Source organism: Pseudonocardia sp. ICBG162, from assembly GCF_020496225.1.
Classification (GTDB): domain Bacteria; phylum Actinomycetota; class Actinomycetes; order Mycobacteriales; family Pseudonocardiaceae; genus Pseudonocardia; species Pseudonocardia alni.
The window spans coordinates 230,687-288,025 of record NZ_JAHLJD010000031.1 but is presented as its reverse complement, the minus strand read 5'-3'; the positions used below and the strand labels follow the sequence as shown (position 1 = coordinate 288,025).

The 57,339-nt window shown below is 74.5% G+C and carries 50 protein-coding genes and 1 tRNA gene (2 of these 51 only partly in view); 22 read left to right on the top strand and 29 right to left on the bottom strand.

Annotation, left to right across the window (positions count from 1 at the left end):
- The 3 genes from katG to KPL60_RS26085 all read right to left on the bottom strand — a co-directional run.
- On the bottom strand, positions 1-196 hold the 5' portion of the coding sequence (gene katG, locus KPL60_RS26095; protein ID WP_374228756.1) for a catalase/peroxidase HPI. The gene continues 2,051 nt to the left of window position 1, outside the view; the window shows 196 of its 2,247 coding nt (coding positions 1-196); its start codon is at positions 194-196; the stop codon falls past the left edge of the window.
- The gene (locus KPL60_RS26090) at positions 189-608 is read right to left on the bottom strand and encodes a Fur family transcriptional regulator (protein WP_073578604.1); all 420 of its coding nucleotides are present in this window, start codon (positions 606-608) and stop codon (positions 189-191) included. The genes katG and KPL60_RS26090 overlap by 8 nt, the downstream gene beginning before the upstream one ends.
- A gap of 98 nt (positions 609-706) precedes the next feature.
- The gene (locus KPL60_RS26085) at positions 707-2,266 is read right to left on the bottom strand and encodes a long-chain-fatty-acid--CoA ligase (RefSeq protein WP_226367497.1); all 1,560 of its coding nucleotides are present in this window, start codon (positions 2,264-2,266) and stop codon (positions 707-709) included.
- 195 nt (positions 2,267-2,461) lie between these two features.
- Between KPL60_RS26085 and KPL60_RS26080 the strand changes: the two genes are divergently transcribed.
- The 3 genes from KPL60_RS26080 to KPL60_RS26070 all read left to right on the top strand — a co-directional run bounded on the left by KPL60_RS26080 (position 2,462) and on the right by KPL60_RS26070 (position 8,324).
- A complete protein-coding gene (locus tag KPL60_RS26080) occupies positions 2,462-3,403 on the top strand; it encodes an ATP-binding cassette domain-containing protein (protein ID WP_226367496.1) in 942 nt (313 codons plus the stop codon).
- A complete protein-coding gene (locus tag KPL60_RS26075; protein WP_226367495.1) occupies positions 3,403-4,263 on the top strand; it encodes a hypothetical protein in 861 nt (286 codons plus the stop codon). Before KPL60_RS26080 ends, KPL60_RS26075 begins: the two co-directional genes overlap by 1 nt.
- 275 nt (positions 4,264-4,538) lie before the next feature.
- The gene (locus tag KPL60_RS26070) at positions 4,539-8,324 is read left to right on the top strand and encodes an ABC transporter ATP-binding protein (RefSeq protein ID WP_226368238.1); all 3,786 of its coding nucleotides are present in this window, start codon (positions 4,539-4,541) and stop codon (positions 8,322-8,324) included.
- A 10-nt stretch (positions 8,325-8,334) separates the two neighbouring features.
- Here KPL60_RS26070 and KPL60_RS26065 read toward each other — a convergent pair whose 3' ends face one another.
- A complete protein-coding gene (locus KPL60_RS26065; protein WP_226350029.1) occupies positions 8,335-9,840 on the bottom strand; it encodes a GAF domain-containing protein in 1,506 nt (501 codons plus the stop codon).
- 271 nt (positions 9,841-10,111) lie between these two features.
- Between KPL60_RS26065 and KPL60_RS26060 the strand changes: the two genes are divergently transcribed.
- A complete protein-coding gene (locus KPL60_RS26060; RefSeq protein WP_062397435.1) occupies positions 10,112-10,849 on the top strand; it encodes a response regulator transcription factor in 738 nt (245 codons plus the stop codon).
- Positions 10,850-11,114: 265 nt separating this feature from the next.
- A complete protein-coding gene (locus tag KPL60_RS26055; protein WP_226367494.1) occupies positions 11,115-13,241 on the top strand; it encodes a PhoX family phosphatase in 2,127 nt (708 codons plus the stop codon).
- Positions 13,242-13,287: 46 nt separating this feature from the next.
- On the opposite strand, the gene KPL60_RS26050 is transcribed toward KPL60_RS26055, so the two are convergent.
- A complete protein-coding gene (locus KPL60_RS26050) occupies positions 13,288-14,058 on the bottom strand; it encodes a hypothetical protein (protein WP_226367493.1) in 771 nt (256 codons plus the stop codon).
- Between the two features lie 281 nt (positions 14,059-14,339).
- Between KPL60_RS26050 and KPL60_RS26045 the strand changes: the two genes are divergently transcribed.
- Positions 14,340-15,683, top strand: coding sequence for an MFS transporter (locus KPL60_RS26045; protein WP_226350032.1), 1,344 nt, complete (start codon positions 14,340-14,342; stop codon positions 15,681-15,683).
- A gap of 44 nt (positions 15,684-15,727) precedes the next feature.
- Here KPL60_RS26045 and KPL60_RS26040 read toward each other — a convergent pair whose 3' ends face one another.
- From KPL60_RS26040 to KPL60_RS26015, 6 genes are all read right to left on the bottom strand, one after another.
- Positions 15,728-16,012, bottom strand: coding sequence for a hypothetical protein (locus tag KPL60_RS26040; protein WP_208820499.1), 285 nt, complete (start codon positions 16,010-16,012; stop codon positions 15,728-15,730).
- A gap of 390 nt (positions 16,013-16,402) precedes the next feature.
- Positions 16,403-18,448 (bottom strand): NAD(+) synthase, encoded by a 2,046-nt coding sequence (locus tag KPL60_RS26035; protein ID WP_226367492.1) that lies wholly within the window; start codon positions 18,446-18,448, stop codon positions 16,403-16,405.
- A 24-nt stretch (positions 18,449-18,472) separates the two neighbouring features.
- Entirely contained in the window at positions 18,473-18,745 is a 273-nt protein-coding gene (locus KPL60_RS26030; protein WP_073578537.1) for a hypothetical protein, read from the bottom strand.
- A gap of 13 nt (positions 18,746-18,758) precedes the next feature.
- On the bottom strand, positions 18,759-19,946 hold the full coding sequence (locus tag KPL60_RS26025; protein WP_226367491.1) for an esterase family protein: 1,188 nt from the start codon (positions 19,944-19,946) through the stop codon (positions 18,759-18,761).
- 25 nt (positions 19,947-19,971) lie between these two features.
- Complete coding sequence (locus KPL60_RS26020; protein WP_226368237.1) at positions 19,972-21,669, bottom strand: phosphatidylglycerol lysyltransferase domain-containing protein; 1,698 nt, start codon at positions 21,667-21,669, stop codon at positions 19,972-19,974.
- Positions 21,670-21,778: 109 nt separating this feature from the next.
- Positions 21,779-22,711: a hypothetical protein gene (locus KPL60_RS26015; protein WP_226350035.1), complete on the bottom strand. Its 933-nt coding sequence runs from the start codon at positions 22,709-22,711 to the stop codon at positions 21,779-21,781.
- A gap of 296 nt (positions 22,712-23,007) precedes the next feature.
- On the opposite strand from KPL60_RS26015, the gene KPL60_RS26010 reads away from it, so the two are divergent.
- Positions 23,008-23,790 carry a DUF2382 domain-containing protein gene (locus KPL60_RS26010; RefSeq protein ID WP_226367490.1) on the top strand — a complete coding sequence of 261 codons (783 nt, stop codon included), beginning with the start codon at positions 23,008-23,010 and terminating at the stop codon, positions 23,788-23,790.
- A 24-nt stretch (positions 23,791-23,814) separates the two neighbouring features.
- Here the strand turns inward: KPL60_RS26010 and KPL60_RS26005 are convergent, their stop codons facing one another.
- The 4 genes from KPL60_RS26005 to KPL60_RS25990 all read right to left on the bottom strand — a co-directional run bounded on the left by KPL60_RS26005 (position 23,815) and on the right by KPL60_RS25990 (position 27,436).
- Positions 23,815-25,200: a HAMP domain-containing sensor histidine kinase gene (locus KPL60_RS26005; protein WP_226367489.1), complete on the bottom strand. Its 1,386-nt coding sequence runs from the start codon at positions 25,198-25,200 to the stop codon at positions 23,815-23,817.
- Positions 25,197-25,886, bottom strand: a complete 690-nt coding sequence (locus KPL60_RS26000; RefSeq protein WP_226367488.1) for a response regulator transcription factor — start codon at positions 25,884-25,886, stop codon at positions 25,197-25,199. The genes KPL60_RS26005 and KPL60_RS26000 overlap by 4 nt, the downstream gene beginning before the upstream one ends.
- Before the next feature lie 35 nt (positions 25,887-25,921).
- The gene (locus KPL60_RS25995) at positions 25,922-26,311 is read right to left on the bottom strand and encodes a hypothetical protein (RefSeq protein WP_226350039.1); all 390 of its coding nucleotides are present in this window, start codon (positions 26,309-26,311) and stop codon (positions 25,922-25,924) included.
- A gap of 63 nt (positions 26,312-26,374) precedes the next feature.
- Entirely contained in the window at positions 26,375-27,436 is a 1,062-nt protein-coding gene (locus tag KPL60_RS25990) for an alpha/beta hydrolase (protein WP_226367487.1), read from the bottom strand.
- A 219-nt stretch (positions 27,437-27,655) separates the two neighbouring features.
- Between KPL60_RS25990 and KPL60_RS25985 the strand changes: the two genes are divergently transcribed.
- The 7 genes from KPL60_RS25985 to aspA all read left to right on the top strand — a co-directional run bounded on the left by KPL60_RS25985 (position 27,656) and on the right by aspA (position 36,699).
- Positions 27,656-28,825 carry a lipase family protein gene (locus tag KPL60_RS25985; protein WP_226367486.1) on the top strand — a complete coding sequence of 390 codons (1,170 nt, stop codon included), beginning with the start codon at positions 27,656-27,658 and terminating at the stop codon, positions 28,823-28,825.
- Between the two features lie 143 nt (positions 28,826-28,968).
- Entirely contained in the window at positions 28,969-31,545 is a 2,577-nt protein-coding gene (rph, locus tag KPL60_RS25980; protein WP_226367485.1) for a rifamycin-inactivating phosphotransferase, read from the top strand.
- Positions 31,546-31,622: 77 nt separating this feature from the next.
- The gene (locus tag KPL60_RS25975; RefSeq protein ID WP_226350043.1) at positions 31,623-32,060 is read left to right on the top strand and encodes a VOC family protein; all 438 of its coding nucleotides are present in this window, start codon (positions 31,623-31,625) and stop codon (positions 32,058-32,060) included.
- Positions 32,061-32,220: 160 nt separating this feature from the next.
- Positions 32,221-32,877 carry a FadR/GntR family transcriptional regulator gene (locus tag KPL60_RS25970; RefSeq protein ID WP_226350044.1) on the top strand — a complete coding sequence of 219 codons (657 nt, stop codon included), beginning with the start codon at positions 32,221-32,223 and terminating at the stop codon, positions 32,875-32,877.
- Between the two features lie 77 nt (positions 32,878-32,954).
- Entirely contained in the window at positions 32,955-34,346 is a 1,392-nt protein-coding gene (locus tag KPL60_RS25965; RefSeq protein ID WP_226350623.1) for an amino acid permease, read from the top strand.
- Entirely contained in the window at positions 34,343-35,302 is a 960-nt protein-coding gene (locus tag KPL60_RS25960; RefSeq protein WP_226350045.1) for an asparaginase, read from the top strand. The genes KPL60_RS25965 and KPL60_RS25960 overlap by 4 nt, the downstream gene beginning before the upstream one ends.
- Positions 35,299-36,699: an aspartate ammonia-lyase gene (gene aspA, locus KPL60_RS25955; RefSeq protein ID WP_226367484.1), complete on the top strand. Its 1,401-nt coding sequence runs from the start codon at positions 35,299-35,301 to the stop codon at positions 36,697-36,699. The genes KPL60_RS25960 and aspA overlap by 4 nt, the downstream gene beginning before the upstream one ends.
- A 51-nt stretch (positions 36,700-36,750) precedes the next feature.
- Here the strand turns inward: aspA and KPL60_RS25950 are convergent, their stop codons facing one another.
- From KPL60_RS25950 to KPL60_RS25930, 5 genes are read right to left on the bottom strand one after another with little or no spacing between them, the layout of a single operon-like run.
- Positions 36,751-37,386, bottom strand: a complete 636-nt coding sequence (locus KPL60_RS25950) for a TetR/AcrR family transcriptional regulator (RefSeq protein WP_226350047.1) — start codon at positions 37,384-37,386, stop codon at positions 36,751-36,753.
- A gap of 18 nt (positions 37,387-37,404) precedes the next feature.
- A complete protein-coding gene (locus tag KPL60_RS25945; RefSeq protein WP_226367483.1) occupies positions 37,405-38,193 on the bottom strand; it encodes an SDR family NAD(P)-dependent oxidoreductase in 789 nt (262 codons plus the stop codon).
- A gap of 17 nt (positions 38,194-38,210) precedes the next feature.
- Positions 38,211-39,485, bottom strand: coding sequence for a cytochrome P450 (locus KPL60_RS25940; RefSeq protein WP_226367482.1), 1,275 nt, complete (start codon positions 39,483-39,485; stop codon positions 38,211-38,213).
- A complete protein-coding gene (locus KPL60_RS34890; protein ID WP_226367481.1) occupies positions 39,482-40,612 on the bottom strand; it encodes a thiolase family protein in 1,131 nt (376 codons plus the stop codon). Before KPL60_RS34890 ends, KPL60_RS25940 begins: the two co-directional genes overlap by 4 nt.
- The gene (locus tag KPL60_RS25930) at positions 40,609-41,007 is read right to left on the bottom strand and encodes a Zn-ribbon domain-containing OB-fold protein (protein WP_226350051.1); all 399 of its coding nucleotides are present in this window, start codon (positions 41,005-41,007) and stop codon (positions 40,609-40,611) included. The genes KPL60_RS34890 and KPL60_RS25930 overlap by 4 nt, the downstream gene beginning before the upstream one ends.
- Before the next feature lie 201 nt (positions 41,008-41,208).
- Here KPL60_RS25930 and KPL60_RS25925 point away from each other — a divergent pair, with 201 nt between their 5' ends.
- From KPL60_RS25925 to KPL60_RS25915, 3 genes are read left to right on the top strand one after another with little or no spacing between them, the layout of a single operon-like run.
- Positions 41,209-42,318: an LLM class flavin-dependent oxidoreductase gene (locus KPL60_RS25925; protein ID WP_226350052.1), complete on the top strand. Its 1,110-nt coding sequence runs from the start codon at positions 41,209-41,211 to the stop codon at positions 42,316-42,318.
- 35 nt (positions 42,319-42,353) lie between these two features.
- A complete protein-coding gene (locus KPL60_RS25920) occupies positions 42,354-43,115 on the top strand; it encodes an SDR family NAD(P)-dependent oxidoreductase (RefSeq protein WP_226350053.1) in 762 nt (253 codons plus the stop codon).
- Between the two features lie 37 nt (positions 43,116-43,152).
- Positions 43,153-44,589, top strand: coding sequence for a phenylacetate--CoA ligase family protein (locus KPL60_RS25915; protein WP_226367480.1), 1,437 nt, complete (start codon positions 43,153-43,155; stop codon positions 44,587-44,589).
- 14 nt (positions 44,590-44,603) lie between these two features.
- Here KPL60_RS25915 and KPL60_RS25910 read toward each other — a convergent pair whose 3' ends face one another.
- Genes KPL60_RS25910 through KPL60_RS25900 form a run of 3 tightly spaced genes read right to left on the bottom strand, consistent with a single transcriptional unit; the run spans position 44,604 to position 48,212 of the window.
- Positions 44,604-45,461, bottom strand: a complete 858-nt coding sequence (locus KPL60_RS25910; protein WP_226367479.1) for a hypothetical protein — start codon at positions 45,459-45,461, stop codon at positions 44,604-44,606.
- Entirely contained in the window at positions 45,458-46,651 is a 1,194-nt protein-coding gene (locus KPL60_RS25905; RefSeq protein WP_226350054.1) for an aromatic ring-hydroxylating dioxygenase subunit alpha, read from the bottom strand. Before KPL60_RS25905 ends, KPL60_RS25910 begins: the two co-directional genes overlap by 4 nt.
- 28 nt (positions 46,652-46,679) lie before the next feature.
- Positions 46,680-48,212, bottom strand: coding sequence for a class I adenylate-forming enzyme family protein (locus KPL60_RS25900; RefSeq protein ID WP_226350055.1), 1,533 nt, complete (start codon positions 48,210-48,212; stop codon positions 46,680-46,682).
- Between the two features lie 74 nt (positions 48,213-48,286).
- On the opposite strand from KPL60_RS25900, the gene KPL60_RS25895 reads away from it, so the two are divergent.
- Positions 48,287-48,865 (top strand): TetR/AcrR family transcriptional regulator, encoded by a 579-nt coding sequence (locus tag KPL60_RS25895; RefSeq protein WP_226350624.1) that lies wholly within the window; start codon positions 48,287-48,289, stop codon positions 48,863-48,865.
- Between the two features lie 281 nt (positions 48,866-49,146).
- Here KPL60_RS25895 and KPL60_RS25890 read toward each other — a convergent pair whose 3' ends face one another.
- Positions 49,147-49,752 carry a helix-turn-helix domain-containing protein gene (locus KPL60_RS25890; protein WP_226367478.1) on the bottom strand — a complete coding sequence of 202 codons (606 nt, stop codon included), beginning with the start codon at positions 49,750-49,752 and terminating at the stop codon, positions 49,147-49,149.
- Positions 49,753-49,817: 65 nt separating this feature from the next.
- Here KPL60_RS25890 and KPL60_RS25885 point away from each other — a divergent pair, with 65 nt between their 5' ends.
- From KPL60_RS25885 to KPL60_RS25870, 4 genes are read left to right on the top strand one after another with little or no spacing between them, the layout of a single operon-like run.
- Entirely contained in the window at positions 49,818-50,837 is a 1,020-nt protein-coding gene (locus KPL60_RS25885) for an alpha/beta fold hydrolase (RefSeq protein ID WP_226367477.1), read from the top strand.
- Between the two features lie 53 nt (positions 50,838-50,890).
- Positions 50,891-51,547: a class I SAM-dependent methyltransferase gene (locus KPL60_RS25880; RefSeq protein ID WP_374228754.1), complete on the top strand. Its 657-nt coding sequence runs from the start codon at positions 50,891-50,893 to the stop codon at positions 51,545-51,547.
- Positions 51,548-51,549: 2 nt separating this feature from the next.
- The gene (locus KPL60_RS25875; RefSeq protein ID WP_226367476.1) at positions 51,550-52,032 is read left to right on the top strand and encodes a DinB family protein; all 483 of its coding nucleotides are present in this window, start codon (positions 51,550-51,552) and stop codon (positions 52,030-52,032) included.
- Positions 52,033-52,072: 40 nt separating this feature from the next.
- A complete protein-coding gene (locus tag KPL60_RS25870) occupies positions 52,073-52,684 on the top strand; it encodes a GNAT family N-acetyltransferase (protein WP_226367475.1) in 612 nt (203 codons plus the stop codon).
- 75 nt (positions 52,685-52,759) lie between these two features.
- On the opposite strand, the gene KPL60_RS25865 is transcribed toward KPL60_RS25870, so the two are convergent.
- From KPL60_RS25865 to KPL60_RS25845, 5 genes are all read right to left on the bottom strand, one after another.
- Positions 52,760-52,831, bottom strand: a tRNA-Arg gene (locus tag KPL60_RS25865).
- Between the two features lie 80 nt (positions 52,832-52,911).
- Complete coding sequence (locus tag KPL60_RS25860) at positions 52,912-53,799, bottom strand: alpha/beta fold hydrolase (protein WP_226367474.1); 888 nt, start codon at positions 53,797-53,799, stop codon at positions 52,912-52,914.
- Between the two features lie 106 nt (positions 53,800-53,905).
- Positions 53,906-54,580 carry a DUF305 domain-containing protein gene (locus tag KPL60_RS25855; RefSeq protein ID WP_226350061.1) on the bottom strand — a complete coding sequence of 225 codons (675 nt, stop codon included), beginning with the start codon at positions 54,578-54,580 and terminating at the stop codon, positions 53,906-53,908.
- Positions 54,581-54,587: 7 nt separating this feature from the next.
- Entirely contained in the window at positions 54,588-55,418 is an 831-nt protein-coding gene (locus KPL60_RS25850) for a DUF3105 domain-containing protein (protein ID WP_226367473.1), read from the bottom strand.
- Positions 55,419-55,474: 56 nt separating this feature from the next.
- On the bottom strand, positions 55,475-57,339 hold the 3' portion of the coding sequence (locus KPL60_RS25845; RefSeq protein WP_226367472.1) for a hypothetical protein. 229 nt of this gene lie beyond the right edge of the window; 1,865 of the gene's 2,094 nt are visible here — the last part of the coding sequence; the start codon falls outside the window, past its right edge — the gene reads right to left on this strand; it ends in the stop codon at positions 55,475-55,477.

The window sequence follows — 57,339 nt, the reverse complement described above, 5'->3', positions numbered from 1 at the left end:
CGTAGTCGAAGCCCTCGTCCATCGGGTCCGCGGCGGGAGCGTGCTTGCGGAGGATCTTCAGGTTGAGCTGGTTCGGCCACCAGCTCTGGTTGCCGCCACCCTCGGTGGGGTGCGCGATGCGGCCGGCGGCGACGGGGCAACCGCCGTCCTGCTCGCGGTTCATCTCGCTCTCGACGGTGGGGTGCTCGTCAGACACGGGACATCCTCTCGGGATCAGTGGATGAGCAGTCGGGGCACCGGCCCCAGTAGACGACCTCGGCCTCGTCGATCACGAAGCCGTTGTCGTCGGAGGCGGTGAGACAGGGTGCGGAGCCGACGGCGCAGTCGACGTCGGCGATGGCGCCACAGGACCGGCACACCACGTGGTGGTGGTTGTCGCCGACCCGCGCCTCGTACCGCGCGACGGAACCGGTGGGCTGGATCCTGCGGACCAGCCCGGAGGAGTGCAGCGCACGCAGGACGTCGTAGACGGCCTGGTGCGACACCTCCCCGAGGTCCTCCCGCACGACACGGATGATCGACTCCGTGTCCGCGTGCTGGTGGGAGTGCACCGCCTGCAGCACGGCCAGGCGAGGACGCGTCACGCGCAGCGACGCCGCGCGCAGCATGCCCTCGTAGTCCGATGCGTTCGACACGGCGGCGAGACTGCCCGCTTTTCTTGAGTCGGTCAAGTTTCGGCGTGTCTCAGTATGAGACCGGCGCCACGTCAGACGGTGCTGCGCTCCCGGCCCGCCCAGAACGGTGCCCGGAGATCCTTCTTGAGGATCTTGCCGGTCGGGTTGCGGGGGAGCTCCGGCAGGACGTCGACGGTCTTCGGACACTTGAACGACGCCAGGTGGGCGCGCGCGTGAACGAGCAGCTCCTCGGGGTCGACGGTCGCCCCCGGCGCGGCCACCACGCAGGCCTTCGGGACCTCGCCCCACCGGTCGTCGGGCACTCCGATGACGGCGACGTCGCCGACGGTCGGGTGCTCGGCGAGCACCCGCTCGATCTCGGCCGGGTACACGTTCTCGCCGCCCGAGACGATCATGTCCTTGATCCGGTCGGTGACGTAGACGTAGCCGTCGGCGTCGATGTGGCCGCCGTCGCCGGACCGCAGCCATCCGTCCGGGGTGATCGCCGCCGCCGTCGCCTCCGGCTTGTCCCAGTAGCCGCTCATCAGCTGGTCGGTCCGCACCCAGATCTCCCCGGGCTCGTCCGTGCCGAGCCGCTCGCCCGTCGCCGGGTCGCGCACCTCGATCGTGCAGCCGGTGATCGGCCTGCCCGCCGACACCAGCCGGTGCTCGACGGCCGGGTCCCCGTGGTCCTCCGGGCCCAGCGAGCTGACCACGCCGCAGGCCTCGGTCATCCCGTAGGCCTGGTGCAGCTTCGGGCCGAACAGCGCCAGCGACGCCCGCATCACCGGCAGCGGCATCGGCGAGGCGCCGTAGGAGATGGCCCGCAGTGACGTGTAGTCGCGGTCGGCCGCGCCCGGCACCTGGGTCATCGCGCCCATCAGCGCGGGCACCCAGAACGTGTGCGTGATGCCCTCCGCAGCGACCATGTCCAGCAGCGCCGCCGGGTCGGGCATCCGGGCCATCACGATCCGCGCGCCCTGGGCGAGCGCGAGGAAGGCGTAGCTGGTCCCGCCGACGTGGAACAGCGGCATCGCGACCTGCACGACGTCGGTCGGGGTCAGCTCGAAGTCCGCGGCGACGTGCGCGGCGTGCGCCAGCATCGCGCCGTGGGTGAGCATCGCGCCCTTCGGGAACCCGGTGGTGCCCGAGGTGTAGAGCTGTACGAAGCAGTCGCCGGGGCCGGCGTCGTAGGGGTCGGTGTCCGGCTCGTGCGCGGCGAGGAACGCCTCGTACTCGTCGGCGTCCCCGCCCACGTGGAGCACCCGCTCCACCGCGGTGAGCTCCTCCCGCAGCTGCCCGACCGCCCCGGCGAACTCCGGGCCGACCAGCAGCAGTCGCGCCCGGGCGTCGCCGATCACGTAGACGATCTCCGGCGGGGCGAGCCGGAAGTTCACGACCGCGTTCGCCGCCCCGATCCACGCGCACGCCAGCGACAGCTCCAGGCACGACGGGTGGTTGAGGTCCAGCACCGCGACCCGGTCGCCCGGGCCGATGCCCTCCGCGCGCAGGGCCGCCGCGAGCCTGCGCACCCGGACGTCGAGCTCGGACCAGGTGCGGCGGACGTCGCCGAAGCGCAGGGCCTCGTCGTCCGGGCGCCCGGTGGCGTGGGTGCGCAGCAGGGAGGACACGGTGCTGGTCGGGTCGATCACGGGGTGGCTCCTCGGGGCTCGTCGCTGAGCGTGTGACGCACGCCATTCAAGTCCGTTTCGTCGGTCTCGCGCCAGTGCCGACCGGATCGGTGCGGGGCCCGCCTCCGGTCGTGTCCCCGCGCTGGGCGAGGATTGGCGGGCAGGCGATGCCCCGGCGCGAACCCGGGGTGCGACGCGAGACGGACGGAGGCCGGAGTGCAGGAGACCGCGTCCACGGACCCGGCGACGGCGGCCGGGAGCGGGCGGATCGTCGTCGAGGGGCTCGGCAAGAGGTTCGGCCCGGTCGAGGCCGTGCACGACCTGTCGTTCACCGTCGAGCCCGGCTCGGTGACGGGGTTCCTCGGACCCAACGGCTCGGGCAAGACGACGACGCTGCGGATGATCCTCGGGCTGGTCGTGCCCAGTACCGGGCGCGCGCTCGTCGACGGGGTCCCGTTCTCCGCGCTGGCCTCGCCCGGCCGCGTCGTCGGCGCGGTGCTGGAGGTGCAGGGCGTGCACCCGCGGCGCACCGCCCGCGCGCACCTGCGCGCCGCGGCCGCCGCGATCGGCGTCCCCGACTCCCGGGTCGACGAGGTGCTCACCCTGGTGGGCCTGGCCGCCGCCGCGGACCGCTCGGCGGGCGGGTTCTCGCTCGGCATGAACCAGCGCCTGGCGCTGGCCGTGGCGCTGCTCGGCGACCCGCGCATCCTCGTGCTCGACGAGCCGGGCAACGGCCTGGACCCCGACGGCATCGCCTGGCTGCGCTCGTTCCTGCAGGCCTTCGCCGCGTCCGGGCGCAGCGTGCTCGTCTCCTCCCACCAGCTGGCCGAGATGGAGCTGACCGCCCAGCGGCTGGTCGTCATCGACCGCGGTGCCTGCCGCTTCGACGGCACCGTCGCCGAGCTGCGCGCCGGCCACGGCTCGCGGGTGCTCGTGCGCGCCGCGGACCCGGCCCGGCTGGCCGAGGCGCTCGCCACGGACGGGATCACCGAGATCGACCGCGTCGACGACGGCGTACTGGCCGTCGGCGGGGCCGACGCGGTCCGCGTCGGGGACCTGGCGCTCGCCGCGGGCGTCGCGGTGTACGGGATGAGCGAGGAGCGGGCCGGGCTGGAACAGATGTTCCTGCGCCTGCTCGCCGGGGAGGAGCAGCGCTGATGGCGACCGTGAGCCTCGACCGCTTCCGCGCGGTCCTGACCGCCGAGGTCCGCAAGACCCTGTCCACCCGGGTGTGGTGGCTGCTGTTCCTGCCGGTGCTGCTGCTCGCGCTGGCCCAGAGCCTGCTCGGCAGCATCCTGCAGCTGCTCGTGCCGCAGGCCACCGACACCTCGTCGATCCTGATGCTCGCCGGGCTGGCGTCGGCGCTGACCATGACCGCGATCGTCGGCGCCGCCTTCGGGACGCTGCTGGGCACCGGCGACTTCCGGCACCGCACGGTCACGCTGGCCTATCTGACCGGGTCCCGTGGCCAGGTGCTCGCGGCCAAGGCGCTGATCGCCGCCGTCGTCGCCGGGCTGTACGCGCTGTTCCTCGTCGTGGTCGGTCCGCTGCTCGGCGGTGCGGCGCTCGGCGGCCAGCAGCTGCCCGACCTCGGGCAGCTCGCCGGGCTGGGCGCGATCGGCATCCTGGTGTGCGCGCTGTGGGGGGTGCTCGGCGTCGCCGTCGGGACCCTGGTGACCAACCAGGCCGGGGCGATCGCGCTCACCGTCGGCTACCTGCTGATCGGGGAGAACCTGATCGCCGGGGCGCTGCGCGCGGGCGACGGGTCCTCGCTCGGCGACCCGTCGGTGTTCGCCCGGCTGACCCCGTTCCTGCCCGGCAACGCCGGTGACCTCGCGATCTGGGGGCCGGTCGTGAGCTCGGCCGGGCTGGGGGCGCAGTCGCAGTTCGTCCTGGAGTTCCTGGCCGGGGTCAGCGCCCCGCCGCCCGGCTGGGTCGGGCTGCTGGTCCTGGCGGTCTGGACGGCCTCGGGGATCGCACTGGCCGCCGTCGTCGGGGCGCGGCGGGACATCACCTGAGGCGAGCCGGCGGGTCCGGGGCGGCGGCCGGCAGCCCGGCCCACCTCGCACGGGTTCGCTCCACCTCGCAGCCTCTGCACGGTCTGCGACGTCGCCGGAACCCGTGCGAGGTGGGCGGTGCGGGGGAGCGGCCGTCGTCGACGGCGGGTGCCCGGCGGCCCGCGCCGGGCGGCGTCGCCGGGCCGGTTGTCGGGGGGCGGGCATAGCCTGGCGACGTGCCCTCTCCCCACCCCTCCGCACGCCCCGGCTGGATCCGCAGACTGGCCACGGCCTGCATGCGGCACCGCCGCGTCACGGTCGGTGCGCTCGTCGCGTCGATGCTCGGCGTCGGGCTGGAGGCGATCGGTCCGCTGCTGATCCGCGAGGGCGTGAACGGCGCGATCGGCGGGGACACCGGCGTGCTCGCGCCGGTCGTCGGCGGGCTCCTGGTGCTGGGCGTGCTGAAGTTCGTCGGCGCGTTCGTGCGCCGCTACCTCGGCGGCAAGATGGCGCTGAACGTGCAGCACGACCTGCGGCGCGCGGTGTTCGGCGCGGTGCAGCGCATGGACGGCGTCCGCCAGGACCGGCTGCGCACCGGCCAGGTCGCCTCGCGGGCCATCTCCGACCTGCAGCTGGTGCAGGGCTTCCTGTCGATGGTGCCGCTGTCGGCGGGCACCGTCGTGCTGGTGGTCGTCGCGATCGTCGCGATGCTGTACCTGTCGCCGCTGCTCACCGTGGTCGCGCTGGTCATGCTGCCGCTGGCGTTCCTGGCCACCAACAGCATCCGGCGCAGGCTGTTCCCGGCCACCTGGTCCGCGCAGCAGCGGGCCGCGGAGATCGCGCAGCAGGTCGAGGAGACCGTCACCGGCGTGCGCGTGGTCAAGGGCTTCGGGCAGGAGGCCCGCGAGACCGCCACGCTGGAGGGACGGGCCCGCCGCCTCTACGGCGAGCGGCTGCGGGCCGCCGGGCTGACCGCGCGGCTCAACCCGATGCTGCTGGCGCTGCCCGGGCTGGGACAGGTCGCGGTGATCGGCGTCGGCGGCTGGATGGCCGCCCGCGGCACCATCGACCTCGGCACGTTCCTGGCGTTCACCACCTACGTCGGGATGCTCGTCGGGCCCGCCCGGCTGATCGGCGCGCTCGTGGTCACCGCGCAGCTGACCCGGGCCGGGGCGGAGCGCGTCTTCGAGATCGTCGACGCCGCACCGGGGATCGTCGACCCGGAGCGTCCGGCCGCGCTGCCCGAGGGCCCGCTGACCGTCGAGCTGGACGACGTCCGGTTCGGCTACGAGCCCGCGGGCTCCGGCCCGGACGGCGACGCCGCCCCCGACCCGGTCCTGGACGGGCTCTCCCTGCGCGTCGAACCCGGCGAGACCCTCGCCCTGGTCGGCCCGCCCGGCTCGGGGAAGTCGACGGTGGCGCTGCTGCTGCCCCGTTTCTACGACCCGCAGGCCGGGCGTCTCGCGATCGGCGGGGTGGACCTGCGCGACCTGCGGCTGCACGACCTGCGCGCCGAGCTGGGGGTGGTGTTCGAGGAGGCGTTCCTGTTCTCCGACAGCATCCGCAACAACATCGCCTACGGCCGGCCCGACGCCGGTGAGGACGAGATCCGCGCCGCCGCCGAGGCCGCGCAGGTGGCGTCGTTCGTCGAGGACCTGCCCGACGGCTACGACACCGAGGTCGGCGAGCGCGGCCTGACCCTGTCCGGTGGCCAGCGGCAGCGGATCGCGCTGGCCCGGGCGATGCTGACCCGGCCGCGGGTGCTGGTGCTCGACGACGCGACCTCCGCGGTCGACACCGCCACCGAGGCCGCGATCCACGAGACCCTGCACGAGCTGACCGCCGAGCGGACCACGCTGCTGGTCGCGCACCGGCGTTCCACCCTGGCGCTGGCCGACCGGATCGCGGTGCTGGACAAGGGCCGGGTCGTCGACACCGGCACCGAGGACGAGCTGCGCGGCCGGTGCGCGCTGTTCCGGGAGCTGCTCGCCACCGGCCCCGCCGACGAGCTCGGCGGCGGTACCCGCGGGCCCGCCGCCCACGAGGCGGCACCCGCTAACGGCACCGGCACCGGCACCGGCACCGGCGACGGTGTCCTCGCCGATGCACCGGCGGGCCCGGCCGTCACCCCGGAGCTGTGGCCGCGGGTCAGCATCGAGGAGGACCCGGACCGGGCCCTGACCCGCGACGGCGGAGGCGGCGCGGCCGGCTGGGCGGGTGGGATCAGCGCGACCCCCGAGCTGCTCGAGTCCGTCGCGAAGCTGCCCCCGGCGGACGAGACCCCCCGGCTGCGCGGCGACGACGACCCGACCGCCCCCGATCCCGCGTTCCGGCTGTCCTCGCTGCTGCGCCCCGTGCGCCGGCTGCTGGTGCTCGGCGTCGCGCTGATGACCGCGGACGCGCTGGCGACCCTGGCCCTGCCCAGCATCGCCCGGATCGCCGTCGACGACGGCATCACCGACGGCGCCACCCGGGTCCTGCTGCTGGCGGCGCTGGCCGGGCTGCTGATCGTCGTGCTGGACGCGGTGGTCGTCGGGTTCCAGACGCTGGTCACCGCCCGGGCCGGGGAGAGCCTGCTCTACCTGCTGCGGCTGCGCAGCTACGCGCACCTGCAGCGGCTCGGCCTCGACTTCTACGAGCGCGAGCTGTCCGGCCGGATCATGACCCGGATGACGACCGACGTGGACGCGCTGTCCACGTTCCTGCAGACCGGGCTGGCGCAGGCCGTCGTCAGCCTCCTGACGATCGGCGGGGTCGCGACCGCGCTGGTGCTCACCGACCCGCACCTCGCGCTGTACGCGCTGGGCTGGCTGCTGCCGCTGCTCGCGGTCGGCACCGTGGTGTTCCGCCGGTTCTCCTCCCGCGCCTACGCCGAGGCCCGCGAGCGGGTCAGCGTGGTCAACGCCGACCTGCAGGAGAACGTGTCCGGGGTGCGCATCGCGCAGGCCTACGTCCGCGAGGAGCTGAGCTACGACCGCTTCGGCGAGCGCTCCGACGCCTACCGCCGGTCGCGGCTGCGCGCGCAGCGCTACATCGCCACCTACTTCCCGTTCGTGGCGTTCCTGTCCGACATCGCCACGGCGGTCGTGCTGTTCGTCGGCGGGACCCGCATCGTCGGCGGGGACATCACCCCGGGCGTGCTCACCGCGTTCCTGCTGTACCTGACCCTGTTCTTCGGCCCGGTGCAGCAGCTGTCGCAGGTGTTCGACGGCTACCAGCAGGCCCGGGTCGGCCTGAACCGGATCTCGGAGCTGCTGCGCACGCGCACCTCGGTCCCGGACGAGCCCGAGCGCCCGGCGCCCGTGCCGTCGCGGCTGCGCGGCGAGGTCGAGCTGGACCACGTGACGTTCCGCTACCCGGGGGTGGACGCCCCCGCCCTCGACGACGTGTCGCTGCGCGTCGGGGCGGGCGAGACCGTCGCGCTCGTGGGCGCGACCGGTGCCGGCAAGTCGACGCTGATCAAGCTGATCGCCCGGTTCTACGACACCGGCGACGGCCAGGTCCGCGTGGACGGCGTCGACGTGCGCCGCTTCCCGCTGGCCGGGTACCGCTCGCGGCTCGGGGTGGTCCCGCAGGAGGCGCACCTGTTCACCGGCGACGTCGCCTCCAACATCGCCTACGGCCGCCCGGACGCCCCGCCGGAGCGGATCGAGGCCGCGGCCCGCGCGGTCGGGGCGCTGGGTCTGGTGCGGTCGCTGCCGCAGGGGTTCCGCACCCCGGTGGGCGAGCGGGGGCAGGGCCTGTCTGCGGGGCAGCGGCAGCTCGTCGCGCTGGCGCGGGCCGAGCTGGTCGACCCGGACGTGCTGATCTTCGACGAGGCGACCGCGGCGCTGGACCCGGCCACCGAGGCCACCGTGCTGGCGGCGGGGGAGCGGGTGGCGTCGCGGCGGACCGCGTTCGTCGTCGCCCACCGGCTGCAGACCGCGCGGCGGGCGGACCGGATCGTGGTGCTGTCCGGCGGCCGGATCGCCGAGGAGGGCACGCACGACGAGCTGGTCCGTGCGGGCGGTCGCTACGCGGCCCTGTGGCGCGCGGGGGAGCTGGAGCCCGAGCCGGACAGCCCGCTGGCCGCACAGACCTGAGCCCGGCGGGTCAGTCCCGCAGGTGCTCGGCCCGCGCGGCGACGGCGGCCCGGCGCGGGTCGTCCCGGTCGAGCAGGTCCAGCAGCAGCTCGTGCGCCTCCAGGTCGTCGGTCCCCAGCGGGTGCACGACGAAGCGGTGCAGGAGCGCGACGTCGTCCGAGGCGAGCACGGCGTGCCGCAGCCCGACCACGAGCTCGTCGCGCAGCTCGCGCACGGCAGGCGCGTCGGAGCGGGGCAGCAGCTCGCCGTGGCAGGAGTCGAGCGCGTCGGACACCCGGCCGTCGCGCAACGCGGCGCGGACCCGCAGGAAGTCGGCCTGCGGCCCGGCCGCCAGCCGGTAGGGGCGGGTGAGCAGCAGCTCCGCGCCCAGCGACGACCGCAGCCGGTGGATCTCGCCGCGGACGGTGGTCGGGTTGCCGTCCTCGCCGTAGAGCATCAGGGTCAGCTGCTCGCCGGAGAGCCCGTCGGGGTGCAGCGCCAGCGCGGTGAGGATCTCCGCCGGGCGCAGGGTGGCGGCGAACTCCTCGCCGTCGAGGGTGACGCGCGGACCGCCCCCGCCGGTGAAGCGCAGCTCCAGCGGGCGGGGCGCACCGGTCGGCGCCGTCGGGACGACGCGCCCGCGCCGCCGCGACGGCGGCACCAGCAGGTAGCCCTCGGCCAGCCTCTCGACGGCCATCTCCCGGCCGTCGCCGAGCTGCACCCGGTCGACGCCGTCGTCGAGCCGGATCCGCTCGGGGAACAGGCCGTAGGGCTCGCTGGCGATGACCCGGCCGCTCGCGGACAGCAGGGCGCCCTCGGAGCCGCGCAGCGCCGCGAGGTGCGGCATGTTCTTGACCCGCAGCCGCTCGTCGGCGATCGCCAGCCGCACCCGCAGCTGGTTCTCCGCGAGGTGCGCGGTCGCCGTCACCAGCTGCACCAGCGCGGGGTGCACGGTGTGCAGCGGCCCGGAGATGTCGATCGCGCCGATGGTGTCGCCGGTGTCGGGGTCGTGCACGGGTGCCGCGACGCAGGTCCAGTCGTGGTAGGCCCGGACGAGGTGCTCGGCGGAGTGGATCCGGACCGGCTCGTCGACGGCCAGCGCCGTCCCCATCGCGTTGGTGCCGATCGTCTCCTCGGCCCATCGGGTGCCCTCGACGAGCCCGACGTCGTCGGCGGAGTGCAGCAGGCCGTGTGCGCCGTCGCGCCACAGGACGGTGCCGTCGGCGTCGGTCACGAGCATCACGTGCATCGCCTCGTCGGCGATGCTCACGAGGGTGGAACGGAGCAGCGGCATCACCGCGTGCAGCGGGTGGCCGGTCCGGACCTCCTTCAGCTCGTCGGCGAGGTAGATGAGCGGGGGGAGCCTGCCCTCCGGGTCGACGTGCGCGGCCAGGCTGCGCTGCCACGAGTCCGAGACGACCGGGCGGGGGGTACCCGCCGAACCGCCGGCGCCGAGCCCGTCGTCGTAGATGCGCCGCAGGCGATGTGCGTCGGCGACCATCTCCTCGGGGGACGTCCCGCCCTCGGCTCCGCTCACGTCGCCTCCCGTCACGGCTGGGGGCACGTCGTGCCCTGCTCCCACGTGATGTCCCGCGCCGGCGCGGGACCGTCCCGGAATCGGTGGTCCGTCCCGGGGTCGCGAGCATACCCGCTGCTCGGGGGGCTCGACCCCCTCGCGACCGGGCCGGGATGCGACGTCGCTCGATCGCGCGCAACGTGGGGGCAACGTGGCGCTCCTTACGGTTTGCCGCATCGGGACGCCGGTTGGTGTTCCTGCGATGACGCAACAGATCCACCGGAGGACAGCGATGACGCTCGAAGCCGTTCGTGAGGCCACCGATCTGCGTGCCGGCCGCGGGGCCGACGGCGCGGATGTGATCCGCCGCGCGGCCCGGGTACTCGTCGTCGACTCCGAGCCGGTCGTCCGGCACGGGCTGCGCGCCCTGCTGACCGCCGAGCCCGACCTGGCCCCGGCCGGCGAGGCCGCCTCCCCGCGCGACGCCCTGATGGCCGCCGAGCGCGCCCGCCCCGACGCGATCATCGTCGACATCGAGTTCGCCCGCGACGAGCGGCCCGGCCTCGACCTGGTGCGCGCGCTGCTGGAGCGCTGCCGCGGGGTGAAGATCCTCGTGCTGACCGGCTGCCGTGACCGCGACTCGATGATGCGCACCGTCCGCCTGGGTGTCCACGGCTACCTGCGCAAGGGCGCCGACACCGCCGAGATCGTGCGGGCGCTGCGCACGGTCCTGCGCGGCGAGGGCGTCTTCGACCCGGGCACCGCGAGCGCGGGCCCGCTGCAGGTGCTGCGCGACACCGACCCGGCGCCGTCGCCCACGCCGGACCTCTGCAAGACCTCGCTGCTGACCGACCGCGAGAACCAGGTCCTGCGGCTGCTCGCCGTCGGCCTGTCCAACCGCGAGATCGGGACCCGGCTGCGGATCTCCGAGGCCACCGTGAAGTTCCACGTGCGGAACCTGCGCGACAAGCTCGAGGTCCGTCGTCGCACCGAGATCGTCTACACCGCCGCCCGCCAGGGCATCGTCTGATCCCGCCGGGCCGGGGCGAGGCACTCGCCCGCCCCGGTCCGTGCCCTCGTCCAGCGCACGACGCGACCGGCGCGGTCACCCATCGGGTGGCCGCGCCGGTCGCGTTGCGTGGTCGACACCACCCCGTCCGGGGATGCGTTCACCCGGCGGCCACCTTCTCCTCACCCCACGGGAGAACGGGGGTGTTGGGATGCGGAGGAAACGGACGGTTCCGAACGGACCGGACCGGACCGCGTCATCCCACCACGACCCCAGGAGGACGACCGTGGCCCACAGCTGCCCCGGCGACGCCCCCCAGGCCGGCTCCCGCCGTGCCCTCCCGCTCCTCGACCGCGTGCGGCACGGACGTCAGGGCCTCACCTGCCGCTACCGGTGCGGCGACGCCTGCTCGCGGCCCGAGCCCAACCCGTCGTCGAACGCCTACTTCGGTGACGTCATGCAGGCCGTGCTCGACCGGCGCGGGATGCTCCGCGCCGGTGCGGTGATCGGCCTGGGCGCCGGGGCCGGTGTGGCCCTGGCCGGCACCGCCTCGGCGGCCGAGCCCGCCCCGGCCGCGCCGGCCCATCCGCTCGGTGCCGACGTGGCAGCGCCGGCGCAGGCCCGGCCCCCGCGCGGGCTGCAGTACGAGACGGTCGCGCCGAACCTCGACGACGCGATCCGCGTGCCGGTCGACTACGCGAGCAACGTCGTGATCCGCTGGGGCGACCCGATGTTCCCGGACGCGCCGGAGTTCGACTTCGAGAACCAGACCGCCGCCGCGCAGGCCCGCCAGTTCGGCTACAACAACGACTTCTGCGGGATCCTGCCGATCGACGGCCCCGGCCGCCGCTACGTCATGTTCTCCAACCACGAGTACACGCTCGAGCCGCTGATGTTCCGCGGGTACGACGAGGACGCCCCCACCCCCGAGCAGATCCGGATCGGCATGGCCGCGCACGGCGGCGGCGTCGTCGAGGTGACCCGCGACCTGCGCACCGGCGAGCTGCGCTACGACCGCAACGGGAAGCTCAACCGGCGCATCACCGCCGACACCGAGATGGTGCTCGACGGCCCGGCCGCCGGTGCCGAGGTGCTGCGCACGAAGGCCGACCCGACCGGGCGCAGCGTGAAGGGCATGATCGGCAACTGCGCCGGCGGCACCACCCCGTGGGGCACCTTCCTGTCCGGCGAGGAGAACTTCGACGGCTACTTCGCCTCCGGCCCGGTCACCGACGAGCGCGCGAAGCGCTACGGCTTCGAAGAGGGCGCCTCGGAGCGCCGGTGGGAGCGTGTCGACCCGCGCTGGGACCTCGCGCAGGAGCCGAACGAGGCCAACCGGTTCGGCTACATCGTCGAGATCGACCCGCACGACCCGCGCTCGAAGCCGGTCAAGCACACCGCGCTCGGCCGCTTCAAGCACGAGGGCGCCACCGTCGCGCTCACCCGGGACGGGCGCCCCGTCGTCTACATGGGCGACGACGAGCGCTTCGACTACGTCTACAAGTTCGTGTCGGACAAGCGGATGCGCCGTGGTCACAGCCGGGCCGCCCGCGAGCACAACGCCACCCTGCTGTCGTCGGGCACGCTCTACGTCGCGACGTTCACCGGGGACAGCCCGGCCGCGGAGATCACCGGCACCGGGACGCTGCCGCGCGACGGCCGCTTCGACGGCTCCGGGCAGTGGAAGCCGCTGGCGTCGACCACGAAGTCCTACGTGGACGGCATGAGCGTCGCCGACGTCTTCGTGTTCACCCGGCTCGCCGCGGACAAGGTCGGCGCGACGAAGATGGACCGCCCGGAGGACGTGGAGCCCAACCCGCGCACCGGGAAGGTCTACATCGCCTGCACCAACAACTCCGACCGCGGCAAGGCGGGCGCCAAGGCCGGTCCGGACGAGGCGAACCCGCGCAACGCCAACCAGCACGGCCACGTCATCGAGCTCACCGAGACGCGCGACGACCCGGCGGCGACGACGTTCGCCTGGAACATCCTGCTGGTCTGCGGGAAGCCCGACGACCCGTCGACGTACTTCGGCGGGTTCGACAAGTCCCAGGTCAGCCCGATCACCTCGCCGGACAACGTGGCGTTCGACCCCTACGGCAACCTGTGGATCTCGACCGACTCCAGCCAGGCGCTGGAGATCAACGACGGCCTCTACGGCGTCGTGCTGGAGGGGCCGCAGCGCGGCTCGACCCGGCTGTTCGCCAGCGTCCCGGTCGGCTCGGAGTGCTGCGGCCCGGTCGTCACCGAGAACTTCGTGCTGGTCTCGGTGCAGCACCCGGGCGACGTCGACGACGCCTCACCGGAGAAGCCCGCGTCGCACTGGCCCGACGGCGGCGCCGCGCAGCCGCGTCCGGCCGTCGCCGCGATCCGGCACCTGAAGGACGGACGCCCGGCGAAGATCGGCGTCTGAGACCACCGCCGCCCGGTCCGTGCTCCGCCGCGGACCGGGCTGCGGGTCAGGCGCAGCGGCCGAGGTCCGGCTCGCCGGACCCGGCGCGCTCGTCGAACGAGATGTGCACGTGGTCGTAGTGGTTCGCGGTGTCGCCGCCGCGGTCCTCCATCGTCGACCACCCGGAGCCGTCGTTCATGCGCTGCTCCCAGATCACGTACTTCACGCCGAGCTCGTCGGCGTTGGCCAGGGCGCAGTCGGCGATGCGGTCGCCCTTCTGCCCGCGCACCATGATGTCCAGGGCGTGTCCGGTCGGGTGGTCGGAGGCGTTCGCCCGGTTCGCGACGCCGATCAGGTCGGTCTCGCCGTAGGCGCAGCCGAGGAACTCCGCGGCGTCGGACACCCAGTCCTTCACCCGGCCCAGGTCGTCGAGGTCGAGCCCGCACGACGGGTCGTTCAGCCCGCGGGCGGCGAGCGCGGCGGCGGCCCTGGCCTGCTCGGCGGCCTCCTGCGCCAGGCCCTGGGCCTTGCGGGCCGCGGCGAGGCTCGCGTCCGCGGCCGGGTCGAGCAGGCCCGCGTCGCGGACGATCTCGGCGCCGAACACGGGCGCGGAGCGGGGAGTGTCCGCGGCGGCCGCGGCCTCGGCGAACGGGCTACCGAGGTCGCCCTCGGACACGTCCTGTGCGGCCAGGCGCAGGTCGGCCTCGGCCGGCCCGAAGCCGAGCCCGGTCACGGGCGTGACGACGGCGAGCGTGCCGCTCGCGACGGCGGCCGCGGTGGCGACGTGACGCAGACCGGGCCCCAGCCCGGCCTGCGCCCGATGTCGGTGTCGGGGCACGACGGTCTCTCCTCCGGCACGCGGACCGGCCGGGCTGCGGGGGAGCGTCGGGATCGGGGGATCCCGGCCCGTCGGGGGGTACCGGACCGCGTGTTCAGTGACCGGACGGTAGCGAATGTCCCGTGATGTCCGATCTTCGCGGACCGTTCGTGGCGACGACCGCACCCGGCCGTGCGACGAGTGGCGCGGATCGGGCACCCCGGACGTCTTTACCCGACCGGACGTTCGGTGCAAAAGTAGCGCGGTCCGGGACACCGCCGTCCCGGGTCAGGGGAGGACGCATGACCGAGCAGCAGGCCGGGCCCGGCGCGGGCCCGACGAGTGCCGCCGACACGACCGGCTCCGCGCCCGCGCAGGTGCGCCGGGTCGCCGCGACGAGCGCGATCGGCACGACGATCGAGTGGTACGACTTCTTCATCTACGCCACGGCCGCGGCCCTGGTGTTCAACAGCCAGTTCTTCACCACGATGTCCGCGGCCTCGGGCACCCTGGCCGCGTTCGCGACCCTCGGGGTCGGCCTGGTGGCGCGTCCGCTCGGCGGCATCGTGTGGGGGCACTTCGGCGACCGCCTCGGCCGCAAGAAGATGCTGGTCTTCTCGCTGCTGCTGATGGGCGTGGCCACCGTCGGCGTCGGCCTGCTGCCCACCTACGGCCAGATCGGCGTCGCGGCGCCGGTGCTGCTCGTCGTGCTGCGCCTGCTGCAGGGCCTCTCGGCGGGCGGTGAGTGGGGCGGCGCCGCGCTGATGGCGGTCGAGCACGCCCCGCCCGGCAGGCGCGGGCGCTACGGCTCGTTCCCGCAGATCGGGGTGCCCGCCGGGCTGATCCTGGCCCAGCTGGTGTTCCTCGTCGTGTCCAACCTGACCACCCCCGAGCAGTTCGCCGCGTGGGGCTGGCGGATCCCGTTCCTGCTGTCGATCCTGCTGGTCGTCGTCGGGCTCGTGATCCGGCTGCGGGTAGAGGAGAGCCCGGTGTTCGCGATGCTGCGGCAGAACCGCGGCCGCAGCCGCGCCCCGATCCTGGAGGTGTTCCGGCACCGTCCGCGCGAGCTGGTGCTGGCCTCGGTCAGCTTCGTCGCGAACAACGCGATCGGCTACATCTTCCTGGCCTACCTGCTCTCCTACGGCACCCAGGTGCTCGAGGTCCCGCGGAACACCATGATCGTCGTCGTGATCATCGGCTCGCTGAGCTGGCTGGTCAGCATCGTCGCCGGCGCGATCTGGTCCGACCGGGTGGGCCGCAAGCGCGCCTACCTGGTGGGCTCGGTGCTGCTCGTGGTGTGGCCGGTGCCGTTCTTCCTGCTGCTCGACACCACCGGGTTCGCCGCGATGGTCGTCGCGGTCGTCGTGCTCACGGTGGGGCTGGGCCTGTCCTACGGCCCGCAGTCCGCGTTGTTCGCGGAGATGTTCGAGGCCCGCTTCCGCTACAGCGGCGCCTCGTTCTCCTACGCCGTCGGCGCCGTGCTGGGCGGCGGGTTCGCACCGCTGATCGCCGCCGCGCTGCAGCAGGGCTACGGGACGTCGATGGCGGTCGCGGCCTACATGGTCGTCGTCGCCGTGATCTCGCTGGTCGCGGTCCTGCTCATCCGGGAGACGCACCGCCCGGACGCGCCCGCCCGGCTCTCCTGACGACGACGGCGCCCCGGACCTGGTGTCCGGGGCGCCGGAGCGGCCTAGATCGAGCGGTGCCGGCCGTTGCCGAGCGGGGCCGAGAGGTCCCGGGCCCGGCGACGCCCGGCCACGGTGCCCTCGGCGGGCCGTTCGTCGACGGTGCCGGGACCGCCGGAGGACATCGAGCGGGCCTGCTCGGCCAGCTCGCGGGTCACGCAGGGCCAGGTGGCGCTGACCCCCGTCGCGTCCCGGCACTCACGGCAGAAGCCCTGCGCGTCGGGGGTGTGTTCCGCCAGGGTCCGCTCCAGCAGATCCGGCATCTCGGACAGGATGTTCGCGAGTGCCACGACTCACCTCCAGGTCGAATGCGGGCGACAGTAGTGGTCGGGTTCACCCGCCCCCGGCAGGGCGGGGGGCCCGTCGGCCGGTGCCCGCCGATCCACTCAGGACCCGGTGTTCGCGCTGCTCGCGAGGGGTGCGCGGGATCGCGCCGGGGCTCTCCGCCGGTCCGGTCGCCCGGTGTGGCGCCGCCCCGTCGGCACAGGGCGGCCCCGTCCGCTCGGTGAACCGTGTCACCGATCGGCGACCGGTGCCGGCGACACGACGACACGCACCACTGCTGCGCCGGACGTGTGATCGGATCACCCGTCGTCGCCGCCGGACGGCCCAGTGGGCCACCCCCGTCCGGACCCGGGGCGCTGCGGCGTCCGCGTTCGCGCCCCGTGACCGGGCCGCCCTCAGCCGGCCGGGACCTCCCGCTCGATCTCGTCCAGCCAGATCGTCGCCGACAGGTCCGAGGGTGCCCGCCAGTCCCCGCGGGGCGACAGCGCGCCGCCCGCGGACACCTTCGGCCCGTTCGGCAGCGCGGAGCGCTTGAACTGCGCGAACTGGAAGAACCGCCGCGCGAAGACCTGCAGCCAGCGCCGGATCTCGGCGGGGGAGTAGGCGGGCCGCTCGTCGTCGGGGAACCCGGGCGGCCACCGGCCCGCGGCGGCGTCGGACCAGGCGTGCCCGGCCAGGAACGCGATCTTCGACGGCCGGAAGCCGTGCCTCAGCGTGTACCAGAGCGTGAAGTCCTGCAGCGCGTACGGACCGACGGTGGCCTGGCTGGACTGCACCTCGGTCGTCCCGTCCGAGGGCACCAGCTCCGGGGTGATCTCGGTGTCGAGCACCGAGCGCAGCACCGCCGACACCTCGTGCGGGAACTGCTCGGAGGAGATCACCCAGCGGATGAGGTGCTGCATCAGCGTCTTCGGGACGCCGCCGTTGACGTTGTAGTGCGACATCTGGTCGCCGACGCCGTAGGTGGACCAGCCGAGCGCGATCTCCGACAGGTCCCCGGTGCCGAGCACGATCCCGCCGCGCTGGTTCGCCAGCCGGAACAGGTAGTCGGTGCGCAGCCCGGCCTGGACGTTCTCGAAGGTGACGTCGTAGACGGGCTCGCCCCGGCCGAAGGGGTGGTCGATCTCCGACAGCATCGTCCGCGCGGTGCCGGTGATGTCGATCGTGGCGAAGGTGACGCCGAGGGCCTCGGACAGCGCGACGGCGTTGTTGCGGGTGTGGTCGGAGGTGGCGAAGCCGGGCATGGTGAACGCGAGGATGTCGGTGCGCGGGCGGCCGAGCCGGTCCATCGCCCGCGCCGCGACGATCAGGGCGTGGGTGGAGTCGAGCCCGCCGGACACGCCGATCACGACCTTCGGCTGGCCGATCGCCCGCAGCCGCTGCTCCAGCCCGGCGACCTGGATCGAGTAGGCCTCGAAGCAGTCCTGCTCGAGGCGCGCCGGGTCGGCGGGCACGAACGGGAAGCGCTCCACGGTGCGGCGCAGGCCGATGTCGTGGCCGGGCGGGTCGAGCCGGAACGCCACCGTGCGGAAGGCGTCGGTGCGGGCGGCGTGGGTGCGGCGGTTGTCGTCGAAGGTGCCCTGGCGGCGCCGCTCGCCGGCGATCAGGTCCAGGTCGACGTCGGCGACCGCGTGCCGCGCGCCCTGCGGGAAGCGCCCGGACTCCGCGAGCAGCACGCCGTTCTCGTAGATCATGGTCTGGCCGTCCCACGAGACGTCCGTGGTCGACTCGCCCTCGCCCGCGGCGGCGTAGACGTACGCGGCCAGGCAGCGCGCCGACGCCGAGCGCGACAGCAGGTGCCGGGTGTCGGCCCGACCGACGGTGATCGGTGAGCCGGACAGGTTCGCCAGGACCGTCGCCCCGGCCAGCGCCGCCTCCGCCGACGGCGGGATCGGCACCCAGTAGTCCTCGCAGATCTCGGCGTGCAGCACGAAGCCGGGCAGGTCCTCGGCGGCGAACAGCAGGTCCGTACCGAAGGGCACGTCGGTGGCGCCGAGCCGGATCGTGGCGCCGCGGACGTCGTCCCCGGGGGCGGTCTGGCGGCGCTCGTAGAACTCGCGGTAGGTCGGCAGGTAGGACTTCGGGGCGACGCCCAGGACCCGGCCCCGGTGGATCACGACCGCGCAGTTGTAGAGGCGGTGGCGGTACCGCAGCGGTGCCCCGACCACGAGGACCGGCAGCAGGTCCGCCGTCGCCTCGACGAGGGAGAGCAGCCCGGTCTCGACGGTCTCCAGCAGCGTGTCCTGCATCAGGACGTCCTCGATGGAGTAGCCCGAGAGCGTCAGCTCAGGGAACACCACCAGCCCGACGCCGTCGTCCGCGCAGGTCCGGGCGGTCTCCAGCACGGCGGCGACGTTCGCGGCCGGGTCGGCCATCGTGGTGTGCAGGGTCGCCGCGGCGGTGCGCAGGAAGTGGTGGCGGTAGACGGAGCGGAAGTCCACGCCGTCATTCTGACCGGTGGGTGGTCAGCTCCGTCGACCCGCCAGCATCCGCGCCGCCGCGCAGGCGACCCCGGTGGCGACGAGCAGCCCCAGCAGCACCGCCCAGCCCGCCCCGACCGAGCCGCCGGCCAGCACGACTCCGAGCGAGCCCAGCCACGCCAGCGGCACCAGCAGCCACAGCGCCAGGCCGTGCAGCACCTTCGGGATCTCCCCGACGCCGGCCGCGATCACGATCCACACCACCCCGGCGAGCAGCCCGCCGACGAGCAGCAGGGTGCCGACTCCCTCCCAGACCACGTGTGTCTCCTTCCTAGGGGTCGGGCAGCGGCAGCACGCGCTGCGGCACACCGGGCCCGTCGTCGATCGTGACACCCGCCGGCGTCGCGGGCGGGGCCAGCGGCCCCAGCAGGTGCGCACCCAGCCAGTCCACCAGGTCCGGCAGCTGCGCGCGGACGGCGTTCTGGTTGTGTCCGCCACCCGGGTAGAGCCGGGTGTCGACGGTCACCGGTGGCGCGGCGGCCGCGCGGATCCGGTCCGCGGCGGCCCGCTCCTCGGGTTCGTCGGAGCCCGCGGTGACCAGCATCGCCAGCGGCGCGGGCCGCTCGCCCAGCAGCGCGACGACGTCGTTGGCGGCGGCCAGGTCGGGCCGCCCGGCGAACAGCTCCCCGGTGACGACGTCGTCGGGGGTGCGGTCGTAGCCGCTCTGGCTGACCGCGAGTGCGTAGGTGCGCGGGTGGCGCAGCGCCAGGTTCATCGCGCAGTAGCCGCCCGAGGACCAGCCGGCCAGCGCCCAGGCGCCGCGGTCGGGCCGCACCCGCAGGTGCCGGGTCGTCCAGTCGACGAGGTCGGTGGTCAGGTAGGTGTCGTCGGCCGCGCCGTGCTGGGCGTCGACGCACTCCTGGTCGTGGCCGAACCGGGGCTCGCCGTTGATGTCGGGGATGACCAGCACGACCGGCGGGATGCGGTGCGCGGCGATGGCGGCGTCGAGCACGTCGGGCACCTTGAACAGGGCGGCCACCTCACGGGGCTCGCCGGGGAACCCGGGCAGCCACTCGACGACCGGGAACCGCGCCCGCGGGTGCTCGGTGTAGCCGGGCGGGAGGTAGACGTCGGCGTCGCGGTCGATGCCGGACACGGCCCCGTGCAGGGTCATGTGCAGCGTGGAGCCCAGCCCCTGCGCGGAGCGGGCGGCGACCAGCGGCATCGCCGCGTCGAGGCCCGCACCGTCCGGGCCGATGTCGGCGACCGAGCCCTCGCCGGGGTCGGGGGAGGACCCGATCAGCGAGCCGACGGTGGGGAAGAAGCCGCCGAGCAGGTTCGCCCCGGCCCCGGCGGCCGCGAGCACGGCCACGGCCGAGACGGCCACGAGCAGCGTCCGGGCCACCCGGCGCAGCCGGTGCCACGCCCCACCGGTGAGGACGAGCAGCAGCACCGCCGCGACCGTCGGCACGACCACCGCGGCGACGACGTCGAGGCGCAGCTCGGAGGCGTGGATCACGGCGCCGCCCCCGCGCGGACCCGGCTCACCGGCGCAGCAGCCGCAGCAGCGCCGGCGGGCGGCCGCCGAAGCCCTCGGCCTCGAGCACGACGAACAACACCCGCGGCAGGTCGCGGACGGCGGGGAACAGCACGTAGCGCGGGTACCAGCTCGGGCGGAACTTCGCGTTGAACCGGTAGAGCGAGTCGATCTGCCACCAGCGCGACGCGATCCGCAGCACCCTGGCCCAGCCGCGGGCGACCGGTCCGGCACCGATCCGCTCGCCGCGCTCCAGGGCGGAGCGGAACATCGCGAAGTTCAGCGACACCCGTTTCACGCCGTGGTCCTTCGCGGCCGCCATCAGCTCGGCGATCATCAGCTCGTTGATGCCGTTGTCGGCGTCGGCGTCGCGGACCATGAGGTCCAGCGAGAGCCCGTCGCGGCCCCAGGGGACCAGCTGCAGCATCCCGGACGGCTCGCCGTCGCGGAGCGCGGTGACGATCACCGCGTCCGGGTCGGAGGGGTCCGCGACCCGCGAGGACGCCATCGAGAAGCCGCGCTCGTCCTCGGCGCCGCGCCAGCGGTGCGCGCGCTCGGCGACCCGCATCCGTGCGGTCTCGTCGAGGTCCCGCAGCCGCGTCACCTCGACGGTGTGCCCGCTGCGCTGCATCCGGTTGACGGTCTGGCGGACCCCGCGCATGGGGCGTCCGTCCAGGCTGAACGACGCCGTCTCCAGCACCGCCTCGTCGCCGAGCTCGAGGGCGTCGAGACCGGCCTTGGACCAGGCGGTCGCGCCGCGCTCGGAACAGCCCAGCACCGCGGGCGACCAGCCGTAGCGGGTGCAGATGCCGAGGAAGGCCTCGATCGCGCCGGGCCACGCGCCGACGTCGCCGACGGGGTCGCCCGAGGCCAGCGCGACCCCGGCGAGCACCCGGTAGGACACCGCGGACTTGCCGCCGTGGGCGAACACCGCGGCCTTGTCACGGCGCAGGGCGAAGTAGCCCAGCGAGTCGCCGTCGCGCTGGTCGAGCAGGGCGCGCAGGCGCTGCTCGTCGTCGGGGTCGAGCGACGGGCGCGGCTCCGGCGAGCGCAGCAGGTGGTACCCGGCGACGACGAGCGCGACCACCCCGAACGTCAGTCCGATCGCCGAGGTCAGGTCGTCGAGCCACACGGCGCGCTGCTCGAACTGGACCGGGCCGGTCACCCCGATCAGCGACAGCGCCGCGTGTGCGGCCTGCGCGGCGATCGACGGGTCGCCGACGAGCCGGCGCGGGTTGAGCGCGAGCAGCACCCAGACGATGAGGAAGCCGGACAGACCGAACTGCAGCAGCGACCGGACCGACCGGCCGAGCCCGCCCGGGTCCTGCCGGGCGACGAAGTAGCGGCGCGTCGCGATCAGCGCCGCCAGCAGCGCGACGACCAGCACCGCGGGCCCGATGCCGCGCCGCTGGTCCAGCACGTGCAGCAGGTTGACCACGACGAGGAACGTCGTCGTCGCGGTCGCCACCCACCAGGCGCGCTGCTTGCGCCGGCGCAGCCCGGTGGCCAGCAGCAGCAGGCCGACCCCGGCGAGCGCGGTCACGACCAGCGACGCCAGGCCCAGCCCCGCGGGCAGGCCCAGTGTGCTGCGCAGCTCGCTGCCGATGACCCGGCGGGGCGCGGGCAGCACCGCCGCGACGACGGTCAGCGCACCGACGATCCGGGCCGCCCACACCACGGCGCGGACGACGGCGGCCTCGGACAGCCGTCGTCTGCGGGCCTCCGGGTCCGGCGCCGGGGCCGCTCCGCGGGTGCGGACGTCCCCGTGCTCGTCCCGGTGCTCGTCCCCGGTCGTCCCGGGCGGGCCGGAGCCCTCAGAGCCCGTCACGCGTTCCTCCTGTCGATTCCGTCCCCGGTGGCGGACCACCGGCGACGCCCGAACGGGCCACCGGACCCGGCAGCCGGGCGCCGAGCGCGTCCAGCTCCGCGGCGACGACGTCGGCCGCCGGTGTCCCGGGCGCCGCGGTCACCGACCCCGACGCTAGCGCCGGGCCCGGCGGCGGCGCGCCCGGCACCGGGTCATCCTGCGTCGCCGCGGTGCGCACGACGACCAGGTCCAACGGATCGGGCGAACCGGACGCGGGGGCCGGGCAGCCGTCGCCGCCGGGTGGCCCGGCCGCCGTCGCGACGTCGGCGCGCTCGGCGAGCGCCCGGCCCAGCGGGCACCCGGGGCCCTCGGGCGGACCGGCGAGGGCCCACGCGGCCCGGTCGGTCCGCAGCACCGGCGAGCCGGCCGCGACCGCGGCGGCGCGCAGCCGGGACACCGGCACCCGGTCGGTCCACAGCACCACCACGGCCGGCATCCGGCCCGCGGTGACCGCGGCGTCGACGGCGGCGTCGACCGCGGCCGACCCGTCACCGGGTCCGGTCCACACCAGGACGGGGTGGGCGAGGTGGTCGTCGTAGCCGGGCGGCAGGTGCACGGGCACGTCGACGCCGTCGACGGTCAGCACGGTGTCCCGGCCGGGTCCGGTGACCGGCGGGGCGGGTGGCGCGGGCAGCCCGCCGCGGTCCGGTCCGGCGGCCAGCGAGGCGGGCGTCGGGTAGAAGCCGAACCAGGCGTTCGTCCCCACCGCGAGGGCGAGCACGACGAGCGCGACCACGGCCGGCAGCGCGGCCGCCCGCACCGCGGGCCGCCACCGGGCCCAGCGGCGCACGAGCAGTACGAGGGTGAGCGCGGCCGTGCCCGCGACGGCGGTGACGGTGACGGCCGACCCGAGCGGGAGCAGTGCGGTCCCGGCGAGCACGTCACCACGATTCCACGCCGGTTCCGGGGGCCCGGCGGCGGGATGATCCGTCCCCGTCGTCGGGAACGTCCTAGATCAAGTCCAGAACAGACCGTCCCAAACATGCCGTCCGGGGTCGCCCGCGACGGGAACGCGCTACACCCAGCGTTGTCGCACAAGCGATCCCGTGGGGCCGGGTGGATGACGGCGGTCACACGGACGACGGGGAACGGGGCATCCGCCGCATGCCGGGGCGGTTCCGGGCCGACCCCACCGGTGTTCGACAGCATTCGCACCGAGCCACGGAGGACAGCAGCATGATCACGAAGGACATGACCCGGGAGCTCATCGGTCGTCAGGTCGTCGACAACCACGGCGAGAAGGTCGGCAAGATCGGCCAGATCTACCTGGACGAGCGCAGCGGTGCCCCGACCTGGGCCACGGTCAACACCGGGCTGTTCGGCACCAAGGAGAGCTTCGTGCCGCTGCAGAACGCCGACGTGCACGACCGCGACGTCGCGCTGGGCGTGGAGAAGAAGGCCGTCAAGGACTGCCCGCACGTGGGCCGCTCCGACGAGCGCCTGACCGGGTCGGAGGAGGACGAGCTCTACCGCCACTACGGCATCGGCACCGGCAACGGCCGCACCGACGCCCGCCACGCCACCGGTGAGCGCACCGACCGCGACCGCACCGACCGCACCGCCCGTACCGGCGACGACGCGATGGTCCGCCACGAGGAGAACCTGCGCGTCGGCACCGAGACCGAGGAGACCGGCCGCGTCGCGCTGCGCAAGTACGTCGTGACCGAGGACCAGACCGTCACCGTCCCGGTGTCGCACGAGGAGGTCCGCCTCGAGCGCGAGCCGATCGACGGCACCGAGGCGAAGGCCCGCCCGGGCGCCATGGGCGAGGCCGAGCACGAGGTGACCCTGCACCGCGAGCGCCCGGTCGTCGACAAGACCACCGAGGCCGTCGAGAAGGTGCGCCTCGGCACCCGCACCGTCACCGAGGACGAGAAGGTCTCCGACACCGTGCGCAAGGAGCGCATCGAGGTCGACGACCCGCAGCACGCCCTGCCCCGCGACGAGCGCCGCAGCTGAGCGACGCACCGCGCCACCGGCGCGTCACCGGAGCCCGCACCTCGGGCCCGGTGACGCGCCGGGCCCATGTGCGGGCCCGGCCGCCGCGAGCCGCACCGTGAAGCACGCACCGCCCTCCGGTGCGGGGCCCGCCGTGACGGTGCCGCCCATCCGGGTGACCAGGCCGTGCGCGAGTGCCAGGCCGATCCCGCCCAGCCCGACCGGGCGACGGCCGTCGTAGCGGTCGTGGAGCAGGCCCCGTTCGAAGGCCACCGGGTAGTCCTCCGGGGCCAGGCCGGGGCCGCCGTCGCGGACCTCGACCGCGCCGTCGCCGTGGACGGCGAACACCAGTGCGGCCCCCGGCGGGACGACCCGCACCGCGTTCTCGGCGAACCCGTCGAGGACCTGCCGCAGCCGGCGCGGGTCGGCGAGCACCGGCCCCACGTCGGGGGCGGTCTCGGTGCGGAACGCGATCCCGGCCCCCGCGCACCGTCCGCGCCAGACCTCGGCCGCCTCGTCCACCAGCGCCACCGGGTCGACGATCTGCAGGTCGACCCGGACGTCGTCGGCCTCCAGCCGGGCGAGGTCGATGAGATCGGCGACCAGCCGGTCCAGCCGCAGTGCCTCCCGCACCATGACCTCGCCCGCGCCCGGCACGTCGTCGCCGGTGACCACGCCGTCGGCGAGGGACTCGGCCAGCCCGCGGACCGCGGTCAGCGGGGTCCGCAGCTCGTGGGACACCGAGAGCAGGAACCGGCGCTGACGCCCCTCGCTGCGGGCCAGCGCGTCGGCGAGCTCGTTCACCGCGGCGGCGACGTCGGCGACCTCGGCCGGGCCGCGCACCGGCACCCGCACGTCGCGCGCGCCGTCGGCCAGCTCGCGGGCCGCCCGGGCGGTGCGCCGCAGCGGACGCGCCAGCACGGTGCCGGCACCGGCGCCCACGAGGATCGCGGCCAGCGAACCGGCCAGCAGCGCGAACCCGAGGGTGCGCCCCAGCAGCGGGCTGCCCAGCGGCCCCCGCTCCGGGGCGCGGACCAGGGCGAACGCCGACCCGGCCGCCGGGCGGGCCTCCACCACCCAGCCGGTCCCGTCGGCGGTGACGACCGCGGACACCGGCCGTCCGGCCAGCGCCCGCGCCGCCCCCGCGCGTTCCAGCGCCCGGGCCAGCACCGGGTCGGCGACCGGGTCCGGCAGCGCGACGACGGCGATGTCCTGCCCCCGCAGCAGCGGCTCGACCGCGGCGAGGGGGACACCGGCGTCGAGCTGCCGGGCGACGACGTCGGCCTGCTGGGCCAGCGCCTCCTGGGTGACCTGACGCGCGGTCCGGTCGACGAGCACCAGCGTCACCACCGAGCTGACCAGCACCGCGAGGAGCGCGACGAGCAGGCAGGCCAGCGCGACGCGCCACGCGGTGCTGCGCCGGCCGGTCACCGGCCGACCTCGGCGGCGTAGCCGACGCCGCGCACGGTGCGGATCGGGCAGTCGCCACCGAGCTTGCCCCGCAGCTGCGCGACGTGGACGTCGACGGTCCGGGTGCCCGCGTGCGCGGCGTACCCCCACACCGAGGACAGCAGCTGCTCGCGGGAGAACACCCGGCCCGGGTACCGGGCGAGGTGGGCGAGCAGCGCGAACTCGGTCGCGGTCAGGGCGACCTCGTCGTCGTCGACCAGGACCCGGCGGGTGACGGTGTCGACCCGGACCCGGCCCAGCACGAGCGGGCCCGGTGCGGGACCGGTGCCGCGGCGCAGCACGGTGCGCAGCCGGGCCATCAGTTCGCGCGGGCTGAACGGCTTGACCACGTAGTCGTCGGCGCCGATCTCCAGGCCGAGGACCCGGTCGACCTCGTCGTCGCGGGCGGTGACGAACAGGACGGGGGTCCAGTCGTCGTCGGCGCGCAGGCGGCGGCACACCTCGATGCCGTCGAGGCCCGGCAGGCCGACGTCCAGCACGACCGCGACCGGCCGGTGCCGGCGGACCAGCTCCAGCGCCGCGGACCCCTCGGCCGCGGTGAGCACGGAGAACCCGTCACGGCGCAGGTACAGGCCGATGAGGTCGACGATGGCGGGCTCGTCCTCGACCACGAGGACGAGCCCGCGTCCACCCGGGCTGGTCTCCACAGGGGCGATCCTGGCACCGCCGGGCCGGGGACCGGTCAGGAACCGCCGCAGTCCGTCTGCTGGACGTGCTCCAGCTGGCCGCGCAGCGTCCCGAGTGCGCTGGTCCGCCCGGCCTGGTCCGAGATCCGGGCGGCGAGCACGTCGGCCTCGGCGGTGTGCCCGGCCGTCCGGGCCGCCTGCTCCCGCGCCTGCATCCAGGCCGTCGAGCCCTTCACGGTGGCGTCGCCACCGATCCGGGTGGTCTGCTTGTCGATCCGGGCGATGGCGTGCGGCAGCCGGTCGCACGTCTTCGTGTCGGCGGCATTCGTGGTGGCCGGTGCCGAGGTACCGGAGGCCGCCGAGGCCACGCCCGCGCCGGTGGCGAGCAGTGCCGTGGCCAGTGCGGCGCCCGCGGCGCCGGTGATCCACTTCGTCCTGGTCCGCATCGGGTTCCTCCTGTCGAGCCCGGCCGGTGCGGCCGGGACCTCACCGACGGTGCTCCCCGTAGATCAGGACCGGGTGCTGCTCGTGTTCGGATCCGGTAAGGGCGCCGGGACCGGGGAGGCGAGCAGGGCGAACGCCGTCCGGAGCGCCCCGGCGGCCTCGGCGACGGCCTGGCGGGGCCGCACCCCGATCCCGAGCGAGGTCGCGAAGCCGTGCACGAGGTCGGGGTGGCGGCGCAGCGTCGCCGGGACGCCCGCCTCCCGCATGCGGGTGACCAGGTGCTCGCCCTCGTCGCGCAGCGGGTCGAACCCGGCGGTCGCGACGTAGGCCGGCGGCATCCCGGACAGGTCGCCCTCGGCGATCCGCAGCCGTGGGTCGTCGCGCATCGCCTCGGGCACGTACCAGCCGGCCATCGCCGCGATCGCCTCGCCGGTGAGCAGGAACCCGTCGCCGAACAGCTCGCGTGAGCGGGTGTGCCCGTCGAGCTCGGTGACCGGGAAGAACGCCAGGCAGAACACCGGACGCCCGGCCGGGTCGGCGCCGTCGCGGCTGGTCTCGCGGGCCACCGTCAGCGCCAGGCTCGCCCCGGCGGAGTCCCCGCCGACCGCGATCCGGCCCGGGGCCGCCCCGAACTCCTCCGGGTGCGCCGTGACGTGCGCGAACGCGGCCAGGCAGTCGTCGACGGCGGCCGGGAACGGGTGCTCGGGCGCCAGCCGGTAGTCCACCGACAGCACCCGGGCGCCGGACTCGGCGGCCAGCGTCGCGCACAGCTCGTCGTGGGTGTCCAGGTCGCCCGCGACGAAACCGCCGCCGTGCACGTAGACGAGCAGCGCGCCGTCGACGACGTCGGGTCCCGGCGGCGGCACGTACAGCCGCGCCCGCAGGTCGGCGACCGCGCCGGGGACCGTGCGGTCCTCGCGGCGCACCCCCGGCTCCTCGGGCCCGGCGACGACGCGGTCGACGAACGACTGGCCCGCCCGCATCTGCTCCGGCGGCGGGACCGGCTGCGGCCGGCGCGGGGTGAGCAGCCGCAGCAGGAGCTGGATGTCGAGGTCGAGCTGCTGGCCGTCGCGACGGACGGGCGGGCCGGCGATCGCCCGCTTCACCGGCTTCGGCAGGGCCAGCACACCGCGCAGGGCTCCTCGTGCGACACGTACCCGATGATCCACGGTGACCTCCCGCGTGTACCCGATCTTCACCCTCGATTGTGGCACCGGGTGCCGTTGCGTGCCGCTCGTCGCGGCACGGATCACCCGCCGCTGCCGTTTCGCAACCTTCGTCCCCCGTTCCCCGGCGGACGGGTGCTCGTTCAGCCCAGTGGAGATCATCTGCGGAGGGGGACGGGCATGAGGACGAGGCTGCGTGCGACGGTCGTGGCGGGGGTGGTGGCGGTCGTCGCGGCGGTGGTCGCGGTGCCGCAGGCACTGGCCTCGCCGGACGGACCGGGGGGCGAGGGTGCGCCGGGTGACGTCGTGTCCGCGGAGCGGGTCCTCACCCCGACGGTGCCCGCCGCGACGGCGACCCGGATCCTCTACCGCAGCCTCGACACCGACGACCGGCCGATCACGGTGAGCGGGATCGTCCTCACCCCGCTCGTCCCGGCGCCCGGGCCGACCCGGGTCGTCGGCTTCGCCGCGGGGACCCAGGGGCTCGCCGACCGCTGCGCGCCGTCGCGGCAGCTGCAGGCCGGTACCGAGTACGAGGCCCCGGCGATCGGTGCGCTGCTGACCAGCGGCTACACCGTGGCCGTCACCGACTACGAGGGCCTGGGCACGCCCGGCGAGCACACCTACGTCAACCGCGCCGCGCAGGCGCACGCCCTGCTCGACGTGGCGCGCGCCGCCCAGCGGGCCGGTGTCGGCGTGCCGGAGGACGCCCCGACCGCGCTCTACGGTTACTCCCAGGGCGGTGGCGCGTCGGCCGCCGCGGTCGAGCTGGCCCCGGAGTACGCCCCCGAGCTGAACCTCGTCGGCGCCTACGCGGGCGCGCCGCCGGCGGACCTGCGTGCGACCGGCCGGGCCCTGGAGGGCGGCCCCGCCGTCGCGCTGCTCGGCTACGCGGTGTCCGGGTTCGACGCCGCCTACCCCGACCTGGGGGTGCAGGACCTGCTCAACGACCGCGGCCGGCAGGTGGTCACCGAGCTGCGCGAGCAGTGCACCCAGGACTCCGCGCTGCGCTACCCGGGCCTGCGTTCGGAGTCGCTGTCCGCCGACGGACGCCCGATCTCGGCGTTCCTCGACGAGGAGCCCTTCGCGAGCCGGGTCGACGAGCAGCTGATCGGGCGTCGCACCCCCGAGGCGCCGGTGCTGATCGTGCACAGCGTCGCCGACGACATCGTGCCGTTCGGCCAGGGCGAGGAGCTCGCCGAGCGCTGGTGCGCCCGCGGCGCCGACGTCGAGTTCCGGCCGTCGCCCGTCCCCGGCCACCTCGGCGGGTACCCGGAGGGGCAGGCCCGTGCGCTGGCGTTCCTGCAGGCCCGCTTCGCCGACCTGCCGACGACGCCCACCTGCCGCTGACAGCCATGGCGGGAGTCCCTCCCGCCATGGTCAACGTATAACGCAGCGGGGGACTTGCGGCAAGACCCGGTGGCCGCGCCAGACTCTGCGCCCGGCGCCGTGACCTGCGGCGTCGTGGTGACACGGGGGTGGGCGTGCACGGGGTGCTGCTGCAGTTGGGCGAGGTCGGCCGGGACCGGCTCGCCGTCGTCGGGGGGAAGGCCGCGCACCTGGGGGAGCTGACCCGGACGGCGGGGATCACGGTCCCGGGCGGCTGGTGCGTGACCACCGGCGCCTACCGGGCCGTCGTGGAGGGTGCGCCCGGGTTCGACGCGTTGCTGGACCGCCTGGCCGGCCTGCCCGCCGACGACGCCGACGGGCTCGCCGCGGTCGCCGCCGAGGTCCGCGGGCTGGTGGCGTCCCGGCCGGTCCCCGACGACGTCGCGGCGGCGGTCGCCGCGGCGGTCGGTCGGTCCCCGGCCGGGACGGCGTGGGCGGTGCGCTCCAGCGCGACCGCCGAGGACCTGCCGACGGCGTCGTTCGCCGGGCAGCAGGACTCCTACCTGAACGTGGTGGGCGCCGACGCCGTGCTCGACCGGGTGCGGGACTGCTGGGCGTCGCTGTTCACCGACCGCGCCGTGGCCTACCGCCGGCGGCGCGGCCTGGATCACCGCGCCGTCGCGATGGCGGTGGTGGTCCAGGAGATGGTCGTCCCGGACGTGTCCGGGGTGCTGTTCACCGCCGACCCGGTGACCTCCGACCGGACCGCGACCGTCGTCGAGGCGGTGCCCGGGCTCGGTGAGGCACTGGTGTCCGGGCTGGTCGCGGCGGACGGGTGGACGGTGCGCGACGGCACCGTCGTCGACCGGCGCGCCGCACCGCGGACCGTCGCGGTCCGGCCCGCGCCCGGTGGGGGCATCCGGACCGAGCGGCTCGGCCCGCACGACGACTCCCCGCTGCTCACCGACGACCAGGTCCTGGAGCTGGCGCGCCTCGGCCGCACGATCGAGGCCGGGCTCGGCGGCCCGCAGGACGTCGAGTGGTGCCTGTCCGGCGGCCGGTTCCAGGTCGTCCAGAGCCGCCCGATCACCACGCTGTTCCCGGTCCCCGACACCGACGACGACCGCCTCCACGTCTACCTGTCGGTCGGCTACCAGCAGATGATGACCGACGCGATGCGCCCGCTCGGGCTGTCGTTCTGGCAGATGACGACGCCGCGCCCGATGGCCGAGGCGGGCGGGCGGCTGTTCGTCGACGTCACCGCCGCGCTGGGCACCCTCTCCGGTCGCGACGGCCTGCTCGCGGTGATGGGCCGGTCGGACCCGCTGATGACCGACGCGCTGCGCACCGTGCTCGACCGCGGCGCGGTCCCGCTCGGCGAGGACCCGGCGACGCCCGCCCCGGTGCACGGCGCGCCGACCTCCGAGCCGCTGGACCCGGACCCCGCGCTCGTCGCCGAGCTGGTCGCCGAGGTCCGGGCCTCGGTGGCGGACGCGGCCCGCAGGATCTCCGGCCGCGTCGGGCCGGAGCTGTTCGCCGCCGTCCGCGCGGACATCCCCGAGCTGCGGGCGCGGCTGAACAACCCGCGCAGCACCCGGGTGTTCATGACGGCGATGGACGCGGCGTACTGGATCGACGAGCACGTCGGCGAGTGGCTGGGGGAGCGGCCGTCGGACGTGCTGACCCGGTCGGTGCCCGACAACGTGACCTCGCAGATGGGGCTCGCGCTGCTCGACGTCGCCGACGCGGTCCGCCCGTACCCGGCGGCGGTGGCGCTCCTGCGCGAGGGACGGGAGGACGTGCTCGACGCGCTGGGGTCGGTCGAGGGCGGCACGGTGGCCCGCGACGCGATCGTCGGCTGGCTCGACGCCTACGGGGCCCGCTGCGTCGGCGAGATCGACATCAGCCGGCCGCGGTGGCACGAGCGCCCGGCCGCGCTCGTGCCGCTGATCCTCGGCCACGTCGACGGCGAGGAGCCCGGCGCCGGGCGCCGCCGGTTCGAGCAGGGCCGCCGCGAGGCCGAGGCCACCCGCGACGACCTGCTGGCCCGGCTGCGGTCGGGGACCGACGGCGAGGCACGGGCCGCGCGGACGGCGCTGATGATCGACCGGCTGCGGACCTTCATCGGCTACCGCGAGTTCCCCAAGTTCGGCATGGTCTCGCGCTACGCGGTCTACCGGGCCGCGCTGCTCGCCGAGGCCGACCGGCTCGTCGCCGCCGGGGTGCTCGACGACCGCACCGACGCCTACTACCTGCGGTTCGACGAGCTGGAGCAGGTCTCGCGCACCGGGCACGCCGACCTCGCGCTGGTGCGCGCCCGGCGGGCGGAGTTCGCCGCGTACGAGGCGCTGACCCCGCCGCGGGTGCTGACCTCCGACGGCGAGTGCCTGCAGGGCTCCTACCACCGCGACGACGTGCCGCCCGGAACGCTCGCCGGGCTCGCGGTGTCGGCCGGGACGGTCGAGGGCCGCGCCCGCGTCGTCGCCGACCTGTCCGGCGCCGCACTCGAACCCGGGGACGTGCTGGTCACCACCTACACCGACCCCAGCTGGTCACCGGCGTTCGTGACGATCGCCGGGCTGGTCACCGAGGTCGGCGGGCGGATGACCCACGGCGCCGTCGTCGCCCGCGAGTACGGCCTGCCCGCCGTGGTCGGGGTCGAGGACGCGACCCGGCTGATCCGGGACGGTCAGCGGGTCCGGGTGGACGGCGGGAGCGGGCTGGTCGAGATCCTCGGCTGAGACATGTCGAGAACCGGGGACCGGCTCCGTCCCCGGGACGGACGCGGCCACCGGGGCCGCGCGATCGGGAGGACATCATGAGCGTGCTGCGGATGGACAACGTCGGCGTCGTCGTCACCGACCTCGACGAGGCGGTCGCGTTCTTCGGCGCGCTCGGCCTGGCGGAGGAGGGCCGGGCGACGGTGGCGGGCCCGGACGTGGACCGGCTGGTCGGGCTCGACGGCGTGCAGTGCGACATGGCCGTCGTGCGGACGCCGGACGGGCACGGCCGGCTGGAGCTCATGCGGTTCGGGTCGCCGTCGTCGCCGGCCGGGGACCCGGGCGCCGCGGTGAACGTGCTCGGCATCCGGCGGATCATGTTCGCGGTCACCGACGTGGCGGAGACCCTCGCCCGGCTGCGCGGGCACGGCGCCGTGCCGGTCGGCGACGTGGTGCCGTTCGGCGGGGCGCACGTGCTCGCCTACGTACGGGGACCGGACGGCATCCTCGTCGCGCTGGCCGAGGAGACCGGCTGACGGAGACCGGCTGGCGGAGACCGGTCGACTGCGGCCGGTCGGCCCTCGGCCGGCCGGCCCCGGTTCTTGACAGCGGCGCCCCTCCCCGTCACTCTCTTGCACCGTGAACCTGTCAGACAGCCAGACAGCCGGACAGCGTGGTCCCCGTCGCGTCAGCGCCATGGAGGCCGTGCTGTCCCACCTGCGAGCCACCATCGAGCGGGGTGAGTACGAGGTCGGAGACAAGCTGCCCGCCGAGGCGGCGCTGAGCGCGGAGTTCGAGGTCAGCCGGTCGGTGGTCCGCGAGGCGCTCCGGGGCCTGCAGGCGCTCGGGCTCACCGAGTCGCGCACCGGGCGCGGCACCTTCGTCGTCGCGACCGGTCCGACGGACGACCCGACCTTCGGCGACTACAGCGCCCGTGACCTGTTCGAGGTCCGCAGGCACGTCGAGATCCCGGTCGCGGGCTACGCCGCCGTGCGGCACGACGACGCCGACCTCGACGAGCTGTGGCACCTGGTCGGCCGGATGGACGCCGAGACCGACGACGCCACCTGGGTCGCCCTGGACTCGCTGTTCCACATCACGATCGCGCGGGCGTCGCGGAACCCCGCGTTCGCCAAGGTCATCGAGGAGATCCGGGAGGCGCTGGCCGCGCAGTCGTCGTTCCTGAACAAGCTGGGCGACCGGCGCGAGCAGTCCAACGCCGAGCACCGTCGGATCGTCGCCGCGATCGCCGAACGCTCCGAGGAGCGCGCCGTCGCCGAGATGACCGCCCACCTGGGCCACGTCGAGCAGACCCTGGCCGGGATCGTGCGCGAGGGCGGGGTGACCCGGTGACCGGGACGCGACCCGCCCCCGTCGCCGACCGTGGCGACTCCGGCTACCGCAAGGACCTGCGGGCCCGGCACATCCACATGATCGCCATCGGTGGGGCGATCGGGACCGGGCTGTTCCTCGGTGCCGGCGGCCGCCTCGCCCAGGCGGGACCGGCGCTCGCGCTGGTCTACGCGGTCTGCGGCGTCGTCGCGTTCCTCGTGGTCCGGGCGCTGGGGGAGCTGATCCTCTACCGGCCCTCGTCGGGTGCGTTCGTGTCCTACGCCCGGGAGTTCATGGGGGAGAAGGGCGCCTACGTCGCGGGCTGGATGTACTTCCTCAACTGGTCGACGACCGGGATCGCCGACATCACCGCGATCGCGCTCTACGCGCACTTCTGGTCGTTCTTCACCCCGGTCCCGCAGTGGGTCCTCGCCCTGGTCGCGCTGGCCGTCGTGCTCGTGGTCAACCTGGTGTCGGTGCGGCTGTTCGGCGAGCTGGAGTTCTGGTTCGCCATCGTCAAGGTCGGCGCCCTGGTGGCGTTCATGCTGCTGGGCATCTGGCTGCTGGCGACGCAGACCCCGATCGACGGGGTCACCCCCGGACCGTCCCTGATCACCGGGAACGGCGGGATCCTCCCGGCCGGGCTGCTGCCCGCGGTGCTCATCGTGCAGGGCGTCGTGTTCGCCTACGCCGCGATCGAGATGGTCGGCGTCACCGCCGGAGAGACCGAGCACCCGGAGAAGGTCATGCCGCGGGCGATCAACTCGATCGTCTGGCGGATCGCGCTGTTCTACGTCGGCTCGGTGGTGCTGCTGACGATGCTGCTGCCGTGGACGGAGTACTCCGCCGGGGAGAGCCCGTTCGTCACCGTGCTCGCCCGGCTCGGGCTGCCCGGCGCGGACAGCATCATGAACCTGATCGTGCTCACCGCGGCGCTGTCGAGCCTCAACGCCGGCCTCTACACGACCGGCCGGATCCTGCGCTCGATGGCGGCGTCGGGGTCGGCACCCCGCTTCACCGGGGTGATGAGCCGGCGCGGGGTGCCCTACGGCGGCATCCTCCTGACCTCGTCGATCTGCGTGCTCGGCGTCGGGCTCAACGCGGTGGTCCCGGCGCAGGCGTTCGAGATCGTCCTGAACTTCGCCGCGATCGGCATCCTCGGCACCTGGGGAACGATCATGATCAGCAACCTGCTGTTCGTGCGCCGCTGCCGCCGCGAAGGCGTCGAGCGGCCCGCGTTCCGGCTGCCGGGCGCGCCGTACACGCACGTCGCGACGCTGGTGTTCCTCGCCGCCGTCGTCGTGCTCATGGCCTTCGACGAGGTCGGCCGGATCACCCTCATGGGGCTGCCGGTGATCGTCGGCGCCCTGGTCGCGGGCTGGTACGCGGTCCGCAACCGCATCGACATGTCCGCGTTCGACCGGACCGGTTTCGGCGCGGACGACAGCACGGACCACAGCACGGACGACAGAGAGGACGACACGGTATGACCCAGCTGGCCGCCCCGCCGAGGATCGGGGTACCGGCCCACGAACCGCTGGTGCACCTCCTGCGCGACGGCATGGTCGAGGGGGTGCACCACGGCTCGGTCGTGGTGCTCGCCCCGGACGGCTCGACGCTGTTCGCCGCGGGGGACCCGGACGTCGCGTTCTACCCCCGCTCGACGGCGAAGCCGCTGCAGGCCGCGGCGATGGCCCGGCTCGGGCTGCGACCCGGTCCGTCCGGGTTCGCGATCGCCGCCGCGAGCCACTCCGGCGAGCAGGCCCACCTCGGCGCCGTCCGGGCGCTGCTCGGCCCGATCGGCATCGGCGCGCTGGGCAACCCCGCCGACCTGCCCTACGACCCCGAGGAGCGGGACGCCTGGCTCGCCGCGGGCCGGTCGGCGTCGCAGCTGGCGCAGAACTGCTCCGGCAAGCACGCCGCGATGCTGCGGACCTGTCTGCTGCGCGACTGGCCGACCGAGGGCTACCTGGACCCGCGGCACCCGCTGCAGACCGCGATCCGGGAGACCGTCGAGGACCTCACCGGCGCCCCGGTCGCCCGGACCGCCGTCGACGGCTGCGGGGCACCGCTGTTCGCCGTCTCGCTGCGGGGGCTGGCCGGCGCGCTGGCCCGGCTCGTGACGGCCGACCCGGAGTCCCCGGACGGCCTGGTCGCGGCCGGGATGCGCCGGCACCCCGAGCTCGTCGGCGGATCGCGGCGCCCGGTCACCGCGCTGATGCGGGCGGTGCCGGGCCTGCTCGCCAAGGACGGCTTCGAGGCCGTCACCGTCGCCGCGCTGCCGGACGGCACCGCCGTCGCCGTGAAGATCGCCGACGGCGGGCTGCGCGCCCTGCGCCCCGTCGTCACCGCCGCACTCGCCCGGTGCGGCGTCCACCTCCCGCCGGGTCGGACCGACCTGCGGGTCACCGGCCCCCTGGCCACCGCCGAAGGAGAGACCGCATGAGCGCCGTCCGTCACGAGCACGACCTGCTCGGCGACCGCGACGTCCCCGCCGAGGCCTACTGGGGCGTGCACACCGCCCGGGCCCGGGAGAACTTCCCGATCACCGGCACTACCATCGCCGCCTACCCGCACCTGATCGAGGCGCTCGCGGCGGTGAAGGAGGCCGCGGCCCTGGCCAACCGGGAGCTGGGGCTGCTGGAGCCGGAGGTGGCCGACGCGATCGTGGCCGCCTGCGCCGAGATCCGGGGCGGGGCCCTGCACGACCAGTTCGTCGTCGACGTCATCCAGGGGGGTGCGGGCACCTCGACGAACATGAACGCCAACGAGGTCGTCGCGAACCGGGCGCTGGAGCTGCTGGGCCACGAGCGCGGCCGCTACGACGTCGTGCACCCCAACGAGCACGTCAACATGTCCCAGTCGACCAACGACGCCTACCCGACCGCGGTCAACGTCGCGACGATCCTGGCGGCGCGCGAGCTGTCGGAGTCGATGCACGTGCTGGAGCGCGCCTTCGCCGCGAAGGCCGTCGAGTTCCACGACGTGCTCAAGATGGGGCGCACCCAGCTGCAGGACGCCGTGCCGATGACCCTCGGGCAGGAGTTCGGCACGTACGCGGTGATGCTGGGCGAGGACCGCGAGCGGCTCACCGAGGCCGCGGCGCTGCTGCACGAGATCAACCTCGGCGCGACGGCGATCGGGACCGGTCTCAATGCCGCGCCCGGCTACGCCGAGGCGGCCTGCCGGCACCTGGGCGAGATCACCGGGGTGCCGGTCCGGACCGCGGCCGACCTGGTGGAGGCCACCCAGGACTGCGGCGCGTTCGTGCACCTGTCGGGTGTGCTCAAGCGGATCGCGGTGAAGCTGTCGAAGTCCTGCAACGACCTGCGGCTGCTGTCCTCGGGCCCGCGCGCCGGTCTGAACGAGATCGACCTGCCGCCGGTCCAGGCCGGGTCCTCGATCATGCCCGGGAAGATCAACCCGGTGATCCCGGAGGTGGTCAACCAGGTCGCGTTCGAGGTGATCGGCAACGACGTCGCCGTCACCATGGCCGCCGAGGCCGGACAACTGCAGCTCAACGCGTTCGAGCCGATCATCCTGCACTCGCTGTCGGAGTCGATCACGCACCTGGGTGCCGCGTGCCGGACGCTCGCGACCCGCTGCGTCGCGGGCATCACGGCCAACACCGACGTGCTCCGCGGCTACGTGGAGAACTCGATCGGGCTGGTCACCGCCCTGAACCCGACGATCGGCTACGCCGCCGCCACCGAGATCGCGAAGGAGGCGCTCGCGTCGGGCCGCGGGGTCGTGGAGCTCGTCGTCGAACGGGGCCTGATCCCGGCCGACGAGCTGGCCCGGCTGCTGCGCCCGGAGGTGCTGGCCCGCCCCGGGCTCCGCTGAGAAGGCCCGCGCAGGGCCCGCCGCGGCCCTGCACCCGGTGCGGAACGGGTGTCAGGGCTGCGGCGGGGCCTCGTAGGGGAGTCCGCGGGTCAGGCTGTGCACCCCGCCCGCGGTGAGCAGGCCCCCGAGCGCGATCGCGAAGAGCTCGTCGGCGAGGCGCGCGTCGGCCTCACCGCTCTGCGGGGTGAACCAGTGCTGCATCCAGTCGAGCATGCCGACGACGGCGCGGGCGGCCACGGCGGGCGAGCCCGCCAGCGAGAACTCACCCTTGTCCACCCCCTCGGCCAGCAGCGACTCGACCGCGGCGATGTAGCGGCGGTCCATGTCGTCGAACCGGGCGAAGACCGGCGACCGGAAGCGCCCGACGTGCTGCAGGTACACGAAGGCGGCCGGGTAGTAGTCGGAGAAGATCCGGACCTGGGTCCGGATCAGCTCGCGCAGCCGCATCGCCACGCTGCTGTCGGTGTCGGCCCGCAGCCGGTCGAGCTCGGCGAGCAGCGCCTGCGCCGGCCGGTCCACGACGGCGAGCAGCAGCTCCTCCTTGCTGCCGACGTAGTTGTAGACACTGCCCTTCAGGATCCCGACCCGGGCCCCGATGCTCTCCAGCGTCGCGTTGTCGTACCCGTGCTCCCGGAACTCCTCCCCGGCCGCACGCACGAGGTCCGGCCAGCGACTCGGTCGCGGCATCAGCTCACCCCTTCCCGCTCAGTGCATCGTCCAGCCGCCGTCGACGCACAGCGTCGTGCCCGTCAGGTACGACCCCGCCGGCGACGCGAGCAGCAGCAGCGGCCCGGCCAGCTCGTCGTGCTCGCCGAGGCGGCCCAGCGGGATCCGGTCGACGACGGCGTCGCGCCCGCGCGGGTGCTCCAGCAGCGGGCCGGTCATCTCCGAGGCGAACCAGCCGGGAGCCAGCGTGTTGACCCGGACGCCGTGCCGGGCCCACTGCGCCGCCAGGTCCCGGGTGAGCCCCGCCAGCCCCGCCTTCGACGCCGAGTAGGCCGCCTGCGGCACGGTGCCGGCGGTCAGCCCGAGCACCGAGGAGACGTTGACGATCGCGCCGCCGCGGCCCGCGTCGATCATCCGCCGGCCCGCGGCCGCGGCCATCGCGTAGGCCCCCAGCAGGTTGACCTCCAGCAGCGCGGCCGCCCGCCCGTGGTCGTCGGTCTCCGCGCGGGCGGCGTAGCCGGTGCCGGCGTTGTTGACGAGGACGTCGATGCGGCCCAGCCCGGTGACGGCGGCGTCGACGAGCCGCTCGCAGTGGTCCGGGTCGGCGACGTCGGTGACGACCGCGACGGCGCGGCGCCCGGTGTCGGCGATCGAGCGCCGCACCTGTTCCAGCCGGTCGGCCCGGCGCGCGCCCAGTACGACGTCGGCGCCCGCACCGGCCAGCACCCGGGCGAAGCAGGCACCCAGCCCGGACGACGCGCCGGTGACGACGGCGACCCGGCCGTCCAGCCGGAACCCGCCGGGGAGCGCTGCCGGCGGGTCGGTCACCCGCCCATCCTCCCCGGTCACCGGGCGTCCGGCGGACCCGGGTCGAGCAGCACGGGCAGCCGCTCCATCCCGCGGGACAGCAGCACCGGCGCCCAGCGGAGCCCGTCCTCGTCGACGGTCTGGCCGGGCAGCCGTGCCAGCACCCGGGGCACGGCGACGGCGGCCTCGAGCCGCGCGAGCGGCGCGCCCAGGCAGTAGTGCGGCCCGACCCCGAAGCCGAGCTGGCGGCCCGGCCGGCGGGTGATGTCGAAGCTGTCCGGGTCCTCGAACACCGCCGGGTCGCGGTTGGCCGCCGAGGGGCTGAGGAACACCCGGTCCCCGCGGCGCAGGGTCCGTCCGCGCAGCTCCACGTCCTGCGCCATCACCCGCGCGACGGTCTTGGCGGGACCGTCGAAGCGGAGCACCTCCTCGACCGCGCCGCTCCACCGCTGCGGGTCGGCGTCGAGCAGGGCGCGCTGCCCGGGGTGGCGCAGCAGCGCCAGCACCGCGCTGCCGATCAGGTTCGTGGTGGTCTCGTGCCCGGCGAACAGCAGCAGCACCCCGGTGGCGACGAGCTCGTCGTGGCTCAGCGAGTCGTGCTCGTCGCGCGCGCTGATCAGCGCCGAGAGCAGGTCGTCGGCGGGCTCGCGCTCGTGCGCCGCGACCAGGTCCGCCAGGTAGCCGGTCAGCTCGGCCATCCCGCTCGCCCCGTCGGCGTGCCGCCCGGCGTCGCCCATCCCGCCGAACACCAGGCCGGTGATCCGGTCCGACCAGACCTTGAAGTCGTCCTGGTCGCGCCGGGGGACCCCGAGCATCTCGGCGATGACCGAGGCGGTCAGCGGGTAGGCGAAGTCCCGGACGACGTCGAGGGTGCCCGCGCCGGAGGGCGTCGCCGCGTCGAGCAGCTCGTCGGCGAGCTCCTCGACCCGCGGCCGGATCCGGGCGACCGCCCGCGGGGTGAACCCGCGGCTGAGCAGCTTGCGGAGCCGGGTGTGGTCCGGCGGGTCCTTGAAGACCATCCACTCCTCGAGGACCCCGAAGGCGTAGCGGAGCCCGGGGTCGGCGCCCGGACGGTCCAGCTTGGCCCGCCGGTACGGGGCGATCCGGTCGGAGGAGAAGCGCACGTCGCGCAGTGCGGCGTCGACGTCGTCGAACCGGGTGAGGAACCACGAGCGGTACCGCGGGCTCCAGTGCACCGGGTCGTGCTCGCGCAGCGCGGCGAGCAGCGGGTACGGGTCGGCCACGGCCTCCGCGGAGAGCAGGTCGGCGCTGTCGGCGTCGAACGGGGCGGCGTCGGGCGGGGTGGTGGTCACGGTGCCTCCAGGACGGCGACGACGCAGGCGTTGCCGTCGAGGACCGAGACGCCGCCGCCCATCGTCTCGACCAGCCCGATCCGGGCCCCCTCGACCTGCCGGTCCGCCGCCTCGCCGCGCAGCTGCCACACGATCTCCGCGACCTGGGCGAGCCCGGTCGCGCCGAGCGGGTGGCCACGGGAGAGCAGCCCGCCGGACGGGTTCACCGGGTGCCGGCCGCCGAGTGCGGTCAGGCCGGTCTCGGCGGCCCGTCCGCCCGCACCGGGGGGCACCAGCCCGAGCGCCTCGACGGTGACGATCTCGCCGATCGTGAAGGCGTCGTGCACCTCCACGACGTCGACGTCGGACACCGAGTCCAGGCCGGCGGCGGCGAGCGCGTCGGCGGCCGTGTCGCGGGTCAGGTCGTACCCCCACACGTGGGGCGACCGCTCGTTCCACGGCGCGCCGCTGCGCAGCGCCACCCCGCGCACGGCCACCTCCCGGCCCGTCCCGCGGGCCGGGCCGAGCACCGCCGCGGCGGCGCCGTCGGAGGTCGGGCAGCACTGCAGCAGGGTCAGCGGGTCGCTGATCATGCGGGACCCGAGCACCTGCTCGACGGTGTAGGACCCCGCGTACTGGGCACGGGGGTTGTGCAGGGCGTGCGCGTGGTTCTTCACCGACACCGCCGCCAGCTGCGCGTGCGTGACGGCGCCGAGCGCCAGGTAGCGGGCGGCGCTCATGGCGTAGAGGGCGGGCAGCGCGAGGCCCGAGGCCTGCTCCGGGTCGGACGGCTCGGGGGTGATCGCGCCGTCGAACGCCGCGCTCATCCGCTCGACGCCGAGCGCGAGCACCCGCCCGTACCGGCCGGAGCGGACGGCCTCGCAGGCCTCGGCGAAGGCCGTCGTCCCGCTCGCGCAGGCGTTCTCGACCGTCACCACCGGGATCCCGGTGATCCCGAGCGCGCGCAGCGACCGCTGGGCCACCCCGGGCGCGCCGAACACCGTGCCGACCCAGACCGCGTCGAGCGCGGGGTCCCCGGCGTCGGCGAGCGCCTCGGACACCGCGTCGTGCACGAGCGCGACGGCGTCCCGGTCGGGCCTGCGCCCGAAGTGGGAGGTGCCGACGCCGTGCACCGCGACCCCGGTCACGACGCCACCCCCGCGCCGGTGCCGGGCACCGTGCCGACCGCCGGGTCGCCCGCCGCGGTCGGCGCGACGAGCACGACCCGGGAGCCGACCGGCGGCGCGTCCGGTCCGAGCGGAGCGTGGGCGAGGACGCGTGGCCCGTCGTCGAGGTCCACGTAGGCCAGCGCGACGGGCGGCTCCCGCCCGGCGACCGGGATCCGGACGACGGTGCTGCTCCAGACGGTGCCGCCCGGACCGAACGACGCCCGCTCCACCGGTCCGCCGCACGCCGGGCACCGCGGCCACACGTGGGCGGAGACGGCCGCGCACCCCGGACAGCGCAGCCCGGCGAGCCGCCACGTCCCGTCGGCGTCGAGCTCGGAACGGGGGCGTGGGTCGACGGCGTCGGCGTGCGGCACGGGCGGCTCTCCTGGGTCGGGTGTCCCGCCATGAAAACAAACCGAGGGTCAGTTATCAACGACGCAAAGGGGCGGTCTGCCCCGCTACGAACGGAGTTCTTGACAGCTCAGGTGAACCAGGTCACTGTTTGCCGGACTGAAAACAACCCGGCGTTTGGCAACGAGGCTACGCCGGCCGAGTGCGGCCAGGAGGTCCGACCGATGCGGTTCGGCTTGTTCACGATGCCCGAGCACCCCCCGCACGAGAACTGGACGCTGTCCTACGACCGGGACATCGACGACATCGTGCTGGCGGAGAAGCTGGGCTTCCACGAGTACTGGATCGGCGAGCACCACACCGGCGGCTTCGAGAACGTCCCGGTGCCCGAGTACATGATCGCCAAGGCGTCCGCGGTCACCAGCCGCATCCGGCTCGGCACCGGCGTGGTCAACCTGCCCTACCAGGACCCGTTCCAGGTGGCGGAGCGCCTCGCGTTCCTCGACCACCTCACCCACGGCCGTCTCGAGTACGGCTTCGGCGGCGGCGGGCTGCCGACCGACCAGGCCCTGTTCGGGCTGGAGCGCTCCGAGGCCAAGCCGCGCACGAACGAGGCGCTGGAGATCATCTGGCAGCTGCTGACCTCCGAGGAGCCGGTCAGCTACGAGGGCCTCTACTGGAAGTACGAGAACCGCCAGCTGCAGGTCGGGCCCTACCAGGAGGTCCCGCCGTTCGCGATCGCCGGGCTCACCGGCACCCACAACTACGCGCGGTGCGGCGAGAAGGGCTGGAAGGCGCTCTCGGTGTACTTCGCGCCCACCGACAACCGCGGCTACACCGACGCGCCCGACCTCGCCGCCCACGCCGCCGCGCTCGTCGGCGCCGCCGAGCAGGCGGGACTCGACCCCGCCGAGGCACGGCGGAACTGGCGGGTCAGCCGCGAGGTCTACGTCTCCGACTCCCGCAACCAGGCGATGAACGAGATCCGGGAGGGCGTGCGGCGCTCCTACGAGTACCTGCTCGGCCTCGGCCTCGGCGCCCTCATGAAGAAGGGCCACGGGATGGACGACGCCGACCTCACCTTCGAGTGGATGGTCGAGGAGATCCCCTGGATCGTCGGCAGCCCGGAGGACTGCATCCGGTCGATCAGGGAGCTGGAGGAGCAGACCGGCGGCTTCGGCACCTTCCTCATCAACACCCGGGACTGGGTGACCACCGACCGCTGGAACCGCTCGCTGGAGCTGTTCGCCCGCTACGTCACCCCGCAGTTCACCCCGCGGGAGAACATGGCCCGCCGCGAGCGGCTGGCGAACGTGGCCCTCGGCCGGGCCTGACCCCGACCCCGACCCCCTTCGAGATCGGAGCGAGCATGAACAGGTTCGACGGGAAGGTCGCCGTCATCACCGGCGGTGTGCAGGGGATCGGCCGCGGCATCGCGCTGCGGCTGGCCGCGGAGGGCGCCGCGGTGGTGGTCGGCGACCTGCAGGACGACGACACGACCGCCCGCGAGATCGTCGACGCCGGCGGGCGGGCCGCGCACGTCGTGATGGACGTGCGCCGCCCGGGCGACTGGAAGCGCCTGGTCGACGAGGCCGTCGGCGGGTTCGGCGGGGTGCACGCCCTCGGCAACGTCGCGGGCGTCACCAACACCCTCGGGCCGGACAACGTCGTCGACCTCGACGAGGCCGGGTGGGACCACGTCGTCGACACCGATCTCAAGGGCGTCTGGCTGGGGATGCAGGCCGTCATCCCGCGGATGCTCGACGGCGGGGGCGGGTCGATCCTCAACATCGGGTCGATGGCGGCGCTCAAGGGCCTGGAGAACCTGGCCGCCTACAGCGCGGCCAAGGGCGGCGTCGTCAGCCTCACCCAGCAGGTCGCGATGGAGTACAGCCCGCGCGGGATCCGGGTGAACTGCATCTGCCCGGGCACGATCGACACCCCGATCCTCGCCGGGATCACCGACAGCATGCGGGAGAACTTCGTCGCGGCCCACCTGATCCCGCGGCTCGGCACGCCCGCCGACATCGCCGCCGCGGCCGCGTTCCTGCTGTCGGAGGACGCGTCCTTCCTCACCGGGGAGGTCCTGCCCGTCGACGGCGGGTGGAACGCCAAGGGCAGCGCCGGCTGACCGCCGCCGAGACCACCCCGCCGCAGAGAGGACACGCATGAGCAGCGCCGCCGTGCCGCACACCGTCGTCGACGGCACCGACCGTGACGACCGGGGGTTCGCCCGATTCTGGGACGCCGAACGGGAGACCCGCGACCCCCGCGACCGCGACGCGGTGGTGCTGGACCGGATCCGCCACCAGCTGCACTACGCCTACGACCGGCTGCCGTTCTACCGCAGGCACTACGACGCGCACGGCTTCCACCCCGACGACGTGCGCTCGCTCGCGGACTTCACCGCGAAGGTCCCGGTGGTCACCAAGCGGATGCTGGTGGCGGACCAGGCCGAGCATCCGCCGTTCGGCAGCTACACCCGGGACTTCTCCACGCCCGACGGGTCGACCGGGATCGCCCGGATCCACGGCTCGTCGGGCACCTCGGGGACACCGACGCTCTACGCGGTGTCACGGGGCGACTGGGACCGCGCCGCGGACGTGCACGCGATGGCCCAGTGGTGTGCGGGTGTCCGGCCGGACGACATCGCCCAGGTCGGGTTCCCGTTCGGGCTGTTCTTCGGCGGCTGGGGTGTGCTGCAGGGGCTCGAACGGATCGGCGCGACCGTGTTCCCGCTCGGCGTCACCGACTCCGAGCGGCACCTCGAGCTGATCGGACGGCTCGGGTCGACGGTGTTCACGGCGACGCCGTCGTACTGCGTGCACCTGCTGTCGGTGGCCGAGCGGATGGGCATCGACCTCGCGGCGGGGACGGTCCGCACCCTGCTGGTGGGCGGTGAGCCCGGGGGCTCCCTGCCCGGGACCCGCCACCTCATCGAGCAGGGCTGGGGCGCGACCGTCGTCGACGCGGGGTCGACGTCGGAGATGTACCCGTTCCAGACCAGCGTGGGCTGCACCGCGGGCACCGGCACCCACCTGATCACCGACGAGGTGCACGTGGAGGTCGTCGCCCCCGACGACCCGCACACCGCGGTGCCGGTCGGCGGGCGCGGCGCGGTCGTCTACACCCACCTCTGGCGCGAGTCCCAGCCCATGATCCGGTTCGCGCCGGGGGACGAGACCTACCTCGCCGACGACCCGTGCCCGTGCGGGCGGACCTACCCGCGGATGCCCGAGGGCGTGCTGGGCCGGCTCGACGACATGCTCGTCGTCCGCGGGGCGAACGTCTTCCCGTCGGCGGTCGAGACGGCGCTGCGCTCGGTGGACGGGCTGGGGCCGGAGTTCCGGATCCGGGTCGCTCGCCCGGCCGCGCTGGACGAGATCACGGTGCAGGCCGAGGTCTCGGCGCCCACCGCCACGGCGCTCGACGGCCTGCCCGCCGCGGACGCCGCCGCGGCCCGGCGGGAGCTCGCCGGGCGGGCCGAGCAGGCGCTGCGCCGGGCCGTCGCCATCACGGTGCCGGTGACGCTGCTCGATCCCGGGACGCTGCCCGAGACGACGTTCAAGGCCCGGCGGGTCGTCGACGAGCGTCCGCGGGCCTGACACCGGGCCCGGCGTCAGCGGGCCGGTCCGATGCGGAAGACCAGGTCGGTGCGGTCGTGCTCGAAGCGCAACCGGCGCAACGCCAGCAGCAGCGCTCCGTCGCCCGCGTCGGCGACCGCTTCGACGGCTCCCGCACCTTCCGCCCGCAGCCGGACGACAGCCGCGCCGACGAGCGTGACCAGCGCCGCGCACCGTGCGTGCTCCGGCGTACCGGGTGCGGTCGCGATCTCCGAGATCCCGGCGAGCGCGCCGTCCGGGCCCGGCCGTCGGAGACGGGCGGACCCCCCGGTGACGTCGCGCAGGACCACCTCGCGGTCGTCGTCGGTGCCGGCGACGGTGCCGTCCGGCCGGTCCCGGGTGAGCTGCGGATCGTCGGGTGCGGGTTCGTCGACGGGGAGCACCAGGTGGTGCCGGACGGCGTCGGTGGCCACACCGGACCGCCGCGCCAGGCGCTCGGCGGCCGGATGGTTGCCGAGCGCGACGGCGTGCAGCACGTGCAACCCGGTCCCGGCCCAGCCCCACACCGGGTCCGGCTCGGTGCCGAGCACCTCCAGCACCGAGGTCGCCACCCCGATCGCACGACGCAGGGGGTCGACGACCAGCTCGACGGACCCGGTGCCCCCGCCGAGGTCACGGATGCACACGACACCGGCCGGCACGTAGTGGTCGTCGTGCGCGACGTCGTGGCGGTGCAGGCAGGTGTCGATCTCGATGACGGTGTCCACCGGGCGGCGGAGGTCCGGCGGTGGTGGGCCGAAGCCCATCTCGGCGTCGAACCGGGCCGCCCGCGCGAGCAGCTCGCGGGCCGCCACGGTCAGGTCCGGCACCTCCCGCAGCCGGACCAGGCCGGGCGGGCCCGCGGTGGTCGTCACGCGCCCGGCTCGGCCGTGACCAGGCGGTTCAGCTCCCGCCGGAACAGATGGTTACCCAGCTCGTTGCGGCCCAGCAGCATCGTCCCGGCGTCCTGGCTGCGCATCGCCGCCTGCGAACCCTCCAGGATCGGGAAGTCCTCGTCGTGGATGATCGAGATCATGATCTTCCAGTTCTTCGCCCAGAGCGCGTCCCAGCGCTCCTGATCCATCTCCAGCGCCTCGGTGGTGGGCGCCATGATCCGCATCTCCATCACCGAGCTCGCGGGGTCGTCGCCATAGGGCCGGAAGGTCAGGAGCTCGACGTGCGTCGCGTGCTTGAGCAGCATGCTGTTCGGCGCGAGGAAGCAGCTCTCGATCGTGTGCTTGGCGATGTCGGCCCCGGCCGGGTCCTCGTCGTCGACGAACCGGTCGATGCTCTTGCGTGCCGCGAGGAACCAGAAGTGCCTGCCGTAGTCCTCGAGCGCCAGCTTGTTGGTGTGCAGGACCTTGCCCGCCGTGTTCGGGTGGGCGTACTTGACGTGGTAGTTGTCGAGGAAGCCGTCCTGCATGATCTTCCAGTTGGTCGGCCGGTCGAACGACTGTGGAGTCACGCTCACCAGGTCCTCGATCCGGTACCCGGCGAGGATGGCGTCCATCTCCGGGCCGAGCCAGCTCTCGACGTCGATCCCGCGCTTCGCGTTGTCGATCATCCAGAGGAACCCGTGCCGTTCCTGCACGGGCAGCTCCACCAGACCGAACGCAGTCCGGTCGAAGTCGCCGAACGTGTCGTCGAGGGTGACGGTGCGCAGCTCACCACTCGGGTCGTAGGACCAGCGGTGATAGGGGCAGGAGAAGAGCCGGCACCGGCCGGACGCCTCGTCGACGAGCTGGGCCCCGCGGTGTCGGCACGCGTTCACGAACGCCTTGACGCCGCCGTCGCGCTGTCGGATGACGATGGCGTTGTTGCGGGGCAGCCTGCGGGTCAGGAACTCGTTGGGCCGCGCGATCTCCGAGCCGTGGCCGACGATGAACGGCACCTCGCCGAACACCCGATCGCGTTCGAGGGCGGCCAGCCCCGGGTCCCGGTACTCGGCTGCCTCGGACCGGGCGATCTCGTCGTGGCAGTCGGTACTGCCCTTCTCGACGTGTCGGAGCATGGTGCGGAACGCGCGGTCCTGCCGCCCGGTCACCGGGGTCTCGTCGATGCTCATGCGCTGGTCCTCTCGTCCGGGGCCCGGTTCACGCGGGCAGGGGGGTACGTGCGTGCCGACGGTGCGTGGCGGGGATGTCGGTGTGGCGGTCTCGGACGGCCGCCTTGTCGATCTTCATGCTCGGTGTCCGCGGAAGCGGCTCGTCGAGGAACACGACGTAGCGGGGCATCTTGTACGCGGCCAGGCGGGTCCGGCAGTGCTCCAGTACGGCCTGGTCGGAGAACGGTTCGGTCGCTCGCAGCAGCAGCGCCGGGGTCTCGCCGAACTCGTCGTCGGGCACGCCGATCACCGCCACCTCGACCACGCCCGGAAGCGCGAGCGCCGCGCGTTCCACCTCGGCGGCGTAGACGTTCATCCCGCCACTGATGATCATGTCCTTCAGGCGGCCGACGACACGCAGCGCACCGTGGTCGTCGACGACGCCCACATCGCCGGTCCGCAGCCACCCGTCGGCGAAGGCCTCCGCCGTGTGCTCCTCGTCCTGCCAGTAGCCGGCGGCGAGTCCGGGCCCCGAGATCCGGATCTCCCCGGGCTCGCCCGGCGGGAGTACGACGCCGTCGGGGTCGGTGACCACGACCCTGGTGAGGATGCCGCCCTCGCCGACGGACTCCGGGCTGCGCACGGACATCTCGACGGTCGGGAAGGTGACGTTCGACAGCGACTCGGTGAGGCCGTAGGCCTGTCGTAGCCCGACGCCCTTCGCAGCCCAGGCCTCGATCAGTTCGGTGGTGACCGGGTTCCCGCCGGTGAACGCCACGGTCAACGAGGACAGGTCGGCGTCGGCGAACTCCGGGAGCCGGGCCATCTGCTCGTAGAAGATGGTGGTGGCGGCGAAGGTGGTGATCTGCTCGTCCCTGATCAGACGCAGTGCGGTCGCTGCGTCCCACCGGGGGAGCAGTACCACGCTGCCACCGAGCACCAGGGGGCCGAGCAGGCCGTTGAGCAGCCCCGCGGCGAAGGAGAACGCACTGACGCCGAGTGCCCGCCCACGCAGCAGCTCCGGCGCCTGCAGTGCCCACTCGAAGAACGCACCGAGCAGGGCCTCGTGGGTGTACACGACCCCCTTCGGGCGTCCGGTCGACCCCGAGGTCGGCAGGATGCACGCCGGCTGCGTCGGGTCGCGGGGCAGGTCGGGCAAGACGGAACGTCCCGCAGCGGGGCGTTCCTGCATCGCCGCGAGGGAGCGGACCGCGGGGGTGTCGGCGTCGATGCCGTCCAGCGTCGGGCGGTGTCCGTCATCGGCGACGACCAACACCGGGTCGATCCGACGGAGGACCTCGGCCAGCTCGAACGCTCCCAGACGTTCGTTGAGCGGGCACAGCACTGCGCCCGCGCGCAGCACGCCGAGCGCGGCCACTGCCCAGTCGACGGAGAGCGGACCGAGTACCCCGACCCGGTCGCCGGGCCGGACCCCGGCCTCGACCAGCGCGGCGGCGGCGGCGTCCTGCGCCGCGGCGAGCTCGCGCCGGGTCAGGGAACGCGCCGGGTCCTGCAGCGCAGGCGAGTCGGGGCGACGCCTCGACCAGGCGCCCAGGGCATCGAGAACGGTGGTGTTGCGCATCGTCGAGCGTCCTCCGTCGTGAGGTGGTGGTGGGTGTGGGCCGTAGGCTCGGTCCGACAGGAGATGAGGTGGTGATGGGGCGCAGGCCGCTGATCACGCGTGACGGCGCCGCCCGCGCCGCGCTGGCGATCGTCGACGAGGGCGGGCCCGCAGCGCTCAGTCTCGAACGGCTCGCCGCGGCCCTGGGCGTCCGGGCGCCGTCGCTCTACAACCACTTCGCGGACAAGGCGGAGATCCTGGCGGAGGTCGCCCGGACCATCGTGCTGGACACCCCGCGCGTGCCGGATCCCGCCGCCGGGCAGTGGCGGGAGTGGCTCGTCGAGGAGTCGACGCTGTTCCGCCGTTCACTGCTGCGGCACCCGCGTGCCGTGCCGCTGGTGGTCGCGTACTTTCCGCAGCCGCTGCTCGTGCGGCTCTACCGGCGGTACTCCCTCCTACTGGAGGGGCAGGGCGTCCCGGAGCGCGTGCATCTGTTCCTCCTCGAAGCTGCGCATCGGATGACGATCGGTTCGGCGATCAGTACGGCGAACGGGCGCGCCGCGCTGCAGGGACTCGGTCCCGACGACCTGGTGCCCGCCTCGGATGACGAGGACGAACGACGCTTCGTCGAGATGATGCGGACCTTCTTGCGCGGGGTGGATCTCCCCGGCTGAGCCCCGCGTGTCCGGGTACCGGTTCGTGTCCGTTCCCGTGCGACCACAATAAGCTAACCACGTTAGTAAAAGCAGGTCAAGGCGTTCTTCTGCGTCACCGAGGAGTGACAGCGGCAGGAGCGGGGCGCTGGGTTGAGTGGCGTCGGGCGATCGACCCGCTGCTCCGCTGCCGGTGACCGCGCATGGGGGCCGACTGAAGCTCGCCGAGGACGGACCGCTCGATCAGCTTCGTCGCTCCGCCGTGCCCTGCGTCGAACGGGCCGGATTCGCCGGTGATGCCCTCAGTGGCCTCGGCCGTCGTGCGCGGCACGGGTCGCACCCCGGCCGAGGTGGGCGTGCTCGCCCTGGAGGCTGAACAGCGCGAGCGTCTCGGCGGGCCGGTCGTCGGCGCTGCCGATCCAGTGCGGTGTGCCGGTGTCGAACTCGACCACCTCGCCGGGGTCGAGGAGGTGCTCGGTGTCGTCGAGGACCAGGCGCACCCGGCCGTCGAGGACGTAGAACCACTCGTAGCCCTCGTGGGTCTGCAGGGCGGTCGTCGGCGACGCGGCGGCCGGTGGGTAGATCACCTTGAAGGCCTGGACCCCGCCGCCGCGACGGGTCAGCGGGACGAACACCAGCCCGCGGTGGCGCACCGGGCGCAGATGGATGCGGGGGTCACCGGTCGGAGGCGCCTGCACGAGGTCGTCGAGCGGGACCCCGTGCGCCCGGGCGAGCGGCAACAGCTGCTCCAGCGTCGGCCGGAGCTTCCCGGTCTCCAGCCGGGACAGGGTGCTCGCGGTCAGGGCGGTCTCCGCCGCGAGCTGGTCGAGGGTGGCGCCGCGGCGACGGCGCAGGTCCCGCAACCGCGGGCCCACTCCGGCGAGCACGTCGTGTCCGGTGTCGTCCATGCCGCCAGATTGCCGATCGGCAAGATTTCTTGCAAGCAGGTACGACGGGTGCCGATGCTGCGGAGGTGAACCTTCTCCGACCGGCCCGCCGCGCCGTGGCCGTCGCCCTCACCGTGCTGGCCCTGACGGCCGGGTGCGGGACCGATTCCGCTCCGGGCGCCGGCCCGGCACCGGCCCCGCCCGGCGCGACCGGGTTCGGCGCCGCCACCCGGGACGACCCCGGGTTCGACGGCGCGTTCCGGCACGGGTTCGCCGACGTCGACGGGGTGCGGATGCACTACGTCGCCGGCGGGACCGGCCCGCCCGTGGTGCTCCTGCACGGATGGCCGCAGTCCTGGTACGCGTGGTGGCCGATCATGCCCGCCCTCGCCGAGCACTACACCGTCTACGCGGTCGACCTGCCGGGCCTGGGGGACAGCGAGGGCGTCCCCACCGGCTACGACAAGGCCACCCTCGCCCGGTACGTGCACGGACTGGTCGCGGAGCACCTGGGTCTGCGCGAGGTCCGCATGGTCGGTCACGACCTCGGAGCCGGGGTCGGGTTCCGGTACGCGGCCCAGTACCCGGACGAGGTCCTGCGCTACGCCCATCTCGACTACCCGCTGCCGGGTCCCGCGCTCAGCGCCGCCCGGTACGCCACGTTCAGCTGGCACATCGCGTTCCACATGAAGCGGGTCGTGCCCGAGACCGTCGTCGCCGACGACGTGCGCGAGTACCTGAGCCTGTTCTACGCCCAGGTCGCGCACGACGGGGAGAGCTTCGGTGGCAGCCGCACGACGCCGCCGTTCGACGAGCGGGAGATCGACGAGTTCACCCGGACCTACAGCCGGCCCCAGGTCCTGAGCGGCGGCTTCGAGCTCTACCGGGCACTCGGCCGGGACGAGCGCGACAACACCGCGGCCGCACCCGTCCCGACGCCGACGATGCTGATGACCGCCCAGGGGCTGCTCACGTCGACGCGTCCGTCCGTCGAGTCGCGCCTGCCGAACCTGGTCCGCGCGGTGGAGGTGCCCGGCAGCGGGCACTGGCTGCCCGAGGAGAACCCGGGGTTCGTGCTCGCCGAGCTGCTCACCTTCCTGCCGTGACGGCCCACCCCTCCCGCCCACCCGCACACCGACACCTCCCGGAGGAACCACCGATGGACCCCATGCCGACCGCGTCCGACCCCGAGACCTTCTGGAACGAGCTGTACCGCCGCCGCGGCGGGGGAGAGGTCCGCGCCAACCCCCTGCTCGCCGAGGTCGCCGGCCCGCTGGCACCGGGCACGGCCCTGGACCTCGGATGCGGCGCCGGGGGCGACACGATCTGGCTGGCCCGGCGTGGCTGGCACGTCACGGCGGTGGACATCTCCGCCGCCGCCGTGGACGGGCTCGCGCGTCGTGGTCGCGCCGACGGGCTCGCGGAGCGGATCCGCGCCGAACGCCACGACCTCGCGACGACGTTCCCGGACGGGACGTTCGACCTGGTCTCCGCCCAGTACCTGCACACCCCGTTCACACTGGACCGCGACGCGGTGCTGCGGACCGCCGCGCGCGCACTGCGCCCGGGCGGGGTGCTCCTCGTCGTCGACCACGGGTCCGTCGCCCCGTGGTCGTGGGACCAGGACCCGGACACCCGCCACCCCACCGCCGCCGAGATCGCCGCCGGGCTCGGCCTCGACCCCGGCGGGTGGGCCGTCGAGCGCGCCGACGAGCCCCGGCGCCTCGCGACCGGCCCCGACGGCCGCACCGCCACGGTCGTCGACACCGTCCTGGTCCTGCGTCGCGCCGGCGCCGTCCCCTCCGACCGGAGCTGACCGTGCCCCGACACCACGACACCGGCCTCCCCCGCGACGCCGCGGACGAGAAGAGCGTGCTGACCGGGTTCCTGGGCCATCTCCGCGGCGCGGTCGCCGTCAAGGCCGCCGGCGTCCCGGACCCCGCCGCCCGCGAGCCCGGCGTCCCCTCGGGGACCAGCCTGCTCGGCCTGGTCTCGCACCTGACGCACGTCGAACGCCACTACTTCCTCGGCGAGGCCGTCCGCGACTGGCCCGCGACCTTCCGGCCGCGGGAGGAGGACACCGCCGAGGACGTCGTGGCCGCCTACCGGGAGGCCACCGCCCGGGCCGACGCCGTCATCGCCACCTGGGCCGACCTGGACCGGGCGGCGCCGGTGCCGGTGGGACGGAGGTCGGCCCCGTCGAGGCGGTGGCTGCTGGTGCACATGATCGAGGAGACCGGGCGCCACGCCGGGCACGCCGACATCCTCCGCGAACGCATCGACGGCCGCACCGGGCGCTGAGGAGTGAGCCTTCGCCGACCTGCTGGCAGAGTGACCCACCATGGCGAACGCTCTCACGGTCGCGATGCTGAACGAGGACAACTGGGCTTCGTTCGCCGAATTGGTCGAGGCGAACAACGGCGTCTGGGGCGGTTGCTGGTGCATGGGCTTCCACGTCAAGCTCGGTAGAGGCCGTAGCCCGCAGCAGAATCGAACCGAGAAGCGTGAGCTCGTGCGGTCGGGTGCCACTCACAACGCACTGGTTCTCGACGGCGACACGTGTCTGGGCTGGTGCCAGTTCGGCAGTCCGCATGAGCTCCCCGAGATCAAGAGCCGGCGGCGGTACGAGAAGGAGCTGACGCGGCTGCCCGACTGGCGCATCACCTGCTTCCTCACCGGGAAGGGGCTGCGGCAGCGGGGAGTCGCCGACATCGCGCTCGGCGGCGCGCTGGCCGAGATCGATCGCCTGGGCGGCGGGGTCGTGGAGGGGTATCCGGAGGAGACCGACGACCGAGCGGTCCCGGGTTCGTACCTGCACACCGGACCGATGGCTGTGTTCGAGCGGCGAGGGTTCACCCGCACCCGACCGATCTCCCCGCACCGCTGGGTGGTGACGCGCACCGTCGACGGGACGTCGCCGGCGCGCCCGCAACGAGCCACCCACAGCCGATGACGGCCGGACACGACGAACGCGACCCCTCACCCTGTTCAGCAGGTGAGAGGCCGCGTTCTCTGTCAAGCGTTGACGTGCCCCCGGCAGGATTCGAACCTGCGCTCCCGCCTCCGGAGGGCGGTGCTCTATCCCCTGAGCTACGGGGGCCGTGCGATGGGAGAAAGATAGCGCATCGCACCCGGCCCGCCCGCGCGGGGGTGCCGATCATGCCCGTCGCCGGGCCCCGTTCACGCCCACCGCGTCACGAAGGCCAGGGCCGCGGCGTCGACCTCCTCCGGGTTCGAGGCGCTCAGGAAGTGCTGCCCGCCCTGCACGATCTCGAGCTCGGCGTGCCGGGCACCGGTGAAACGCCGGATGCCGTCCTCGGCGTTGGCGACGGAGTAGACCGTGTCGTCGGTCCCGTGCAGCCACAGCACCGGGCAGCGGACCTCGTCGAGCCTGCCGTGCAGGCCGTCGCGGTCCCGCAGGTTGACCGTGCAGACGCGCAGGCGGTGGCGGCCGTCGTCGCCGGTGTAGGTCTCGCGGTAGGTCCGCCGCCAGAACGCGCGGAAGTCGTCGCCGATCCCCTCGCCGAGCCCCGCGCCCAGGACGGCGTCGACGAACTCCTCCGGCACCACCCAGTCGTCGCCGACCGGGGCGGCCAGCGCGTCGACCGACGGCGTGCAGAACTCGATGCCGTCCCAGCAGCCCCGCTCGCGGCTGGCCGGGCTCTCGAAGTCCATCGAGGTGCCGAGCGGGAGGATGCCCTGGATCCGGTCCGGGGCGAGCAGCGCCATCCGGGCGGCGACCCAGCCGCCCTGCGAGGTGCCGAGCACGAAGGCCCGGTCGACGCCGAGCGCGTCCATGGCCTGCAGGTTCGCCAGGGCGCTGTCCCAGTAGGTGAAGTGCGGGTAGGCCGACCTCGTCGCGCCGTGCCCGTAGGGCTCCAGGGCGAGCAGGTTCGCCGCGCCCGACAGCGCGGTGTCCTCGAACTGGGGGCGGTAGAGGTCGACGGTCGTGGTGAAGGAGTTGACCATGACGACGGTCGGCAGCGACGGGTCGTGCGGCCTGCCGGACCGGTACCCGATCCGGGATCCGCCCAGGTGGGGGACGTCGACGGTCGCGGTGCTGCTCACGGGGCCTCCTCGGCCGCGGATGGCCACGGGGTGGCGCCGGCGTCCGCGGCAGCTCCCATCAGAGCGCGCCGCGGTGCCGGTCGTCCAGCCCCGGCACCCGGGGCGGTCAGCCCAGGGGCAGCGGGGCCGCGCCGCGCTCGGCGAGCAGCCCGCGCATCAGGTCCGCCTCGGAGTTCTGCGAGAAGAGCATCTGCGACGCGAGGTTGCGGACCTCGCCGGTGTCGGCGTGGTCGCGGGCGTACTCCAGCATCGACACGCCGCCCAGGTGGTGGCGCAGCATCAGCTGGAGGAACTCGACGTCCAGCGCGGTGCCGGGCGGGGTGGCCCGCAGCCGGGCGAGGTCGGCGGTGCTCGCCATCCCCGGCATCGTCGCGACGCCGCCGGAGGTCCCGGACATGCCGGACATGCCGGCGTGTGCGGAGTCGTCCATCCAGGCCATGTGGCCGCCGCTGGGCAGGCTCGGCGCGTCCCACAGGCCGAGCCAGCCCTGCATCCGGCCGACCTGCTGGTTCTGGGTGGTCTCGATGTCGAACGCCAGCTGCCGCACCCGCGGGTCGGTGGCGCGGTCGCGTTCCCAGGACGCCATCTCGACGGCCTGGCGGTGGTGCACGGTCATGTCCTGGGCGAACCCGACGTCGACCGAGCCCGGCTCGGGCACGAACGGGCCGAACGCGCCGCGGACCGCGAACCCGGCGACGAGCACCGCGACCAGCGCGATCACGCCGAGCGCGATCGTGATCGGGTTCCGCCAGAGCGGGGTCTCGTCGGCCGGGGTCGTCATCGGGGCGTCACTGCCCGGGGGCCGGTGCGGGCGCCGGGGCCGGCTGACCGGGTGCTGGCTGCCCGGGGACGGCGGGGTCGGGCGCGGGGGCGCCGCCGGGGGTCGCGCCCTGGTTCTCGGGCAGGATCGTCTGCCCGTCGACGGCGGACTGCTCCGGGATCGGCTGGAACGCCGGCGGGTTGTCCTGGTCGAAGCCCTGCGCACCGAGGGCGTCGCAGGAGGCGCCGACCTCGGGGTGGGTGAAGCGGTTGAGCCGCAGGGCGCGGACGAACTGGTCGATCCGCTCGTCGTCGGCGGTCTGGACCTTCAGCTGGTTGCCCCAGGACTGCAGCGAGATCGGCGCGTCGAGACCCGGGTAGGGCGACATCACCGTGTACGGCTGGCCCTCGACCCGCTGGGCCAGCGCGGCCCGCCCGGCCTCGTCGAGGGTGTCGGGGTTGTAGGCGATCCACACGGCGCCGTGCTCCAGGGAGTGCACGAGGTTCTCCGAGCGGACCGGGTTCGGGTAGACCACGCCGTTGCAGGCGGCCCAGAAGCCGTCGTGCGCGCCGCCGAAGGGCGGGCTGTGGGTGTAGGCGACCCGCTGGAAGCCGAGCACGTGCTGCAGGCCCGGGTAGTCCTGGCTGACGATGCCGGGGATCGCGAGCGCCGGGTTGCGGTTGTCGTCGGAGGGCTCCCAGGCCCGGTTCTGGTTGCGCTGCACCAGCGGGTAGACGATGAACGCCCCCGCGAGCAGCACCAGCACGGTGATCGCGGCGACCATGCCCCAGGGGAACTGGCGCCGGCCGACCGAGCTCGGCATCGACGGTCGCTTCTTGCCGGACTTGCCGCTGGCCATGGGGGAGTCCTGTTCGTGGTCGGCGGGCGGGTTCGCCCGAGTCTAGGAAGACCCCGTCAGCGGCTCGCCCACCACCCGTAGGAGCGGTAGTCGGGGTAGGGCGCGAGCAGCGGCGCGACCGGACGGGTGGTCACCGTGACGCGGTCACCGGTCACGAGCTCCCCGGGCACCGTGAACGACGCCTGCGCCCACGGCTGCGCGTCCGGCAGCGTCCACTCCCCGGCGGGGCGGCCGTCGACGTCGACGGCGACCACCCGGGTCCGCTCGCCGGGCAGCGCGGGCCCGGCACCGATCCGCCCGGTCAGGGTGACCGGCCGTCCGGGGACGGTGCCGCCGAGGGTGAAGGTCTCCCCGCCGACGACGTGCCGGCCGCTGTCGGCGACGAGCCGTCCCGGTGCGACGGCGGCCCGGTCCAGCACCGAGTCCGGCTGCACGCCGAGCACCGGCGGGTCGGTCGTCCAGCCGTGCGCGGCCTCGTCGGCGGTGTCCCCGACGTTCAGGTGGTCCACGATCCGGCCGGGCACGGGTGCGTCCGGTGCCTGCGCGGAGTCCGCGGCGGACCAGTCCGCACGCCAGACGCTCACCCGGTCGCAGCTGCGGTCGATCTGGCAGGTCTGCGGTGCGGACGCCGAGATCGGCCGGGCGGGCCCGGCGAGCCCGAAGGTGATGACCGGCTCGGTGCCGAGCAGGCCGGCGCGGCCGAGGTCGGCGACGGGGACCCCGCCCCACCGGTCGAACACCGCGAACCACTGCGGCCGCTCGTCCGGCGGCAGCGCGCGCAGCGCCTCGTAGAGCGTCCCGGGCCCGTTCAGCGACGGCGCCGCCATCCCGTTCGTGGTCAGGCCGACCAGGTCGACGGTGCGGTGACCGCCGAACCAGGCCGCGGCGCCGACGTCGTTGACGGCGACGGCGTCGCCCGGCGGCACGTTCCCGGCGATCCACTGCGCGACGCTCACCGGTCCCTCGCGCATCGCCGAGGCCTGCTGGCCCAGCCGTAGCGCCCAGGCGGGCGTCGCGGCGACGGTGAACAGCAGCACCACCGCGAGCAGCCCGCCGCGCGCCGCCCGGTGCGGCACGAGACCGGCGCCCAGCACCACGAGCAGGAGCAGCAGCGGCAGGAACGGCTGCAGGTAGCGCAGGTCCTGCCACATCGCCGTCGTCAGGGTGGCGACGGCCGCCACCACCAGCACCAGCCCGCCGCCGAGCGCGACCGCGAGGGTCCGCTCCCGGCGCGCGGCGAGCGCGGCGACCCCCAGCACCGCGACGACGAGCGCGAGCGGCGCCAGCACGTCCTGCCCGGACAGCCCGGCCAGCGAGGCGAGCAGTGCCGCGACGTTGCGCTGCACGTGGTCGGCGATCTCCAGCGGCTGGTGCAGGAACCCCGTGTGCAGCCACGACTTCGCGAGCACCCCGTTGGCCTGGGAGGTCCCGGTGAGCACCCGGAACAGCAGCAGCTGCCCGGCGAACACCACCACCGGCAGCACGACCGGCACGCCCCGCCACCACGGCGCCGCGGCGGGGGAGGACCGCTGCCGGTACAGCGTCCACAGCATCGCGGCGACGAACGCGGCGGCGACCAGGAAGCCCTCGGGACGGGTGAGGGCCAGCAGCGCCGCGACCACCGGCGTCCACCGGAATCGGGGACGTTCGCGCAGGTAGGACAGCAGGGTGCCGGTAACCAGGGCCGCGAGCAGACCCACCTCCATGCCGCTGGCCCCGCCCCACAGCAGCGGCCCGCACAGCGCGGTGAGCAGCCCCGCCCACCACCCGGCCGCGCGGCCGCCCAGCCGGGTCGCGGCGGCCGAGGTGAAAACCGCGGCGAGGGCGACGCCGACGACCCCGCCCGCGACGGCGACGGCGAGCAGCCACCGGCCGTCGAACCCGACCGCGTGCGCGGCGCCGAGCAGGACCATCCAGAGCA

What these genes read in the sequence shown, in the direction of transcription:
- KPL60_RS26090 (WP_073578604.1), bottom strand. Translation starts at nt 608, where the DNA reads ATGCTGCGCGCGGCGTCGCTGCGCGTGACGCGTCCTCGCCTGGCCGTG.
- KPL60_RS26075 (WP_226367495.1), top strand. Translation starts at nt 3,403, where the DNA reads ATGGCGACCGTGAGCCTCGACCGCTTCCGCGCGGTCCTGACCGCCGAG.
- KPL60_RS26070 (WP_226368238.1), top strand. Translation starts at nt 4,539, where the DNA reads ATGCGGCACCGCCGCGTCACGGTCGGTGCGCTCGTCGCGTCGATGCTC.
- KPL60_RS26060 (WP_062397435.1), top strand. Translation starts at nt 10,112, where the DNA reads ATGACGCTCGAAGCCGTTCGTGAGGCCACCGATCTGCGTGCCGGCCGC.
- KPL60_RS26045 (WP_226350032.1), top strand. Translation starts at nt 14,340, where the DNA reads ATGACCGAGCAGCAGGCCGGGCCCGGCGCGGGCCCGACGAGTGCCGCC.
- KPL60_RS26010 (WP_226367490.1), top strand. Translation starts at nt 23,008, where the DNA reads ATGATCACGAAGGACATGACCCGGGAGCTCATCGGTCGTCAGGTCGTC.
- KPL60_RS25995 (WP_226350039.1), bottom strand. Translation starts at nt 26,311, where the DNA reads ATGCGGACCAGGACGAAGTGGATCACCGGCGCCGCGGGCGCCGCACTG.
- KPL60_RS25985 (WP_226367486.1), top strand. Translation starts at nt 27,656, where the DNA reads ATGAGGACGAGGCTGCGTGCGACGGTCGTGGCGGGGGTGGTGGCGGTC.
- KPL60_RS25975 (WP_226350043.1), top strand. Translation starts at nt 31,623, where the DNA reads ATGAGCGTGCTGCGGATGGACAACGTCGGCGTCGTCGTCACCGACCTC.
- KPL60_RS25970 (WP_226350044.1), top strand. Translation starts at nt 32,221, where the DNA reads ATGGAGGCCGTGCTGTCCCACCTGCGAGCCACCATCGAGCGGGGTGAG.
- KPL60_RS25965 (WP_226350623.1), top strand. Translation starts at nt 32,955, where the DNA reads ATGATCGCCATCGGTGGGGCGATCGGGACCGGGCTGTTCCTCGGTGCC.
- KPL60_RS25960 (WP_226350045.1), top strand. Translation starts at nt 34,343, where the DNA reads ATGACCCAGCTGGCCGCCCCGCCGAGGATCGGGGTACCGGCCCACGAA.
- aspA (WP_226367484.1), top strand. Translation starts at nt 35,299, where the DNA reads ATGAGCGCCGTCCGTCACGAGCACGACCTGCTCGGCGACCGCGACGTC.
- KPL60_RS25950 (WP_226350047.1), bottom strand. Translation starts at nt 37,386, where the DNA reads ATGCCGCGACCGAGTCGCTGGCCGGACCTCGTGCGTGCGGCCGGGGAG.
- KPL60_RS25925 (WP_226350052.1), top strand. Translation starts at nt 41,209, where the DNA reads ATGCGGTTCGGCTTGTTCACGATGCCCGAGCACCCCCCGCACGAGAAC.
- KPL60_RS25920 (WP_226350053.1), top strand. Translation starts at nt 42,354, where the DNA reads ATGAACAGGTTCGACGGGAAGGTCGCCGTCATCACCGGCGGTGTGCAG.
- KPL60_RS25915 (WP_226367480.1), top strand. Translation starts at nt 43,153, where the DNA reads ATGAGCAGCGCCGCCGTGCCGCACACCGTCGTCGACGGCACCGACCGT.
- KPL60_RS25905 (WP_226350054.1), bottom strand. Translation starts at nt 46,651, where the DNA reads ATGAGCATCGACGAGACCCCGGTGACCGGGCGGCAGGACCGCGCGTTC.
- KPL60_RS25900 (WP_226350055.1), bottom strand. Translation starts at nt 48,212, where the DNA reads ATGCGCAACACCACCGTTCTCGATGCCCTGGGCGCCTGGTCGAGGCGT.
- KPL60_RS25895 (WP_226350624.1), top strand. Translation starts at nt 48,287, where the DNA reads ATGGGGCGCAGGCCGCTGATCACGCGTGACGGCGCCGCCCGCGCCGCG.
- KPL60_RS25890 (WP_226367478.1), bottom strand. Translation starts at nt 49,752, where the DNA reads ATGGACGACACCGGACACGACGTGCTCGCCGGAGTGGGCCCGCGGTTG.
- KPL60_RS25880 (WP_374228754.1), top strand. Translation starts at nt 50,891, where the DNA reads ATGGACCCCATGCCGACCGCGTCCGACCCCGAGACCTTCTGGAACGAG.
- KPL60_RS25870 (WP_226367475.1), top strand. Translation starts at nt 52,073, where the DNA reads ATGGCGAACGCTCTCACGGTCGCGATGCTGAACGAGGACAACTGGGCT.
- KPL60_RS25855 (WP_226350061.1), bottom strand. Translation starts at nt 54,580, where the DNA reads ATGACGACCCCGGCCGACGAGACCCCGCTCTGGCGGAACCCGATCACG.
- KPL60_RS25850 (WP_226367473.1), bottom strand. Translation starts at nt 55,418, where the DNA reads ATGGCCAGCGGCAAGTCCGGCAAGAAGCGACCGTCGATGCCGAGCTCG.